The organism is Actinoallomurus liliacearum, assembly GCF_039542035.1.
Taxonomy (GTDB): Bacteria; Actinomycetota; Actinomycetes; order Streptosporangiales; family Streptosporangiaceae; genus Actinoallomurus; species Actinoallomurus liliacearum.
Window position 1 is genome coordinate 1,010,602 of record NZ_BAABHJ010000005.1, and the last position, 56,131, is coordinate 1,066,732.

51 protein-coding genes and 1 pseudogene (2 of these 52 running past the window's edge) are annotated in these 56,131 nt (G+C 72.0%); 30 read left to right on the top strand and 22 right to left on the bottom strand.

The genetic code is table 11. The features are described 5' to 3' along the window. Positions 1-260, bottom strand: partial view of a GlxA family transcriptional regulator gene (locus ABD978_RS12695; RefSeq protein ID WP_345353293.1) — the start only. It extends 712 nt beyond the left edge of the window; only the first 260 of its 972 coding nucleotides appear in the window; its start codon is at positions 258-260; its stop codon lies off the left edge, out of view. Positions 261-367: 107 nt separating this feature from the next. Here ABD978_RS12695 and ABD978_RS12700 point away from each other — a divergent pair, with 107 nt between their 5' ends. After that, positions 368-1,306: an NADP-dependent oxidoreductase gene (locus tag ABD978_RS12700; protein WP_345353693.1), complete on the top strand. Its 939-nt coding sequence runs from the start codon at positions 368-370 to the stop codon at positions 1,304-1,306. Positions 1,307-1,312: 6 nt separating this feature from the next. Here ABD978_RS12700 and ABD978_RS12705 read toward each other — a convergent pair whose 3' ends face one another. Next, positions 1,313-1,912 (bottom strand): TetR/AcrR family transcriptional regulator, encoded by a 600-nt coding sequence (locus ABD978_RS12705; protein WP_345353295.1) that lies wholly within the window; start codon positions 1,910-1,912, stop codon positions 1,313-1,315. Between the two features lie 66 nt (positions 1,913-1,978). Here ABD978_RS12705 and ABD978_RS12710 point away from each other — a divergent pair, with 66 nt between their 5' ends. The 3 genes from ABD978_RS12710 to ABD978_RS12720 all read left to right on the top strand — a co-directional run bounded on the left by ABD978_RS12710 (position 1,979) and on the right by ABD978_RS12720 (position 5,002). Next, positions 1,979-2,824 (top strand): MBL fold metallo-hydrolase, encoded by an 846-nt coding sequence (locus ABD978_RS12710; protein ID WP_345353297.1) that lies wholly within the window; start codon positions 1,979-1,981, stop codon positions 2,822-2,824. A 165-nt stretch (positions 2,825-2,989) separates the two neighbouring features. Continuing rightward, a complete protein-coding gene (locus tag ABD978_RS12715; protein ID WP_141956913.1) occupies positions 2,990-3,661 on the top strand; it encodes a response regulator transcription factor in 672 nt (223 codons plus the stop codon). A 60-nt stretch (positions 3,662-3,721) separates the two neighbouring features. Then, the gene (locus ABD978_RS12720; protein WP_345353299.1) at positions 3,722-5,002 is read left to right on the top strand and encodes a sensor histidine kinase; all 1,281 of its coding nucleotides are present in this window, start codon (positions 3,722-3,724) and stop codon (positions 5,000-5,002) included. Here the strand turns inward: ABD978_RS12720 and ABD978_RS12725 are convergent. Then, entirely contained in the window at positions 4,986-5,534 is a 549-nt protein-coding gene (locus tag ABD978_RS12725) for a GtrA family protein (RefSeq protein WP_345353301.1), read from the bottom strand. The two genes, ABD978_RS12720 and ABD978_RS12725, sit on opposite strands and share 17 nt — an antisense overlap. A 168-nt stretch (positions 5,535-5,702) precedes the next feature. On the opposite strand from ABD978_RS12725, the gene ABD978_RS12730 reads away from it, so the two are divergent. From ABD978_RS12730 to ABD978_RS12740, 3 genes are all read left to right on the top strand, one after another. After that, positions 5,703-6,869, top strand: coding sequence for a 5-(carboxyamino)imidazole ribonucleotide synthase (locus ABD978_RS12730; RefSeq protein WP_345353303.1), 1,167 nt, complete (start codon positions 5,703-5,705; stop codon positions 6,867-6,869). Continuing rightward, positions 6,866-7,348 (top strand): 5-(carboxyamino)imidazole ribonucleotide mutase, encoded by a 483-nt coding sequence (gene purE / locus ABD978_RS12735; protein WP_345353305.1) that lies wholly within the window; start codon positions 6,866-6,868, stop codon positions 7,346-7,348. Before ABD978_RS12730 ends, purE begins: the two co-directional genes overlap by 4 nt. 197 nt (positions 7,349-7,545) lie before the next feature. Continuing rightward, positions 7,546-7,881 (top strand): hypothetical protein, encoded by a 336-nt coding sequence (locus tag ABD978_RS12740; RefSeq protein WP_345353307.1) that lies wholly within the window; start codon positions 7,546-7,548, stop codon positions 7,879-7,881. A 101-nt stretch (positions 7,882-7,982) separates the two neighbouring features. On the opposite strand, the gene ABD978_RS12745 is transcribed toward ABD978_RS12740, so the two are convergent. Next, positions 7,983-9,152, bottom strand: a complete 1,170-nt coding sequence (locus tag ABD978_RS12745) for an acyl-CoA dehydrogenase (RefSeq protein WP_345353309.1) — start codon at positions 9,150-9,152, stop codon at positions 7,983-7,985. Positions 9,153-9,266: 114 nt separating this feature from the next. Between ABD978_RS12745 and ABD978_RS12750 the strand changes: the two genes are divergently transcribed. Together ABD978_RS12750 and ABD978_RS12755 are read left to right on the top strand one after the other, a co-directional pair. Further along, positions 9,267-10,586, top strand: a complete 1,320-nt coding sequence (locus ABD978_RS12750) for a UDP-glucose dehydrogenase family protein (protein WP_345353311.1) — start codon at positions 9,267-9,269, stop codon at positions 10,584-10,586. 120 nt (positions 10,587-10,706) lie between these two features. Further along, positions 10,707-11,159: a CoA-binding protein gene (locus tag ABD978_RS12755; protein WP_345353313.1), complete on the top strand. Its 453-nt coding sequence runs from the start codon at positions 10,707-10,709 to the stop codon at positions 11,157-11,159. Positions 11,160-11,165: 6 nt separating this feature from the next. On the opposite strand, the gene ABD978_RS12760 is transcribed toward ABD978_RS12755, so the two are convergent. The 4 genes from ABD978_RS12760 to ABD978_RS12775 all read right to left on the bottom strand — a co-directional run bounded on the left by ABD978_RS12760 (position 11,166) and on the right by ABD978_RS12775 (position 14,502). Next, positions 11,166-11,522: an STAS domain-containing protein gene (locus ABD978_RS12760; RefSeq protein ID WP_345353315.1), complete on the bottom strand. Its 357-nt coding sequence runs from the start codon at positions 11,520-11,522 to the stop codon at positions 11,166-11,168. Between the two features lie 93 nt (positions 11,523-11,615). Further along, complete coding sequence (locus ABD978_RS12765; RefSeq protein ID WP_345353317.1) at positions 11,616-11,891, bottom strand: hypothetical protein; 276 nt, start codon at positions 11,889-11,891, stop codon at positions 11,616-11,618. Positions 11,892-12,010: 119 nt separating this feature from the next. After that, positions 12,011-12,772 (bottom strand): hypothetical protein, encoded by a 762-nt coding sequence (locus ABD978_RS12770; RefSeq protein ID WP_345353319.1) that lies wholly within the window; start codon positions 12,770-12,772, stop codon positions 12,011-12,013. A gap of 95 nt (positions 12,773-12,867) precedes the next feature. Continuing rightward, positions 12,868-14,502: an LCP family protein gene (locus tag ABD978_RS12775; RefSeq protein ID WP_345353321.1), complete on the bottom strand. Its 1,635-nt coding sequence runs from the start codon at positions 14,500-14,502 to the stop codon at positions 12,868-12,870. Positions 14,503-14,583: 81 nt separating this feature from the next. Between ABD978_RS12775 and ABD978_RS12780 the strand changes: the two genes are divergently transcribed. Then, positions 14,584-15,600, top strand: a complete 1,017-nt coding sequence (locus tag ABD978_RS12780) for a glycosyltransferase family 2 protein (protein ID WP_345353323.1) — start codon at positions 14,584-14,586, stop codon at positions 15,598-15,600. On the opposite strand, the gene ispD is transcribed toward ABD978_RS12780, so the two are convergent. Next, positions 15,563-16,282 carry a 2-C-methyl-D-erythritol 4-phosphate cytidylyltransferase gene (gene ispD / locus ABD978_RS12785; protein WP_345353325.1) on the bottom strand — a complete coding sequence of 240 codons (720 nt, stop codon included), beginning with the start codon at positions 16,280-16,282 and terminating at the stop codon, positions 15,563-15,565. The two genes, ABD978_RS12780 and ispD, sit on opposite strands and share 38 nt — an antisense overlap. A gap of 229 nt (positions 16,283-16,511) precedes the next feature. On the opposite strand from ispD, the gene ABD978_RS12790 reads away from it, so the two are divergent. The 7 genes and pseudogenes from ABD978_RS12790 to ABD978_RS43860 form a co-directional block, all read left to right on the top strand. Beyond that, positions 16,512-18,167, top strand: coding sequence for a CDP-alcohol phosphatidyltransferase family protein (locus ABD978_RS12790; protein WP_345353327.1), 1,656 nt, complete (start codon positions 16,512-16,514; stop codon positions 18,165-18,167). Between the two features lie 14 nt (positions 18,168-18,181). Then, positions 18,182-18,850, top strand: coding sequence for a DUF5941 domain-containing protein (locus tag ABD978_RS12795; protein WP_345353329.1), 669 nt, complete (start codon positions 18,182-18,184; stop codon positions 18,848-18,850). Further along, the gene (locus ABD978_RS12800) at positions 18,847-19,578 is read left to right on the top strand and encodes a phosphocholine cytidylyltransferase family protein (protein WP_345353331.1); all 732 of its coding nucleotides are present in this window, start codon (positions 18,847-18,849) and stop codon (positions 19,576-19,578) included. Before ABD978_RS12795 ends, ABD978_RS12800 begins: the two co-directional genes overlap by 4 nt. A 17-nt stretch (positions 19,579-19,595) precedes the next feature. Beyond that, complete coding sequence (locus tag ABD978_RS12805; RefSeq protein ID WP_345353694.1) at positions 19,596-20,651, top strand: iron-containing alcohol dehydrogenase family protein; 1,056 nt, start codon at positions 19,596-19,598, stop codon at positions 20,649-20,651. Then, positions 20,629-21,420: a CDP-alcohol phosphatidyltransferase family protein gene (locus ABD978_RS12810; protein ID WP_345353333.1), complete on the top strand. Its 792-nt coding sequence runs from the start codon at positions 20,629-20,631 to the stop codon at positions 21,418-21,420. The genes ABD978_RS12805 and ABD978_RS12810 overlap by 23 nt, the downstream gene beginning before the upstream one ends. Continuing rightward, a complete protein-coding gene (locus ABD978_RS12815; protein WP_345353335.1) occupies positions 21,417-22,277 on the top strand; it encodes a glycosyltransferase family 2 protein in 861 nt (286 codons plus the stop codon). Before ABD978_RS12810 ends, ABD978_RS12815 begins: the two co-directional genes overlap by 4 nt. A gap of 326 nt (positions 22,278-22,603) precedes the next feature. Beyond that, a pseudogene (locus ABD978_RS43860) lies at positions 22,604-22,753 on the top strand (helix-turn-helix domain-containing protein); the annotation flags it as partial. A 657-nt stretch (positions 22,754-23,410) separates the two neighbouring features. Here ABD978_RS43860 and ABD978_RS12820 read toward each other — a convergent pair. Continuing rightward, positions 23,411-25,597: a HelD family protein gene (locus tag ABD978_RS12820; RefSeq protein WP_345353337.1), complete on the bottom strand. Its 2,187-nt coding sequence runs from the start codon at positions 25,595-25,597 to the stop codon at positions 23,411-23,413. Positions 25,598-25,665: 68 nt separating this feature from the next. On the opposite strand from ABD978_RS12820, the gene ABD978_RS12825 reads away from it, so the two are divergent. After that, positions 25,666-27,450 carry an outer membrane protein assembly factor BamB family protein gene (locus ABD978_RS12825; RefSeq protein ID WP_345353339.1) on the top strand — a complete coding sequence of 595 codons (1,785 nt, stop codon included), beginning with the start codon at positions 25,666-25,668 and terminating at the stop codon, positions 27,448-27,450. A 47-nt stretch (positions 27,451-27,497) separates the two neighbouring features. On the opposite strand, the gene ABD978_RS12830 is transcribed toward ABD978_RS12825, so the two are convergent. The 3 genes from ABD978_RS12830 to ABD978_RS12840 all read right to left on the bottom strand — a co-directional run bounded on the left by ABD978_RS12830 (position 27,498) and on the right by ABD978_RS12840 (position 31,408). Beyond that, positions 27,498-28,601, bottom strand: coding sequence for a glycosyltransferase (locus ABD978_RS12830; protein WP_345353341.1), 1,104 nt, complete (start codon positions 28,599-28,601; stop codon positions 27,498-27,500). 68 nt (positions 28,602-28,669) lie between these two features. Beyond that, complete coding sequence (locus tag ABD978_RS12835) at positions 28,670-29,938, bottom strand: nucleotide sugar dehydrogenase (RefSeq protein ID WP_345353343.1); 1,269 nt, start codon at positions 29,936-29,938, stop codon at positions 28,670-28,672. 12 nt (positions 29,939-29,950) lie between these two features. Then, positions 29,951-31,408: a glycosyltransferase family 4 protein gene (locus ABD978_RS12840; protein ID WP_345353346.1), complete on the bottom strand. Its 1,458-nt coding sequence runs from the start codon at positions 31,406-31,408 to the stop codon at positions 29,951-29,953. 50 nt (positions 31,409-31,458) lie between these two features. On the opposite strand from ABD978_RS12840, the gene wecB reads away from it, so the two are divergent. From wecB to ABD978_RS12855, 3 genes are read left to right on the top strand one after another with little or no spacing between them, the layout of a single operon-like run. Next, positions 31,459-32,526 carry a non-hydrolyzing UDP-N-acetylglucosamine 2-epimerase gene (gene wecB / locus ABD978_RS12845; protein ID WP_345353695.1) on the top strand — a complete coding sequence of 356 codons (1,068 nt, stop codon included), beginning with the start codon at positions 31,459-31,461 and terminating at the stop codon, positions 32,524-32,526. After that, on the top strand, positions 32,519-33,193 hold the full coding sequence (locus tag ABD978_RS12850) for a hypothetical protein (protein WP_345353348.1): 675 nt from the start codon (positions 32,519-32,521) through the stop codon (positions 33,191-33,193). The genes wecB and ABD978_RS12850 overlap by 8 nt, the downstream gene beginning before the upstream one ends. Continuing rightward, positions 33,190-35,424: a glycosyltransferase gene (locus tag ABD978_RS12855; RefSeq protein WP_345353350.1), complete on the top strand. Its 2,235-nt coding sequence runs from the start codon at positions 33,190-33,192 to the stop codon at positions 35,422-35,424. Before ABD978_RS12850 ends, ABD978_RS12855 begins: the two co-directional genes overlap by 4 nt. On the opposite strand, the gene ABD978_RS12860 is transcribed toward ABD978_RS12855, so the two are convergent. From ABD978_RS12860 to ABD978_RS12870, 3 genes are all read right to left on the bottom strand, one after another. Continuing rightward, on the bottom strand, positions 35,354-36,475 hold the full coding sequence (locus ABD978_RS12860; RefSeq protein ID WP_345353352.1) for an acyltransferase family protein: 1,122 nt from the start codon (positions 36,473-36,475) through the stop codon (positions 35,354-35,356). The genes ABD978_RS12855 and ABD978_RS12860 overlap by 71 nt on opposite strands. A 141-nt stretch (positions 36,476-36,616) precedes the next feature. Continuing rightward, the gene (locus ABD978_RS12865; protein WP_345353354.1) at positions 36,617-38,050 is read right to left on the bottom strand and encodes an LCP family protein; all 1,434 of its coding nucleotides are present in this window, start codon (positions 38,048-38,050) and stop codon (positions 36,617-36,619) included. 35 nt (positions 38,051-38,085) lie between these two features. Then, a complete protein-coding gene (locus ABD978_RS12870; RefSeq protein WP_345353356.1) occupies positions 38,086-38,808 on the bottom strand; it encodes a TIGR03089 family protein in 723 nt (240 codons plus the stop codon). 61 nt (positions 38,809-38,869) lie between these two features. Here ABD978_RS12870 and ABD978_RS12875 point away from each other — a divergent pair, with 61 nt between their 5' ends. The 3 genes from ABD978_RS12875 to ABD978_RS12885 are packed head-to-tail and all read left to right on the top strand — an operon-like array spanning position 38,870 to position 43,005. Next, a complete protein-coding gene (locus ABD978_RS12875) occupies positions 38,870-40,912 on the top strand; it encodes a hypothetical protein (protein ID WP_345353358.1) in 2,043 nt (680 codons plus the stop codon). 54 nt (positions 40,913-40,966) lie between these two features. Beyond that, positions 40,967-41,863 carry a glycosyltransferase family 2 protein gene (locus tag ABD978_RS12880; RefSeq protein WP_345353360.1) on the top strand — a complete coding sequence of 299 codons (897 nt, stop codon included), beginning with the start codon at positions 40,967-40,969 and terminating at the stop codon, positions 41,861-41,863. Continuing rightward, positions 41,860-43,005 (top strand): glycosyltransferase family 4 protein, encoded by a 1,146-nt coding sequence (locus tag ABD978_RS12885; RefSeq protein ID WP_345353362.1) that lies wholly within the window; start codon positions 41,860-41,862, stop codon positions 43,003-43,005. Before ABD978_RS12880 ends, ABD978_RS12885 begins: the two co-directional genes overlap by 4 nt. A gap of 2 nt (positions 43,006-43,007) precedes the next feature. Here the strand turns inward: ABD978_RS12885 and trxA are convergent, their stop codons facing one another. Together trxA and ABD978_RS12895 are read right to left on the bottom strand one after the other, a co-directional pair. Beyond that, positions 43,008-43,337 (bottom strand): thioredoxin, encoded by a 330-nt coding sequence (gene trxA / locus ABD978_RS12890; RefSeq protein ID WP_345353364.1) that lies wholly within the window; start codon positions 43,335-43,337, stop codon positions 43,008-43,010. Positions 43,338-43,436: 99 nt separating this feature from the next. Continuing rightward, positions 43,437-44,384 (bottom strand): lysylphosphatidylglycerol synthase transmembrane domain-containing protein, encoded by a 948-nt coding sequence (locus ABD978_RS12895; RefSeq protein ID WP_345353366.1) that lies wholly within the window; start codon positions 44,382-44,384, stop codon positions 43,437-43,439. Between the two features lie 82 nt (positions 44,385-44,466). On the opposite strand from ABD978_RS12895, the gene ABD978_RS12900 reads away from it, so the two are divergent. The 5 genes from ABD978_RS12900 (at position 44,467) to ABD978_RS12920 (ending at position 51,014) form a co-directional block, all read left to right on the top strand. Next, on the top strand, positions 44,467-45,174 hold the full coding sequence (locus ABD978_RS12900; protein WP_345353368.1) for a class I SAM-dependent methyltransferase: 708 nt from the start codon (positions 44,467-44,469) through the stop codon (positions 45,172-45,174). 102 nt (positions 45,175-45,276) lie between these two features. Beyond that, positions 45,277-46,392: a glycosyltransferase family 4 protein gene (locus ABD978_RS12905; RefSeq protein WP_345353370.1), complete on the top strand. Its 1,116-nt coding sequence runs from the start codon at positions 45,277-45,279 to the stop codon at positions 46,390-46,392. Positions 46,393-46,441: 49 nt separating this feature from the next. Further along, the gene (manB, locus tag ABD978_RS12910) at positions 46,442-47,494 is read left to right on the top strand and encodes a mannose-1-phosphate guanylyltransferase (RefSeq protein ID WP_345353696.1); all 1,053 of its coding nucleotides are present in this window, start codon (positions 46,442-46,444) and stop codon (positions 47,492-47,494) included. Between the two features lie 9 nt (positions 47,495-47,503). Continuing rightward, on the top strand, positions 47,504-48,409 hold the full coding sequence (locus ABD978_RS12915; protein WP_345353372.1) for a DNA-3-methyladenine glycosylase family protein: 906 nt from the start codon (positions 47,504-47,506) through the stop codon (positions 48,407-48,409). Between the two features lie 52 nt (positions 48,410-48,461). Continuing rightward, on the top strand, positions 48,462-51,014 hold the full coding sequence (locus tag ABD978_RS12920) for a bifunctional FO biosynthesis protein CofGH (protein ID WP_345353374.1): 2,553 nt from the start codon (positions 48,462-48,464) through the stop codon (positions 51,012-51,014). A 52-nt stretch (positions 51,015-51,066) separates the two neighbouring features. Here the strand turns inward: ABD978_RS12920 and ABD978_RS12925 are convergent, their stop codons facing one another. After that, positions 51,067-52,011 (bottom strand): C40 family peptidase, encoded by a 945-nt coding sequence (locus ABD978_RS12925; RefSeq protein WP_345353376.1) that lies wholly within the window; start codon positions 52,009-52,011, stop codon positions 51,067-51,069. Between the two features lie 255 nt (positions 52,012-52,266). Between ABD978_RS12925 and ABD978_RS12930 the strand changes: the two genes are divergently transcribed. Beyond that, on the top strand, positions 52,267-53,244 hold the full coding sequence (locus ABD978_RS12930; protein ID WP_345353379.1) for a substrate-binding domain-containing protein: 978 nt from the start codon (positions 52,267-52,269) through the stop codon (positions 53,242-53,244). Positions 53,245-53,254: 10 nt separating this feature from the next. Here the strand turns inward: ABD978_RS12930 and ABD978_RS12935 are convergent, their stop codons facing one another. From ABD978_RS12935 to cofD, 3 genes are all read right to left on the bottom strand, one after another. After that, positions 53,255-54,244, bottom strand: coding sequence for a hypothetical protein (locus ABD978_RS12935; RefSeq protein ID WP_345353381.1), 990 nt, complete (start codon positions 54,242-54,244; stop codon positions 53,255-53,257). A gap of 85 nt (positions 54,245-54,329) precedes the next feature. Next, positions 54,330-55,598, bottom strand: a complete 1,269-nt coding sequence (locus tag ABD978_RS12940; RefSeq protein ID WP_345353383.1) for a coenzyme F420-0:L-glutamate ligase — start codon at positions 55,596-55,598, stop codon at positions 54,330-54,332. Next, on the bottom strand, positions 55,595-56,131 hold the 3' portion of the coding sequence (gene cofD, locus ABD978_RS12945) for a 2-phospho-L-lactate transferase (protein WP_345353385.1). The gene runs 405 nt beyond the window's last position; only the last 537 of its 942 coding nucleotides appear in the window; its start codon lies beyond the right edge, outside the window; it ends in the stop codon at positions 55,595-55,597. Before cofD ends, ABD978_RS12940 begins: the two co-directional genes overlap by 4 nt.

The following is a 56,131-nucleotide window of genomic DNA, read 5'->3' on the forward strand; positions in this document are numbered from 1 at the left end:
TCGATCGGCCGGCAATCGCCGAAGGGCGGGACGACCACGGTGTCGGCGTCGGCCAGCACGGACGCGTCGTGATCGACGGCGATCGAGAAGTCGGCGTGCGTGCGCACGGGCCCGCCGTCCGGCGTGCAGGTCACCACGTCGTACAGCGGCTCGCCGTCCGGCCCGCGCGCACCCCCGAAGATCCGCCCGGGAATGCCCAGCTCGAACGGGATCACGCCGTCCAGTGCCAGCACGACGACTCTGTGCGGGGATCGGGCCATGGCCAGATCCTTTCACAGGATGGCCATCGTGCCACTCCCGAACGGCGCGCGGCTGCCGGAGGCTGGGGTCCGTCGCAAGCGATGAAACGGGAGAGTCGATGAACACCATGCGCGCGATCGTGCAGGAGGAGCCGGGCGGCCCCGAGGTCCTCGGGCTCGCCGAGGTCGAGCGGCCCGAGCCGGGCCTGCTGGAGATCCTGGTCCGGGTGCACGCCGCCGGAGTGAACCCCACGGACTGGAAGGCCCGGGCCCGCGGCAGTTCGATGACCGGGGTGGCGCTGCCGAGGCCGGGCTTCGACGTGTCCGGGGTGGTCGAGGCGGTCGGGCCGGGCGTGACGCTGTACGAGCCCGGTGACGAGGTGTTCGGGATGCCGCGCTTTCCCCATCCGGCGGGCGCGTACGCCGAGTACGTCACCGCCCCGGCGCGGCACTTCGCCCGCAAGCCCGCGGGAATCGACCACGTTCACGCGGCCGCGCTTCCGCTCGCCGCGCTGACCGCCTGGCAGGGCCTGGTCGACACGGCGCGGGTCCGAGCCGGTCAGCGGGTCCTCGTGCACGCCGCCGCGGGAGGGGTCGGTCACCTCGCGGTGCAGATCGCCAAGGCCAGGGGCGCGTACGTGATCGGGACCGCCAGCGAGGCGAAGCACGAGTTCGTCCGCGGGCTGGGCGCCGACGAGGTCGTCGACTACACGAAGGTCGACTTCGCCGACGTGGTCCGGGACGTCGACGTCGTGCTCGACGCCGTCGGCGGCGACTACGGCCTCAGGTCCCTGAGGACGCTTCGCGACGGTGGCGTTCTCGTCTCCTTCCTGTCGCCGGTCGGCGACGACGTGCTCGCCGCGGCAGGGAAGCGGGGGATCAGAGCCGGGTGGACGCTGGTCGAGACGGACCACGCGGGGATGAAGGAGATCGCGGTGCTCGTCGAGGAGGGCCGGCTGCGCGCCGAGATCGACTCGGTCTTCCCCCTGGAGGAGGCGGCCAAGGCCCACGAGCGTGGCGAGACGGGCCGGACGACCGGCAAGATCGTTCTGACCGTCGCCGGCTGACGTCGGTCAGCGGCCGAGCAGGCGGTCGATGGCGCGGCGGGCGCGTTCGGGGGCCGCCGGGTCGCGGTGCAGCTGGATCGCCTGCTCGGCGGCGAGCGCGACACCGTTCAGCTCGAAGACGAGCTGGTCGACGTCGGTGTCCCCCGGCAGGTCACCCGCCTCGACGGCCGCGCGGAGCTCCGCGGCGACGTAACCGGCCCAGCTCGCGAGGGCGGCGAGCACCGCGTCGCGGACCGGACCGGGGCGGCCGTCGAACTCGGTGGCGACCGAGGTGATGAAGCAGCCGGCGTTCCCCTCGTCGTCCGCCATGGAGTCGATCCACTCCCCGAAGGCCCGCGCCAGACGGGCGACCCCCGGGTCGGCGCCCGCCACCCGCACGGGAACGCGGGCGCGGAACCGCTCGACCGCGGCGTCGAGCGTGGCGAGCTGCAGGGCCTCCTTGGTGCCGAAATGGCCGATGACGCCGGCCTTGCTCATGCCGAGCTCGGTGGCGAGCCGCCCGATGGTGACGCCTTCCAGGCCCTCGGCCGAGGCGAGGGTCAGGGCGCACTCGATGATCCGGGTCCGGGTGGCGGCGGTCTCGATGGCGGACTTGCGCGGGCTCATGACAGCAGCTTAACCTACCGACCGTTCGCTAAATACGTACGACCGTTCGGTAGCTAAAGAGGTGTCATGAAGATCCATCACCTGAACTGCGGCTCGATGCGCGAGATCGACCCCGGCGGCGAGGAGAACGCTCCGGAGCCCGCCCGCGCCCTGAACCACTGCCTGCTGGTCGAGACCGACGCGGCCGGCCTCGTCCTGGTCGAGACCGGCTTCGGAACGGCCGACGTCGCCCGCCCGGAGGAGACCCTCGGCCGTACCTTCCTCGATCGCACACAGGCGCTCCTCGACCCGGGGGAGACCGCCGTACGGCACATCGAGCGCCTCGGTCACTCGGTCGCCGACGTCCGCCACATCGTGCTGACCCACCTCGACCTCGACCACAGCGGCGGGCTGCCGGACTTCCCGCATGCCACCGGTCATCTGCACGACGCGGAGTACCGGGCCGCCATGGCCGCCACGAGCGGGCATCCCGAGCACGCGCTGCGCTACCGGCCCGCGCACTGGGCACATCGCCCGCACTGGCGGACCTACGAGTCGCGGAAGGGCGCGTCGTGGTTCGGGTTCGACGCCATCGAACTCGACGGCCTGCCCCCGGAGATCCTCCTCGTCCCGCTGGCCGGGCACACCGAGGGACACTGCGCCGTGGCCGTACGCGACGGCGGCCGCTGGCTCCTGCACGCCGGTGACGCCTTCTACCACCACGGCCAGGTCGAGCCGGAGGGCCGTTGGTCGATGCCCCTGTGGGAGGCGCTGGAGGAGATCACCGAGGTCGACCGGCCGCTGCGCATGGCCAACCAGGCCCGGCTGCGCGAGCTCCTGCGCGACCACGGCGACGAGGTCGACGTCTTCTCGGCCCACGACCCCTGGGCCTTCGCCCGCCTCGCCGCCGGGGGAGCCGGTCACGCCTCGTGACCCCGTACGCACCCTGAGCTGGGAAGGTCTGCTCAGGGCGGAGGGTCTTTACTTTGCATTAGTGCGGTTATCGGTATGTCTTGTTCAGCCCTACGACTGGAAGATCGCAGGTCAAGGCCCCGCTACTGCCGAGGAAACGTTCTTGAATAGCTCTACGATCGGTTCATGACCTCAGTTCTGCTCGCCGAGGACGACACGTCCATATCCGAGCCTCTCGCCAGAGCGCTGCGGCGGGAGGGATACAACGTCGAAGTCAGTCCCGACGGTCCACAGGCGCTCGAGCGGGCGCTCGGGGGTGGGGTGGACCTCATCGTCCTGGACCTCGGCCTGCCCGAGCTCGACGGGCTCGAAGTGGCTCGGCGCGTACGCGCCGAGGGCCACGGCGTGCCGATCCTCATCCTCACCGCCCGCGCCGACGAGGTGGACACCGTCGTGGGCCTCGACGCCGGCGCCGACGACTACGTCACCAAGCCGTTCCGTCTCGCCGAGCTCCTGGCCCGCGTCCGCGCGCTGCTGCGCAGGGGCAGCACCGAGACGCCCATCGTCCAGGGCGTCCGAATAGACGCCGAGTCCCGGCGCGCCTGGATGGGCGACCAGGAGCTCCAGCTGACGACCAAGGAGTTCGACCTGCTGCGCGTGCTGGTCCGCGACGCGGGCAAGGTCGTCACCCGAGAGCAGATCATGCGGGAGGTGTGGGACACCAACTGGTGGGGCTCCACCAAGACCCTCGACATGCACATCTCCTGGCTTCGGCGCAAGCTAGGGGATGACGCGGGCAGCCCGCGTTACATCACGACCGTACGAGGAGTGGGTTTCCGCTTCGAGCGCGGTGACTAGTCGTGTGAACCCGGCGTGACCACCCCCTGGTCACGTCCCGGGCGAAAGAGAGGGACCCCCATGAGGCGACGGCTTCTGCTGTCGACGCTGGCCGTCGCGGTCGTCGCCGTGCTCCTGCTCGGCATCCCGCTGGCGTACTCGACCCATCGGCTCCTCTACGACGAGGCGGAGCAGCAGGTCGAGCGGGAGGCGGCGACCGTGGTGGCCGGCGTGAACCTGAAACAGGAAGGCAAGCAGTCCGTCATCGGCGACCAGATCGCCAAGGAATTCCCCAGCCGCTACATCGTCATCACCCTGGCCAACGACGAGGTGATCACGGCCGGGGTCGCGCCGCCCAAGGGCGCGCACGTCATCAGGAAGACCGCGAACGACCGCGGCGTCCGGGTCCAGGTGTCCCGGGACGCCGCCGACATCGAGGCCGAGGCGCTGCGCACGCTGGTGCTGATCGGCAGCCTCGTCGTGCTCGGCGTCGGGGTGGCGGTCGGGCTGGCGATGGTGCAGGCGCGCAAGCTCACCCTGCCGCTGATCGACCTGGCCGAGACCGCCGACCGCCTCGGATCCGGCAACGCGCGGCCGCGCCGCCGCCGGTACGGCGTGCCCGAGGTCGACCGGGTCGCGGAGGTGCTGGACCGTAGCGCCGTACGGATCGCCGACCTGCTCGCCGCGAGCCGGGAGTTCGCCTCCGACGCCAGCCACCAGCTGCGTACGCCGCTGACGGCGCTGTCCATGCGGCTGGAGGAGATGATCGAGGCCGCGGAGTATCCGGACGTCGTCCGGGAGGAGGGCGCCGCGGCGGCCGCGCAGGTCGAGCGCCTCGCGGCGGTCGTCGAGCAGCTCCTCGCCCGCGCCAAGCACGACCCCACGGGTGACGCGGTCCCCGTCGACGTCGACGACATCGTCGCGCAGCAGGTGGAGGAGTGGGAGCCGGTCTTCCGGCGGGAGGGACGCCGGCTGGAGGTCTCCGGCGTGACGGAGCTCACCGCCGTGGCCAGCCCCGGCGGCCTGTCGCAGATCGTCGCCACCCTGCTGGACAACTCGCTCGTGCACGGAGACGGCACGGTCGCCATCCACACCAAGGAGACGCCGACGTCGATCGTCGTGGAGGTCGGGGACGAGGGCGTGGGCGTGCCCCCGGAGCTGGAACGCCGCGTCTTCGACCGCAACGTCAGCGGACGGTGGCAGGGGACCGGGCTCGGGCTCTACCTCGCGCGTTCGCTGGCGACCGCGGACGGCGGCCGCCTCGAGCTCGTACGCGCCCGGCCCGCCACCTTCGCGATCTTCCTGCGGAAGGGCGACGAGGTGCTGCGGGCGCGCGAGCGCGTCGTCAGCGGACCCGCTTGACGGTCTGCCCGGCGGGCACCCGGGGCGGGGGCGGCGCGGCGTCGCCCCCAACGGGCTCCTCGGCCTCGGGCAGCCCGGTGTGCGGGTCGACCGGCGGCGCGGCCGGCGGCAGGAACACCCACTTCTTGTACGCCCAGTAGCGGAACAGGGTCGCCACGCCGGTGCCGACGATCTGCGACACGTTGAACGCCAGGCCGTTGTGGATGCCGAGGACGTAGTGGGTGAAGCCGATGAACACCCAGGTGATCACCAGGCCGACGCCGTTGAACACGAAGAACAGGACGTACTCCCGGCCCAGGCCCGACCTGTCGCGGTGGCGGAACGTCCAGAACCGGTTGGCGAAGTACGAGAACGTCGTCGCCACGATCGTCCCGACGCCGAACGACGTCAGCGGGCCGACGTGGAAACCGAGGTGCAGGGTGTCGGAGATGCCGATGGTGATGATGAAGTTCAGCACGCCGATCGTCCCGAACGCCGCGAGCTCATGGAACAGGTGCGCGAATCTCCGATAGAGATGACTGACGAAGCTCACGAAGCGGGACCTCTCATTCCGGATGGCGGCTGATCGCACGTCGCTCGGCGAAGCCCGGATCAATCGATACCCCTGGCCTACGAGGTTAGACGGCGTTCCCGGACCCGTTGTTCCCGCGCTCGTCGCCCGGCGAACCCGCTCTCTGAGCACGGCGGATAGGCTTCCCACGTGACGGACAGGCAAGAGATACCAGTCGTCGGCATGGTCGGCGGCGGGCAGCTGGCCCGGATGACGCAGCAGGCGGCGATCGCGCTCGGCGTGCCGCTGCGGGTGCTCAGCGACAGCGCCCACGCGTCGGCGGCCAAGGTGATCGCCGACGTGCGCATCGGTGACCACCGCTCCCTCGACGACCTGCGCGCCTTCGCCAAGGGCGCCGACGTGGTGACCTGGGACCACGAGCACGTGCCCGGCGAGCACATCCAGGCGCTGGAGGCCGACGGCGTCGCCTGCCGCCCCGGATCCGGGGCGCTGCTGCACGCCCAGGACAAGCGGGTCATGCGCGAACGCCTCACCGCCCTCGGCGCGCCGTGCCCGGAGTTCGTCGTGCTCGACCCCGAGGCGCCCCTGGCGACCCTTGAAAGCTTCGCGGAGCGGACGGGCTGGCCGGTCGTGCTCAAGGCGACGCGCGGCGGCTACGACGGCAAGGGCGTATGGGGCTGCGCGTCCCTGGAGGAGGCCCGCGCCGTCGTCGAGCGCGCCGCCGCGGAGGGCGTCGGCCTGCTCGCCGAGCAGCACGTTCCGTTCCGCCGGGAGCTGGCCGCCCTCGTCGCCCGCTCGCCGTACGGGCAGGGCGCCGCGTACCCGATCGTGGAGACCGTCCAGACCGACGGGATCTGCACCGAGGTGATCGCGCCCGCGCCGGGCCTGGACTCCGACCGTGCCGAGGAGGCGCAGCGACTCGCGCTCGGCCTCGCCGACGCCCTCGGCGTGACCGGGCTGCTGGCCGTCGAGCTGTTCGAGACCGAGGACGGCGTCCTCGTCAACGAGCTGGCGATGCGGCCGCACAACTCCGGGCACTGGACGATCGAGGGCTCGCGCACCTCGCAGTTCGAGCAGCACCTGCGCGCCGTCCTCGACCTGCCGCTCGGCGACACGACGCCCACCGCGCCGTACACCGTCATGGCGAACGTCCTGGGCGGCGACGAGCCGGAGATCTACAAGCGTTACATCCACGTCATGGCCCACGACCCCGCCGTGAAGGTGCACTTCTACGGCAAGGAGGTCCGGCCCGGCCGCAAGATCGGCCATGTCACCGCGCTCGGCGACGACCTGGAGGAGACCCGCGAGCGGGCCCGCCACGCCGCCGACTACCTGAGGAAGGGTCCCACCGTATGACCGTCGGCGTCGTGATGGGCAGCGACTCGGACTGGCCCGTGATGAAGGCCGCCGCCGAGGCACTGGAGGAGTTCGACCTCCCGTACGAGGCGGACGTGGTCTCCGCGCACCGGATGCCGCAGGACATGATCGCGTACGGCTCGGAGGCCGCCTCCCGCGGGCTCAAGGTGATCATCGCCGGCGCGGGCGGCGCCGCCCACCTGCCGGGCATGCTCGCCGCCGTGACCCCACTCCCGGTGATCGGGGTGCCGGTACCCCTGAAGTACCTCGACGGCATGGACTCGCTGCTGTCGATCGCGCAGATGCCGGCCGGCGTGCCGGTGGCGACCGTCGCGATCGGCAACGCCCGCAACGCCGGCCTGCTGGCCGTCCGGATCCTCGCCGCGAGCGACCCGGAGCTGCGCGAGCGCATGGAGGACTTCCAGCGCGACCTGCACGCCCAGGCCAAGCGCAAGGGCGAACGCCTCCGCCGCGCCTAGCCGTCGCCGTTGAGCGTGGTTCCGCCTGTCGCGCCGATCTTGATGTCGGGCGATGAGGCGGGCGGCGATCCGGGCCGGGTGCCCCTGAACGAGCCGACTCCTCTGCCCGGAGCGCGGCTCTTGCGGCTCCAGGGCGTTGCAGGACTGTTCGAAGCGAGTCCCGGACAACGGGTTCGTTTTCCGTAATGGAGAGACCAATGAACGAATCGCAGAACGGTCCGCACAGCGCTCGCCTGCGGCGGGGAGAACTCCAGGACAGGCTCAAGGCCGTCGGGGGCCTGTTCGAGATGGCGACGGCCCCGAAGCCCAACCCCGCGGCGAAGAACCTGGCCCGCAGGGAACTGGCGGACATCCTTCCCCTGCTCGCAGGGGAACTGAGGGGCCTCGCCGACACCTTCACCGCTCTCGGTGAGGGGAGCCCGGCCGGCTTCGCCGAGCTCTCGGACGGGCAACTGCAGCAGGCGAGTGGCGTCTGCGAGCAGCTCGTGCACGACATGCAGCTGTTCGACGACTACCTGCGCATCGAGCGCTGATCTACCGCGATCAGTGCCTGCTCCCGCAGGATGCCCCTGAGGGAGTCACCGGACTCCCCCCGTCCTGATCAGGGCGGGGGGAGTTCTCGCTGTTCACCGGCCTACTTCAGGAGCTGGCGGGCCATGACGACGCGCTGGATCTGGTTGGTGCCCTCGTAGATCTGGGTGATCTTCGCGTCGCGCATCATGCGCTCGACCGGGTAGTCCCTGACGTAGCCGTAGCCGCCGAGGAGCTGGACGGCGTCGGTGGTGATCTCCATCGCCGCGTCGGAGGCGAAGCATTTGGCGGCCGAGGAGATGAAGGTCAGGTCCGCGATCTTCTCGCCCTCCATCGCCCGCTCGGACTTGGCGGCGGCGGCGTAGGTGAGCTGGCGGGCCGCCTCGAGCTTCATCGCCATGTCCGCGAGCATGAACTGCACGCCCTGGAAGTCGCCGATCGGCTTGCCGAACTGCTTGCGCTCCTTGACGTACCCGATGGCGTAGTCCAGCGCGCCCTGGGCGATGCCGAGGGCCTGGGCCGCGATGGTGATCCGGGTGTGGTCGAGCGTGGCGAGGGCGGTCTTGAAGCCCGTGCCCTCGTCGCCGATGATCCGGTCGGCCGGGATCCGGACGTCGTCCATGATGACCTCGCGGGTCGGCGAGCCCTTGATGCCGAGCTTCTTCTCCGGCGCGCCGAAGCTCACCCCCGGGTCGCTCTTCTCGACCACGAAGGCGGAGATGCCGCGGGCGCCCTTCTCCGGGTCGGTGACGGCCATCACGGTGTAGTACTCCGAGACGCCCGCGTTGGTGATCCACCGCTTGGTGCCGTTGAGGACCCAGTGGTCGCCGTCGCGTACGGCCCGGGTCTTCATCGCGGCCGCGTCGCTGCCCGCCTCCGGCTCCGACAGTGCGTACGAGAACATGGCCTCGCCGCGGGCGACCGGGCTCAGGTAGCGTTTTTTCAGGTCTTCGGAGCCGGAGAGGAGAATGGGAACGGTTCCGAGCTTGTTCACCGCCGGGATGAGGGACGAGGCGGCACAGGCTCGAGCGACCTCTTCGATGACGATCACCGTGGCGAGGGCATCGGCGCCGACTCCCTCGTACGCCTCGGGGACGTGCACGGCGTGCAGGTCCGCCTGCACGAGCGCGTCATAGACGGCCTGGGGGAACTCCCCGGTCTCGTCGGTCTCCGCGGCCCGCGGAGCGATCTTGTCATCGGCCAGCGAGCGAACCGTCTCGCGGAGCATCCGGTGCTCTTCAGAGAGTTCGTACAGAGGAAAGTCTGCGGTCATGTGCCGATCGTACGCGGTAAACCTACTCGCCAGTAGGGCCGATAGCATGCCGAGCGGCCCGTGGGGGACGTAGACGGGGTCGGGCACGGAACTCTGAGGAAAGGAGGCGGGACCTTGGCACAGCGCTTGACCGTGATCGGTACCGGCTACCTGGGCGCCACCCACGCGGCATGCATGGCCGACCTGGGATTCGAGGTCCTGGGCGTGGACGTGGACGTCGAGAAGATCGCCCGACTGACCCGAGGCGACCTTCCGTTCTACGAACCGGGCCTCGAGCCGATCCTGCGCCGCAACCTGGAGAACGGACGGCTGCGGTTCACGACGTCGTACGAGGAGGCCGCCGAGTTCGGCGACGTGCACTTCATCTGCGTCGGCACGCCGCAGAAGCCCGGCGAGTACGCCGCGGACATGCGCTACGTCGACGACACGGTCGACTCCCTCGCGCCCCTGCTCACCCGGGCCTGCGTCGTCGTCGGCAAGTCCACCGTCCCGGTCGGCACGGCCGAGCGGCTCGCGCGGCGGCTGACGGAGCGCTCCCCGGCCGGAGACGTCGTCGAGCTCGCCTGGAACCCCGAGTTCCTCCGCGAGGGATACGCCGTCGAGGACACCCTGCACCCGGACCGCCTCGTCGTCGGCGTCCAGTCCGACCGCGCGGAGAAGGTCCTGCGCGAGGTGTACGCCTCGATGGTCGCCGACGGCGTTCCCTTCATCGTCAGCGACTTCCCCACCGCCGAGCTGGTCAAGGTGTCGGCGAACGCCTTCCTCGCGACGAAGATCTCGTTCATCAACGCGATGGCCGAGGTCTGCGAGGCCGCGCACGCCGATGTGACGAAGCTCTCCGAGGCCCTCTCCTACGACGACCGGATCGGCGGCAAGTTCCTCGGCCCGGGGCTCGGCTTCGGCGGCGGCTGCCTGCCGAAGGACATCCGGGCGTTCATGGCCCGCGCCGGCGAACTCGGCGTCGACCAGGCGCTGTCGTTCCTGCGTGAGGTGGACGCCATCAACATCCGGCGCCGCATCCGCATGGTCGACCTGGCGCGTGAGCTGCTGGGCGGTTCGTTCATCGGCCGTACGGTCGGCGTCCTCGGCGCGGCGTTCAAGCCGAACTCCGACGACATCCGCGACTCGCCCGCCCTCGACGTCGCGACGTCCATCCGCGCGCAGGGCGGTCAGGTGACGGTGTACGACCCGCAGGCACTGGAGAACGCCCGCCGGGCGCACCCGGACCTGACCTACGGCTCGTCCGCGATGGACGCCGTCGACGGCGCGCACGTCGTGCTGCTGCTCACGGAGTGGAAGGAGTTCCGGGAGCTCGACCCGGAGGTCCTGGGCGGCGCGGTGGCCGAGCGCAACATCGTCGATGGCCGCAACGCGCTCGACCCCGAGCGGTGGCGCACCGCGGGCTGGCAGTACCGCGCGCTCGGCCGTCCGTAGACCTGCCGTCCGTAGCCCTTGCCGGTTGGAGCCCTGCCGTCCGACCGTCCGGCCCGAGTGGCCGGGCGGTCGCGTACGTCGATCGGGAAGGCGGCGGGCCGCCCGGTGGTTGGCACGGTCATGAGCGAGTCCTACGCCGATGAGGCGGTCATCCGCCGGGTCCTGCTCGAATCGCGGACCTGGGCGTTCGTCGGGCTGCGCGACAACCCGGGCCGTACCGCGTACGACATGGCCCAGTTGCTGCAGTCCCGCGGCAAGACCATCGTCCCCGTCCACCCCGGCGCCGAGACCGTCCTCGGGGAGCCGGGGGTCCCGTCGCTGGCCGAGGTCACGCGGCGGGTGGACGTCGTCGGCGTCTACCGGCGCGCCGAGCACGCGGGCGAGGCCGCCGACGAGGCGATCAAGCTGTTCGCGGCGTACGGTCCGCGCGGGGACGGCGAGGTACGGGCGGTGTGGTTCCCGCTCGACGTGATCGACGAGACCGCCGCCCGGCGGGTCCGCGACGCCGGGATCGACGTCGTCATGGACCGCTGCCCGGCCATCGAGTGGGCCCGCCTGGGCCTGCCTCGCTGAGACCCGTCAGGACGCCACGGCGGCGACGACGGTGACGAGGGCGTCCTCGACGGTGTCGTGCACGGGGATCGCGGAGGCGACGCCGGTCAGGGCGACGACCCGCGCGGGGCCGCCGCGCAGTCCCGCCAGGCGGGGCGTGCCGCCGAGCCGGCGCGTCCGTTCGCCGGCGGCCAGGATCACCCCCAGGCCGCTGGTGTCCATGAAGGTCAGCCCGGCGAGGTCGAAGACCAGGTCGTCGCCGTCGTGCAGGACCTCGGCGAGGAACGCCTCCAGGTTCCGGGCGGTCCCGGCGTCGAGTTCGCCGCGGGCCACGACGACGGTGGTGCCGGGCAGGCGGCGGTGCGTGAACGTCAGCTCTTCCATGGGGCTTCTCCAGGTATCCGGGTGGTGGGCAGGAGAATCACGTTCGTCGGCGGACCGGGTTCGGCCGGTCGCCGTCAGGCGAGCGCCGGGCCGTCACCCCGCGGTCGCGCGGGGTCCGGCGGGCGGCTCGATGAGAATTCCGGTGAGGGGCTCGGCCGTCTCGGTGTGGCCGGGCAGTGCTTCGAGCAGGCTCTGCGCGAGCGTCTCAAGTAGCCGGGCGTCGGCGCGGGCACCGGTGTGCAGTGCGCAGACCCAGACGTCGCGGACACATCGCTCGATGATCTCGGCGGGGATGAGGTCGAATCGCTCGATCAGCCGCCGGGTGGCGATGTCGCAGATCACAGACGGTTCCCAGACAGAAATGGCCATGGTGATAGTCCTTCTCGCGAGAGGAGACTGTCCCGAGCCACTTCTTGACCGGTATGCCGGATCTTACGGCGTTTGTCCGCACAGCGCCACACCAGCCGCCGAGCGCCACACCAGTTGAGCTATCGGGGGCGGCGCATCTCCCGGGTACCGCCGTCGTCGTCCCGAGGGCTGAACGGCGAGCGGTCGCCATGGGACCGTTCCGGCTCGTACAGCGGCACGTCGAACTCCGTCTGGCCGTACGCGGTCGCGGCGGGGTCCTCGGCCGACCCGTAGGCGGGAACGTCCCCCTGGTCCGCCGAGCCGTACACGTGGGTGTCGGCGTACCGGGGCGACCCGTACGCCGGGGTGTTCCCGTCGTCGCGCGCGGCGTGCCGCCCACGGCCGCCACCGGACGTGGAGCGCCGCCCGTACGTCTCGTCGGGCTCGGGCAGGCCGTACTCGTAGGCCGGGTCGTCGCCGGCGTCCGGCCGGGCCCGCCACCGCGAGGGGAAGAACGACGCGAACAGCAGGCCGACGCCCGCGAACAGGATGAACCCCTCCTCCTCGAGGCCGGCGAGGGTGACGCGCTGGCCCTTGAAGGGGAACCGGTTGATGAGGTCGGCGGTCGTCTTCTGGGAGACGAAGAACAGCACGCCCGCGGCGGTGAGGACCAGGCCGCCGATGAGCGAGCCCAGCGGCGACAGCCGCGACGCCACGAGGAGGGCGAAGACGATGGCGGCGCCGGCCAGCAGGCCCCCGCCGAGCCACTTGTCGGTCTTGTGCCCCTGCATCACGAAGCCGTGCTGCAGGCGGTACGTGCCGAAGATGAGCAGCCCCGCGAGCGCGGCCGTGAGGATCACCCCCAGGAGAAGTCCCCAGGCGTGGCGTGCGCCGTTCGACATCGCTGTCCCTCCCAGTGGCCGCGACGACCCCGGCGTGGCCGCCGGTACAGCAGAAGGCTAGTAGTCCGGCGAACGCGTCAAAAGGCACATTGGAGTCACTTGCAAAGGTTCTGCGTCGCCGTCTTCGCGTTCACCTGCTGCTGGGAGTCGTCGGATGAGGACTTGGCCGGCTCGCTCACGCTGACCTTCTTCGCCCCGGACCAGGACGGGCCCACCACGACCTGCAGCCGCGAGCCGAGCCCGGGCACCTGCTTCAGCCGCGCCCCCGGGATCGCGGCCTTCAGCGTCCGCGCGGAGTCCTCCCGGCCCGGTCCGTACTGGATGACCGTCGACCCGGCGCCGTGGCGGGTACCCGGCACCACGGTCGCGCCGAACCCGGCGTCCCGCAGGTCACCGGCCGCCCGGGCGGCCAGCCCGGGGGTGCCGACGCCGTTGATGACCCGCACGTCGATGTTCTTCGGGGGCACGGTCAGGGCGTCGGGGTTCGACGAGTGCGACGCGGTCGGGGAGGCGCTCGCCGAGGCGCTCTGCGTGGGCTTCGGCGGCTCGACGATCGGCTTGTCCCGCTGGATCTGGTCGAAGAGCCGGCCGGCGGCCCGGTCGTCCCACAGCACGGTGGACTGCCGCATGCCGCCGATCGTCGTCGTGTAGTCGGGGTTGGCCAGCGGCACCGTCGTGAAGGCGATGCTGTCGGTGTTCATCCCCCGCAGCTGCGTGGCCAGGGACGTCAACGTGCCCTTCGACAGCTCCTTGTCGGCCCGGATCGTGCTCAGCGCGGCGCCGAGCACCGCGGGGTACTTGGTCGGGTCGCTCAGCGCCTTGTGCGCCACGGCCGACATGAACTGCTGCTGCCGCTGGATCCGGCCCAGGTCGCTGCCGCCGGTCAGGGTGTAGCGGGCGCGCGAGTAGGCGAGCCCGGTCTTGCCGTCCACGGTGCTCTTGCCGACGGGCAGCCGCAGCCCGCTCTTCGGGTCGTCGATCGGCTGGTTCGTGCAGATGGTCACCCCGCCGAGTGCGTCCACGACCTTGATGAAGCCCAGGAAGTTGACCTCGACGTAGTGGTCGACGTGGACCCCGGTGATGCGCTCCACCGTCTGCACGGCGAGCGGCGCCCCGCCGTACATGTACGTCCAGTTCAGCTTGCCCTGCCGCTCGCCGACCTGCGTGCCGCGCGCGCCCTCGCTGCCGTTCGACCTGTGTGCCGGGATGGTGACCAGGGAGTCACGCGGCATGCTGACCACGGTGACCTTGTCGTGCTTCGACGAGATGTGCACCAGCATCATCGTGTCGGAGCGCTCGCCGTCGGCCCTGCCCAGGTGCAGGTCCCTGATCTGCTGGTCGGTCAGCCCCTCCCGCCGGTCGACGCCGGCCAGCAGGATGTTCATCGAGCCCTCGGGCCCGGAGCCGGGGCGGTTCTTCAGCCCCTCGAAGGCGTTGACGCGCCGCACGCTGCCCAGGACGTAGTCCTGGAACGCCCAGCCGCCGCCCGAGAACAGCAGCACGGCCGTGGACATCAGGCCCATCGTGACCAGGAACCGGCGCTGCCGCCGAGCGCCGTCCGGCGCCACCGTCGCCGACACTCCGCGCGAGGGGCGCTCGACGCGTACGTGCGAGGACTCGGCGTCGCCGAGCGCGACGCCCTCGACCTCCGCGGCCTCGTCGTCGCCCGGAGCGCCCGGACGGGGACGGAAGTAGCGCTCCTGCGGGTCGGACTCCTCGTCGTGTGCCATGACGGCTCGCCTCTCCGGGGGGTGCGAAGTCTTGCCTTCATTGCGGCGTTCCTCGCGTTCGTACAGTAGCGTGGCGCCGTCATGAATCCCTCGCCCAACACACAGGTCGCCCGAAACCGCGTCTGGCCGGCCGTGTCAGTGATCATGCCCGTGCTCAACGAAGAGCGGCATCTCGCGGAGGCGGTCGGGTCCATCCTCGGCCAGGACTACCCCGGTGAGCTGGAGCTCGTCGTCGCGGTCGGGCCCTCCCGCGACCGTACGCAGGAGATCGCGGAGAAGCTCGCGGCCGACGATCCGCGGATCGTCGTCGTCGCGAACCCGACGGGCCGTACCCCCAACGGCCTGAACGCCTGCATCCAGGCCTCCCGGCACTCCATCATCGTCCGCGTCGACGGACACTCGCTGCTGCCGTCCGACTATGTCCTGGCCGCCGTCGAGACCCTCGAGGAGACCGGCGCGGACAACGTCGGCGGCATCATGGCCGCCGAGGGCGTCACGTCGTTCGAGAAGGCCGTCGCGCGCGCGATGACGACCAAGATCGGCATCGGCAACGCGACGTTCCACGTCGGCGGGCAGTCCGGGGAGACGGACACCGTCTACCTCGGCAGCTTCCGGCGCAGCGCCCTCGACCGGGTCGGCGGGTACGACGAGACGTTCGTGCGCGCGCAGGACTGGGAGATGAACCATCGCATCCGCCAGACCGGCGGCAAGATCTGGTTCACCCCCCGGATGCGCGTGACGTACCGTCCCCGGCCGAACATCCGGGCGCTGGCCAAGCAGTTCTTCCACACCGGCAAATGGCGGCGCGTCGTCGGCCGCGAGCACCAGGGCACCCTCAACCTGCGCTACCTCGCGCCGCCGATCGCCGTGGTCGCGATCGCCGCAGGGGTGGTCGCGGGCGCGGTCGGCTTCTGGCCCGGCTGGATCATCCCCGGCGGCTACGCCGCCGCGATCCTCGCCGGCTCGGTCGCGACCGGGCGGGGCCTGCCGTTCTCGGCGTGGGCGCGGCTGCCGCTGGTGTACGCGACGATGCACCTCGCGTGGGGGGCCGGCTTCCTGGTCAGCCCGCCGAGCCTGGGCCGCTCTCCCGGGCGGTGATCTGCTCGGCGATGAGCAGATCGACCGGGTGCGTGATCTTGATGTTCTGCTCGCTGCCCGGGACGACCCGGATGGGCGTCTCGGGCAGGTAGCGGTGCACGACGCCGCAGTCGTCCGTCGGGGGCCGCTCGGCGAACCTCGGATCGGCCAGCGCCCGCTCGTACGCCGTGCGGATGACGGCGAGCCGGAAGCCCTGTGGCGTCTGGAAGCGCCGCAGCGCGTCCCGGCGCGGCATCTCGACCACCCGGTCGCCCTCGACCACCACCACGGTGTCGGACGAGGGCACCGCGACCGCGACGGCCTCTTCGCGCTCCAGCGTGGCGACGCACTCGGCGATGATGCGGGCGTCCACGAACGGACGGGCGGCGTCGTGGAACAGCACGCGCGTGTCGCCGGGCTCGTGCGCCAGCGCGGCGAGCGCGCGCAGCGTCGACTCCGTACGCGTGGGGCCGCCCTCGACGACGCGGGTCACCTTGGCGTACGGCTTGGCGATGACCTCGGCCTCCGGCACGTGGCCGGCGGCCATCACGACGACGACCTCGTCGACGTCCGGCGCCGACTCGAACGCCTCGATCGCACGGGCCAGAATGGGGCGGCCGCCCACCGCCGCCAACTGCTTCGGCGCGCCGAGCCCGAGGCGCAGTCCCGTCCCACCGGCGAGGACGACCGCAACGGTTCTCATGCCGCCGCACTTTACTGTCCGCCGTCTTGGGCGTGCGGGCCCACAGCGTCGCGGCAGCGGTAACCTATGGAAACTCTCGCCGCGTCACCCGGCTTAACGGATGTTTACGGCGAGGAGGCGGCGCGCTAACAGTCGCGGTATGGTCGGCGCTCGCATCTCACGGCCTTGGCCGGAGAGAGACCCCCACCCCAGACCTGAGGACTACAGAGATGATCTTCGGAGGGTGCCGATGACGTTGGCAGTGGTTCTCGCGACCGAGGCGGTCGCGTCCGGTTCCACGCCGACGGCCGGCCTCACACTCCCGGGCGGCGTCCCCGTCGTCACCCGGTTGCTCGCCCAGCTCGAGTCCCTTGATGTCGCCGATCGACGCGTGATCGCCCGTCCAGAGTTCGCCGCCGCCCTGCGGGAGGCCGGCTGCGAGGTGGTCGAGTCCAAGGGGCTCGCCGACGACCTGCGCGAGATCGCTCGGGTCGCCCGCACCGCGAAGCGGCCGATGCTCGTCATGCACGGTGACGTCGTCGCCCACCGCGAGGTGTTCGCCCGGCTCGTCTACAACTCCAAGGCGCCTGCGTCCGCCGTCGTCGCCCGCGTGCGGGTGAACGACGAGGAGCTGACCCGCCCCCTAATCCGAATCCGCAAGGGCCGCATCCAGTCCGCGGGCTCCCCCTTCCACCAGGTGACCGACCCGAACGCCGTCTTCCGCGGCGTCGTGCGGGTCTCCCAGGAGGAGACCGGGACCCTCGCCATGGTGGCCGACAAGCTCGCCGAGCTGGCCGACAAGCCCGGCGGCTTCACAGAGATCAGCCCGCTCCGTCGGCTGTGGCAGGACCCGGAGGACACCGGGGACGTCGAGATCGAACAGGTCGGCGGCGAGCACCTGGGCGCCCTGGCCACCACCCCGATCACCGGAGACGACGCGCCGGCTCTGCTCGTCGTCGGTCTGGTCCGCTCGGGCGTGAAGGTCACCGGCCGTGGCAACAGCACGCTGGTGTGCGAGCGGGTCCTCGACCAGACGCAGGCGGACGCGGCCCAGCGGGCCGTCGACTCCGTCGACGAGGACAAGGTCCGGCTCGCCGCGGCGGTCAAGAACAACGACGGCTTCTTCACGACGTACGCGGTCAGCACCTACTCGCGCTACATCGCGCGCTGGTGCGGCAAGCGCGGCTGGACGCCGAACTTCGTCACCGCGATCTCGATGGGGATCTCGGTGGTGGCCGCGGGCTTCTTCTCCACCGGCCAGCGGTGGGGGATGATCCTCGGCGCCTTCTCGCTGTACTTCGCGTTCGTCTTCGACTGCGTGGACGGGCAGCTCGCCCGCTACACCCGGCAGTTCAGCACGCTCGGCGCCTGGCTCGACGCGACGTTCGACCGGGCCAAGGAGTACACCGTGTTCGCCGGTCTCGCGGCGGGCTCGACCGCGGCCGCGGTCGGCAGCTCGGTGCACGGCGGCGACGTGTGGTACCTCGCGGCGATCGCCATCACGGCGCAGACCTGCCGGCACATGGTGGACTTCGCGTTCGGCGCCTCGAAGCGGCGCATGCCGCCGGAGCCCATCCCGATCGTTCCGCTCGGCACGCCCAGCGACAGCGTGCTGGACGAGCCGGAGCCGACGAAGAGCCGGCCCAAGGGCAGCGGCCTGAGCCACCTCGCGGTGTGGCTGTCCGCGCGCTCGGAGAAGGTCCGCGTCTTCCACTGGTTCAAGAAGATGATCGTGCTTCCGATCGGCGAGCGGTTCGCGCTCATCGCCCTCACGGCGGCGCTGTTCAACGCGCAGGTGACGTTCATCGCACTGCTCTCGTGGGGTGGTGTCGCCGCGTTCTACACGATCGCCGGGCGCATCCTTCGGTCCCTCACCCAGCCCAGGTCGGTGGCGGTTTCGCAATGAGTGTGCTTCCCGGTATGTCCGCGGCGGCCGACAGGCCCGCCGCCGCCCCGGCTCCCGACGCCGAGCTCGCCTACCACGGCAGCCGGCTGGTCGCCTACCGCGACGACGGTCCCATCGCCCACGTCCTGGGCCGGCTGACCAAGGGTCAGCTTCCGCCGCTGCTCCCGCTGCTCGTCGCCGGTATCGTCACCGCGATCCTGCTGGGAGTGGGCGTCAGCGGCCAGACCAGCCCGGCGATCTTCGCTCCGGTGCTGGTGCTGCTGCTGGCCGGCCCCGGCTCGACGCATCCGCACAGCGGACGGCTGGACTGGCTCGTGCCGCCGATCATGCGGGCGATCGAGTACGGTTACCTGGCGACGCTGGGCTTCTCCCACGACGTTTCCAAGCCGCTGGTCTACGCCTTCCTGGGCGTGCTGGCCTACCACCACTACGACACCGTCTACCGCACGCGCCAGCGGCTGTGGCCGGCCCGGTGGGTGTTCGTGGCCGGCCTCGGCTGGGAGGGCCGCCTGCTGATCGCGGCGGTCGCCACGCTCGCGGGCAAGCTGCCGATCGTCCTGGCGGTGCTCGGTGTCTACTTCGCCCTGTTGTTCGGCATCGAGAGCGTCTACACCTGGGTGCGGACCGGTACCGGCAAGGGCGTCATGGTCAATCTCGAGGATGAGGAGGAAGCCGGCTCATGATCGGCATGGTTCTGGCCGCGGGAGCGGGGCGACGTCTCCGTCCGTACACTGACACGCTGCCCAAGGCCCTGGTGCCGGTCGACGGTGACACGACGATTCTCGACATCGCGCTCGGCAACCTCGCGGAGGTCGAGCTCACCGACGTCGTCATCGTCGTCGGCTACTGCGCGGAGGCGGTCGAGCAGCGCAAGGCCGCGCTGGAGAGCCGGTACGGCGTGTCCATCACGCTCGTGCACAACGACAAGGCCGAGGAGTGGAACAACGCCTACTCCATGTGGCTGGCGCGTGAGCACTTCCGCGAGGGCGTCCTCATGGTGAACGGTGACACGGTGCACCCGGTGAGCGTCGAGAAGACCCTCCTGGGGAACCGCGGCCCGGACATCCTCCTCGCCGTCGACGACGCCAAGAAGCTCGCCGACGAGGAGATGAAGGTCATCCTCGACGCCGACGGGCACCTTCAGCGCATCACGAAGCTGATGGACCCGTCCGAGGCGTACGGCGAGTACATCGGCGCCACCCTGCTGGAGCCGGCCGCCGCCGAGCCGCTCGCCGCCGCCCTGCAGGCCACCTGGGAGCGCGACCCCGACCTGTACTACGAGGACGGCTACCAGGAGCTGGTGAACCGCGGCGGCAAGATCTCGGTGGCCCCGATCGGCGCGGTCGACTGGGTCGAGGTCGACAACCACGACGACCTGGAGAAGGCCCGCCGGATCGCCAAGGAATACTGATGCCGCTGCTCACGCGGATGCTCCCCGCGCCGCTGTCCATCGACGTGCGGCGCGGGGCCATCGCCCACCTCGGGGAGCTGCTCGCGGACCGGCGGATCGCCACGGAGGGCCGCGTCGCCATCGCGGTCGGGCCGGGGCAGGGCGACCAGATCGCCGAGCACATACGGCCGAGCCTGCAGGCGTGCGAGGTGTTCCACGTCGACGGCGGCACGGTCGACGCCGCCGTGGAGCTCGGCTCCCGGCTGCGCAGCGGCTCGTACGAGGCGGTCGTCGGCATCGGCGGCGGCCGGACCATCGACGCCACGAAGTACGCTGCGACGCTCGCCGGCATGCCGATGGTCTCCGTCGCCACGAACCTCTCCCACGACGGCATCTGCTCGCCCACGGCCTCCCTGGAGCATGAGAAGGGCAAGAACACCTTCGGTGTGACGATGCCGCTGGCCATGGTCGTCGACCTGGACTACGTGCGCGCCGCGCCGGACCGGCTCGTTCGCGCCGGGGTCGGCGACGTGCTGAGCAACTTCTCGGCGGTCGACGACTGGCTGCTGGCGGGCCGGGAACAGGGCGACCCGATCGACCGGCTCGCGCTGACCCTCTCCCGTACGGCCGCCGAGGCGCTCATCTACCAGCCCAGGTCGATCGAGTCGGACGAGTTCCTCACCGTGCTGGCCGAGGGGCTCGTGCTGTCGGGGATGGCGATGTCGTTCGCCGGGTCCTCGCGCCCGTCGAGCGGCGGCGACCACGAGATCCTGCACGCGATCGACCAGCTGTTCCCCGGCACCGCCAACCATGGCGAGCTGGCGGGGATCGGCGCGGCGTTCTGCTACCACCTGCGCGCCACCCACCTCGGCGAGGGCGCGGAACGCCTCAAGCAGATCGTGGCATGCCTGGACCGTCACGGGCTGCCCAAGACACCGCAAGACATCGGTCTGACCGAGGAGCAGTTCGCCGAGGCGGTGCTCTACGCTCCCCAGACACGGCCTGGCCGATACACCATCCTCGAGCACCTCGGACTCGACGAGGGCGCTGTGCTGAAAGCGGTACGCGAATATGTCGGCACCTTCGCTGGCTGAGGTTCGGGCGGGCGGACAGCCACCCGGCCTCAAGGAACGCCGGAACGAAGAGCACTGGGCGGGACGGCTGTACATGCGCAGCATCTCGCCGCTGTTCACCTGGTTGTTCATCCGGATCGGGTTCAGCCCGAACCAGCTCACCTACATGATGATCGCCTGCGGCATGCTGGGCGGCGTGGCCGTCGCGGTCGACGGCCGCGGGACCGCGGGCCTGGTCTGGGCCATCGTCGGCGCCGTGCTGATCCAGGCCTACCTCCTGCTGGACTGCTCCGACGGCGAGGTCGCCCGGTTCCGGAAGCGCACGTCCATTACCGGCGTCTTCCTCGACCGGATCGGGCACTACATGTCGGAGGTCACGCTGCTGGCCGGCCTCGGCGTGCGCGCCCAGGGCGCGTGGGAGAACGGCGGCTACGTCGAGCTCGGCCTGCTCGCCGCGCTCGGCGCGGCGCTGATCAAGGCCGAGACCGACAACGTCGTGGTCGCCCGCGCCAAGTCGGGCCTGCCCGCCGACCCCGTGACCGGGGACCGGGCGCTGCGCCCGGAGTCCACCGGACTGGCGCTGGCCCGCGAGGCCGCCTCCCTGCTCAAGCTCCACCGCATCATCGGCGCGGTCGAGCTGTCCCTGCTCATCGTGGCCGCCGCGGTCGTCGACCACCTGACGCACGGTCTGACCGCCACGCGCGTCCTGGCCGTCGCCGTCGCGGTCGTCGCCGTCCTCCAGACGGGCCTGCACTTCGTCAGCATCGTGGCGTCCCGGAGGCTCAAATGAGGCTGTCCGTCGTCGTGCTGACCATGGGGAACCGGCCCGCCGAGCTCGAGCGCGCCGTCAAGAGCGCGCTGGGCCAGATCGGGGTCGACGTCGAGGTGGTCCTCGTTGGAAACGGCGCGGACGTCCCCGGCTCCTGGCCGGAGAACGTCAAGGTCGTCCGCCTGCCGGAGAACCTCGGCATCCCGGGCGGCCGTAACCGGGGCGTCGAGGCGTCGTCCGGGGAGCTCATCCTCTTCCTCGACGACGACGGCTGGTACGAATCGCCGGACCTCGGCGCGCGGCTGCGGGACATGTTCGCCCGGGACCCGAAGCTCGGCATCGTGTCCTTCCGGGTGCGCGACCCCGAGGGCGGTCCGGGGGAGCGGCGGCACGTCCCCCGGCTGCGCGCCGGCGACCCGCTCCGCTCGTCGGACGTCACGACGTTCCTCGGCGGCGCCTGCGCGATGCGCCGTGCCGTGTTCGACGTCGCGGGCGGGCTCCCGGAGGACTTCTTCTACGCCCACGAGGAGACCGACCTCGCCTGGCAGGCGCTGAACGCCGGCTACCGCATCGTGTACGACGCCGAGTCGGTGATGTTCCACCCGGCGGTCGCGCCGACCCGGCACGAGATGTTCTACCGGCTCAACGCCCGTAACCGCGTCTGGCTGGCCCGGCGCAACCTGCCGTGGCCGCTCGTCTTCGCCTACCTCGGCGTGTGGGTGGGGATGACGCTCCTGCGCGAGCGCAAGCCGGCCGCGCTGCGCCCCTGGTTCAGCGGCTTCCTGGAGGGCTGGCGCAAGCCCGCCGGCAGGCGCCGCCCCATCTCCTGGCGCACCGTCTGGCGCATGACCCGCCTAGGCCGCCCCCCGATCATCTAGGCGGCGCGCGAGCAAGTGCCGACCCCTCAGCGCGACAAAACGCCCTAGACCGAGACGGAAGCGCCCCGGGGGTGCCGTGCCTCGTTCCGCGCCGTCTACTCAGAGGAGACGAATTCTCCGCTGAGTAGACGGCGCGGAAAACGGCGCCTCCACCCCCGGATCCGGCGGTCCGCCTTGTCCGGGACTCGTCCCAGGCCGTGCCAGCGGGCCCGCGTCCGGGTTCGCTCATACACGCGTTTTCCACAGCCTGGAGATGGCGGTGGATGCCGGCCGTCAGTACGGCCGATGATGCTGTCATGTCCGATGGGAGCAGTCAGCGGATCGGGATGCTGATCAGGCAGGCGAGGAGGACACGGCGGCTGTCCATGCGGAGCCTCGCCGACCTGTGCGATGTCGGCGTGGCGACGCTGAGCGCCATCGAGCGGGGCACGCGCAATGTCAGCCTTCCGCTGGCCGACCGGATCCTGGAAGCGATGGAGTTGGAGTTACACCTGGAGGCGCAGCCGAGGTGGGAGGCGATTGACGCGGCCATCGCCGCGGCGGCCGGGCGCCCGCTGAAGGAGCGGGTCGCCGACTGGAAGATCGAGTTCACGTCCTTCGTCTCCTGGTTCGCCGAGACTCCGTACCTCGCCGATGGTCTGATGGCGGCAGCGCTGCAGGGGGCACCGGTCCCTGTCACCGTCTTTGAGGTCGCGGTCCCCCGCGACCCCGACGCGCTGGACCGGCTGACGGACCTCCTGGACGAGATGCGCGCCTCCCGCTGGAATTCCTACTGGCTGCAGTGGGGCGGTATGCCCCTCGACCCGCGCGCGGCCGAGGAGGATGAGGAGGACCTTGCCGCGACCGGTGGGGCGGCCGCTGACGGCCGTATGCCGCCGTGCGCCTCGGGAAAGGACCCCTTCTCGTACAAGTGCACGCACGGGGAGTTCCGGATCCGGCTGGTGGAGGAGTTCGCGCCGGTGCTGTGGACGGAGATCACAGACCTGTCGCAGAAGTGCCTGCGCGCGACCTCGTTCCGGCGCGAGATCCCGATGCTGACCCGGGTACGGCTCCCCATGGTGCCGCTCGCCGAGATCCAGACCACCGACGGCTACGCGCGCCGGGTCCTGGACCGGATGAGCCGCGCGAGGCTCTTATCCGGTGCCCGACAGCAACTCCTGCCAGTCCGGGGCGGTGGTGAGGACGGTGAGGCGCTGGGTGGCGCGGGAGACGGCGACGTACAGCGTGCGCAGGCCCGTCCGCGCGTAGTCCGCGATCTCGCCCGGCTCGACGATCAGCGCCGCGTCGAACTCCAGGCCCTTCGCCTCGAGGGCGTCCAGGACCTGCACCCGCTCGGGCAGGCCGGGCAGGGGCGGGGCCGGGTGCCCCACCGGCAGGATGACGCCGACGGTGCCCTCGACCGCGTCGGCCAGGGCGGCGGCCTCGGCGCGCACGTTGCCGTCGAGCTCCGGAACGTGCCGGATCACCGGGCGGTGGCCCGAGGCGCGTACGGCGCGGGCCGGCCGGGCCTCGGGCACCGCCCGGGCCAGCACCCGCGCGGCCACGTCCGCGATCTCCACCGAGTTGCGGTAGTTGGTGGTCAGCTCGAACGCGTGACGCGGCCGGCGGCCGAGCGCGGTGTCCAGCGCCTTGCGCGCGGCGGCGGAGTCCTCCCAGGCGCTCTGGGCCGGGTCGGCCACGATGGTCCAGGTGGCCGACCGGCCGCGCCGGCCCAGCATGCGCCACTGCATCGGCGACAGGTCCTGCGCCTCGTCGACGACGATATGGGCGTACTCCACGGGCAGGTCCGCGTCGTCCTCGTCGTCGCGGCGCATCGCCTGCTCGCGGCGTTCGATGTACGTCGTGAGCTCGCGCAGCGTCGGCTCGTCGTCGTCCTCCACCTCGACGCGTTCGCCGGTGAAGACGTTGACGCCGTCGATGACGAACGGGTCCTCCGCCTTGCGCTTCCTGCCGCGCGGCGGCCGCGGCGGGGGACCCAGGATCGCGCCGACCTCGTCGAGCAGCGCGATGTCGAGGTAGGACCAGGGGCCGCGCCAGGTCTCCGCGAGCAGCCGGGCCTGCCGGTCGTTGAGTGAACGGCCGGCGGCGCGGCGCAGGCGGTCGGGGTCGGTGAGCGCGCGCAGCACGTCGGCGGGGCGGCGGACCGGCCACCAGTCGCGCAGGAACTCGACGAAGCGCCGCTCGTCGCGGACGTGCGCGGTGAACGCCGCGCGCTTCGTCCCCGGCGCGTCGTCCAGGCCGCCGACCTCGCAGAACCGCTCCCAGAGCGCGCCGAGGAGCAGGTCGGCGGCGCGGGGGTAGGCGGTGTTGACCGAGCCGTGGGCGGTGCGGTGCACCTCGCGGCGGATGCGGTCCAGGGTCTCGCGGTCCAGCGACACCACGACGCCGCGGTAGACGGTGCGGAGGATGTCCGGGCTGTCCGGCGGGACGTCCTGCACGGCACGCCGCAGGACGCGCGTCATCATCGCGGCGCCCTTCACGCGGGCGAGCTCCGGTGCGTCGTGCGCGGCCGCCGCGGCGCCCGGGACGAGGTCGCCGAGCGAGCGCAGGGTGGCGCCGCCCTCGCCCAGGGACGGCAGCACGCGTTCGATGTACGCGGTGAAGCGCGGGTTCGGGCCGAGGATCAGCACGCCGCGCGAGCCGAACCTGCGCCGGTGCCGGAACAGCAGGTACGCCACCCGGTGCAGGGCGACGGCGGTCTTGCCGGTGCCGGGGCCGCCCTGCACGATGACGGTGCCGTCGGCGGAGGCGCGGATCACCTCGTCCTGCTCGCGCTGGATCGTGGGGACGATGTCGCGCATCGTCCCCTCCCGGCTGCGGGCCAGCGAGGCCAGGAACGCCCCGTCGCCGACGATGGTCAGGTCCGGCCGGGCGTCGGGGATGAGCAGGTCGTCCTCCAGGTCGACGACCTTGCGGCCCCGGCAGTGCAGCACCCGCCGGCGTACGACGCCGCGCGGATCCTCGGGGGTGGCGCGGTAGAAGGCCTCGGCCGCCGGAGCACGCCAGTCGATGACGAGCGAGTCGTGCTCGCTGGTGCGGACGCCGATCCGCCCCACGTACAGCGTCTCGCCGCCGACCAGGTCGAGGCGGCCGAAGACGAGGCCCTCCTCGGCGACGTCCAGCGCGTGGCTGCGGACGGCCGCCTGGTGGACCATCGCGTCCCGGTCGACGAGCGAGCCCTTCGTTCCGGCCTGTGCCTGGCGGTAACCCTCCTCCAGCATCCGGCGAGCGCCTGCGCGCATCTCCTCCAGGCGTGCGTAGGCTTCGTCCACGCGGGACTGTTCCGCGGCGATCTGCTCGTCCTTGACGGTCGGGACCATGGACCAATTATCGGTGCGCGGCCGCGGAACCCCGTACGCTCGGCAGTGCGTGGCACACATGGAAAGGGGTGATCACGGTCGAGTCCGCGCGGAGCCGTAGGCACATTGTCCTGAGCGTCCTGACGGCCCTGCTGACCGTGATCGTCGGTGGGGTGCTGGCCGACCATTTCATCCTCCAGGCGGAGTGGTGGCAGGTGAACCGCACCGTCACGCACGCGCCGCAGCCGCCGCTGGCCGACATCGGCCCGCCGGCGACGCCGGTGACCACGAGCTGGCAGCTCAGCACGCCCGTCGGCGACAGCGACCTGCCCGCCTACGACCGGGTGGCGTACGCCATCATGGACGGCCAGCTCGTCGTCGTGTCCGGGCACGGCCTCGACGTCCGGGACGCGCGTACGGGCCGGGAGCGCTGGCACTACTACCGCGCCGAGTGGTCGATGCTCGGCTGGGCGCGCACGGGACAGGTCCTCATCGCCTACCTCGAACGCACCGGGCATCGCGGCAACCGCCTCATGGTCGGCCTGGACGCGGTGCACGGCACGCTGCTGTGGCGGCAGCGGGGCGACGTGCCCGCCGCCATCGACCGGACGACGCTGCGCTGGCCGGCCGCCGGAGGAGTGGTGTTCGTCACCGAGGACGGGCGGCACACGCTGTACGGCAGGTCGGCGACGACGGGCCGGCGGCTGTGGGCCAAGCGGCTCCCGCACGGCTGCCTGCTGCCCGAGGCGGTGCCGTACGCGTCGGACAGCAGCGAGCAGATCGCCGCGTTCAGCATCGACTGCGGCGCCAGTGACCGGATCCTGGTCGTCGACCCGGTCAAGGGACGTACGGACTTCACGGTCGTCACCCGGAACACCGCCCGTTCGGCGCTCGCGGTCGGCGGCGACGTCACGGTCGTCTTCGACGGTTCGTCGCTGCAGGCGTTCGACCAGAAGGGGCGGGTCTTCCTCGACCGCGCCGGCCAGGACCTATGTCGCGACATGTGCCCGATGGCGGTGACCGCCGGGCATCTGCTCGTCGCCTACGAGACCGGGCGGCGGCCCGAGGACGCGACGCCGACGCGTCGCCTCGAGTCGGTGGACATCGCGTCGGGCTCGTCGTCCTGGCATCGGGACATGCCCGGTTACAGCGCCCTGTCGGTCGCGGGCGGACTGGTGTACGGGCTGCGGTCCCGGCTCGCCGATCCGCTGCTGCCCGCCGGAGTGGACGTCATCGACCCGGTCAGCGGGAACGGCACGACGGTGCCGATCCCCGTCGTCCTGCGGGCGGGCCTGGACGGCGTACGACCCTGGCTCGCCGCGGGCGGCGGGCTGCTCTACGTCGCCGCGCCGGCCGCGCGGCCGCGCCCGTTCGGCGCGGCCCGGCTGGTGGCCCTGCGCGGCGGCGTTCGCGGTGCGGGCCCGCCGGAGCTGGCCGGCGTGCCGGCCCGTCAGTGGCCGGACGCCTGCTCCCTGCTGCCGAAGCGGGACCTGCCGCGGGGATACTCCGGCGAGCCGACGGCGGCCGCCGTCGACGGGCTGCGCGTGCCGGCCGGCTGTACGTTCCGGCCGCGTCGCGCGCGGGGACGGGCCCCCGACGGGCCGGAGCGGGAGGCCGGGGTCCTGTCGGTCACCGTGCAGTGGGTCGCTCCCGACGACGGGGCGGCCAAGGCGCTGTTCGCCGCCGCCCGTGACACGCAGAACGGCGCGCGGGACCGGGTGCGCGCCGGCAACGAGGCGTACGCGATCGGCACGTCGTCGGGCACGGTGGTGATGCGGGTCGGCCGCACGATCGTGACCGTCAGCTCCGGGCTGCCCGACACGGCGACGCGCCTAGCCGCCGTCATCGCCGCCCGCCTGCCCGCCGCCGCGTAGCGCCTGCCCGCCGTCGCGGGCGCCGGCCCCCGGCCGTGTAGCCGGGCTCAGGCCACCGGGGCCTTGGACGCGTCGCGGGCCCAGTCCTCCAACTGGGCGACGAACAACCGGGCCTGCTCGGGCCAGTGGAACCGCGCGCGGGCGGCCTCATGGCCGCGCTTGCCCATCTCGCGGCGCAGCTCCGGGTCGTCGCGCAGCCGCCGGACCGCCGCCGCGGTGGCCTCGGGGTCCTCGAACGGCACGACGAGGCCGCAGCCCGCCTCCTCGACGATCCGGCCGGCGATCGGGTTCGGCGTGCTGACGACGGGGATGCCGCGCGCCATATACTCGACGACCTTGGTGGGCATCGAGTGCCGGTAGTTCGGCGTGTCGTGCAGCAGCGACAGGCCCGCGAGGGCGCCCTCGGCCATGCGCAGCGCCCGGTCGTTCGGCACGAACCCGTACCACCGGAGGATCCCCTCCCGCTGGGCGTCGCGCAGCAGGGGCCGTACGTCGGCGTCGGCGCCGCCGACCAGGTCGAGCGTGATCCCGTCGGCGTGCACCAGCCGGGCCAGCGCGATCAGGTCGTTCACGCCGCGGGCGAAGGAGAGCTGCCCGACGTAGATGATCCGGTCGTCGCCGGGCGGGGCCGGCGGCAGGTCGGGGACGTGGGTGGTGTTCGGCACCACCGGGTGTGGAAGGCGGAACCGGTCGCGGTACCCCTCCTCCGCCAGCAGCAGCTTCAGCCGGCGTTCGGCGCGGCGCTCGATGCGGCGCACGGCGAACCGCAGCGGGACGCGCAGCGGCGCGGGCAGCCAGCCCTTGGCGCCCAGGGCGGCGGCGGTGTCCTCGTGCACGTCCCAGACGGTGCGCGAGCGGAGCCGGTGCGGCACCGCGAGCAGCAGCTCGGGGTCGTGCAGCAGAAGGATGTCGGCGTCCTTCGCGTGCCTGGCGAGAACGCGCCGCGCCGTCCGCAGCGCGTGCAGCCGGTTCCGGCCGGTAGCGCGCGGGACATCGAGCGGGTCGATCTCCGGCCAGGGCGTCACATTACAGGTCCGGAACGGCGCCACATAGGTCACGTCGTGGCCGGCGTCCAAAAGCGCGCGGATCTGCCGGTGCAGAATTCGCGCGTCCTCTGGATGGTGCACGACGGTGCACACGAAAATCCGCATTGTTCTCACTTCGCCGAGAGTCTCGCGGGCGCGGAAGAATATTCGGTGAATTCCACGAGGCCATCAGGTCACAGCAATTCGACGCGTTCGGCGGCCGTTTCCTCGAGGCGGCGTGTGGCGCCCCGGGTGTCGAACAGCAGCCGCGCGTGCCGGGTGAGGCTCTCCGGGTCGTACTCCCGGTGGTCGGTGAGGACGATCACGAGGTCGGCCTCCGCGAGCGCCGTGTACAGCACGCGGGCGCGCGGCACCGGTTCGCCGTCGACCTCCCATCTCTCGACGTGCGGGTCGTGGAAGCTCAGGTCGGCGCCCATCTTCCGCAGCCGCCGGGCGACCGGGCGGGCCGGCGACTCGCGCTGGTCGGCGATGTCGGGCTTGTACGTGACGCCGAGGACGAGCACCTTGGCGCCCTTCATCGCCTGGCCCTCGCGGTTGAGCAGGGCCTGCGCGCGCTCGACGACGTACCGGGGCATCCGCTCGTTGATCTCCTGGGCCAGTTCGACGAACCGGAACGGGTAGCCGAGGGACCGCACCTTGTACGACAGGTAGTTCGGGTCGATCGGGATGCAGTGCCCGCCGACGCCGGGGCCGGGGTAGAAGGCCTGGAAGCCGAACGGCTTGGTGGCGGCGCAGGCGATCGAGTCCCACAGGTCGATGCCCAGCTCGTTGCAGAACACCGCCATCTCGTTGACCAGGGCGATGTTGACGTGCCGGTAGGTGTTCTCCAGGAGCTTGGCCATCTCGGCCTCGCGGGTGCCCTTGGCCTGCACGACGTGGTCGACGAACTTGCCGTAGAACGCGGCGGCGGCGTGCGCGCAGGACGGCGTGAGGCCACCGACGATCTTCGGGGTGTTGCGGACGCCGTACACCGGGTTGCCCGGGTCGATCCGCTCCGGGGAGAAGGCCAGGTGGAAGTCCTCGCCGGCGACCAGGCCGGACTCCTCCAGGATCGGCCGGACGACCTCGTCGGTGGTGCCCGGGTAGGTCGTCGACTCCAGGACCACGAGCGTGCCGGGGTCCAGGTGCCGCGCGACCGTCTGGGCGGCGGCCCGGACGGCCGTCAGGTCCGGGCCGCCGTCGGTCGACAGCGGCGTGGGCACGCAGATCACGATGGTGCGCGCACCGTCGAGGATGTCCTCGTCCCGTGAGGGCGTGAACCCGGCGGCGAGCATGTGCTCGACGTCCTCGGCGCTCACGTCGTCGACGTGGGACAGGCCGGCCTTGAGCCCGGCGACGACACGGGCGTCGCGGTCCAGCCCGCCGACCCGGAGGCCGGCGCGGCCGGCCTCCCGCACGAGCGGGAGGCCGACGTAGCCAAGTCCGATGACCACCAGATCCACCAGTGGCTCCCTTCAGGATGCTGCGGAGGCGATGTCCCGGTAGGCGCCGAGACAGCGGGCCGTGACGGCCCGCCAGGTGCGGTTCGCCGCGACCCATTCCCGGGCCGCCTGACCGATTTCGCCGCGTAGCTTCGGACTGTAAATGAGCTGGTCCAGGCAATTCGCCCAAGCTTCCGGGTCTTCTGGAAGAGTTAACGTGCCGGTCACGCCCGGTTCGATGATTTCGCGGAGCGCTTTGACATCACTTGCTATTACTGGGAGTCCCCCTGCCATCGCCTCCAGCGGTTTCAGCGGAGTCACCAACTGGCACACCCGGTCCGCTCTCCGCGGGACCGCGAAAACATCGAGGACTGCGTGATACCGACGTACCTGATCGACCGGCACCCGGCCGGTGAAGATCGCCGGGACCTTGAGCTCGGCGGCGCGGCGCTCGAGCGCCGGCCGCTCGGGGCCGTCGCCGACGAGCAGGAGCGTGAAGTCGCGCCGCAGCGCCGCCGCCTCGATGAGCGTGTCGATGCCCTCGAAGCCGTAGAACGTCGAGGTGAGCCCGACGACGACGTCGCCCTCGGCGATGCCGAGGTCGGCGCGGAGCTTCCCGCCGTCCGGCAGGGGAACGAGGAAGCTGTCGTCGACGGCGTTCGGCACGACCAGCACGTCGCCGACGCCGCCACGCCCCTGGATCTCGGCCCGCATCGCCTCGCCGAGCGTCACGACCAGGTCGGCGTCGCGCATCCGGGCGGTCTCCAGCTCGCGGGTGAGCCGGTAGAACTCATCGCCCGTCGAGCGCGCCGGGTCCCGCGACAGCCAGGAGTCCTCCAGGAAGCCGCGCACCTCGTACACCACCGGCAGGCCGTACCTGCGGCGCAGCTCCAGCGCGACGGCCGCGTTGAGGTGGTTGCCGGCCGCGTGCAGCACCGACGGGCGGAGCTCCTCGACGAGGCGTCCGGCCAGGTCGGCGGCCTTGCGCACCTCACGCACCGGCCCGCGCGGCGGCGTCCACGGCAGCAGCCGGTGGTAGGGGATCCCGTCCACCTCGCACCGCGCCCGCGCGTCCCGGACGCCCTGGGTCAGCGGGTAGCCGAGCCGCGTCACGACGTGCGGGTCCAGGCCCAGCTCGCGCTGCGCGGACACGATGCGGTGCGTCCGCACGGTGTACCCGGCCTGCGTGCGCGGCAGCGCGTTCGTGACCAGGTGCAGCACCGTCATCCGGTCGCCGTCCGGCCGGGGCGCTTGGCGGTGGCCTCGGGACTTGACCTGAGCGGCGTCGTCGAGCAGCGCGCGCAGGTCCCGGTTCTCCCGGTCGGCGCGCTGCGGGGCCGGTGCGGCGAGCGCGCGGAACCGCGTGCGCACGCGCCCGGGTGCCGCGCGGAGCGCCAGCCGTACGGCCAGCCGGACCGCCCGGCGGGGATCGGCGATCGCGTGCCGCCACGCGAGCACCGTTCCAAAGAAGAGCATCTTCGCCACCTGCATGGCGGGCGAGGTTAGGGATCGTTCGTGAACGAAAGGGAAACGCAACTGTGATCGCGCATGTCCTCGGCGCCCGGCCGAACTTCGTCAAGGCGGCGCCGGTGATCGCCGCGCTGTCCTCGACGGGCCGCGAGCAGCGGGTGATCCACACGGGCCAGCACTACGACGAGCGCATGTCGGAGGTGTTCTTCCGCGACCTCGGCCTGCCCGAACCCGACGTGAACCTGGAGGTCGGGTCCGGCAGCCACGCCGCCCAGACCGCCGCGATCATGGTGGCGCTGGAGAAGGAGTTCATCGAGCGTTCACCCGAGCTCGTCATGGTGTACGGCGACGTGAACTCCACCATCGCCGCCGCCCTCGTCGCGGCCAAGCTGCACATCCCGGTCGCCCACGTGGAGGCGGGACTGCGCAGCTTCGACATGACCATGCCCGAAGAGGTCAACCGCCGCCTCGTCGACCAGCTGTCCGACCTGTGCCTCGTCACCAGCCCGGAGGCCGTCGGCCACCTCGCGGCCGAGGGCGTCAATGTCGAGCGGATCCACTTCGTGGGCAATCCGATGATCGACACGCTGCTCGCGAATCTGGACAAGTTCGACACCGAGGCCGTGCGGCGGGCGTACGACCTGCCCGCGCGGTACGTCGTCGCGACGCTGCACCGGCCCGCGAACGTCGACGACCCGGAGATCGCGGCCGGCCTGGTCAAGCGGCTGCACGAGATCGCCGAGCTGGTGGACGTCGTCATGCCGGTGCACCCGCGCGGCCGGAAGGTGCTCACCGAGGCCGGCCTGGACGCGCACCCGCGCGTGCGGCTGCTCGAACCGCTCGGCTACGTCGAGTTCGTGGCGGCCGTACGCGGAGCGGCGGCGGTCGTCACCGACTCCGGCGGCGTGCAGGAGGAGACGACGATCCTCGGCGTCCCGTGCCTGACGCTCCGGCCCAACACCGAGCGGCCGATCACGATCACGCACGGCACCAACCGGCTCGTCACCGCCGACGACGTCGTTCCGGCGGTCACCGAGGCCCTGGCGGCCGGCCGTGGCGACCGGGAGCACCCGCCGCTGTGGGACGGCCACGCCGGCCCGCGCATCGCCCGCGTCGTGGAGGGATGGCTCGGTGGCTGACCGGCAGGTGGCCCGGCTCAAGGCGGCGCTGGCCGACCGGGAGGCGCGGGTCCAGATCCTCGAGGCGCGGGTCGCCGCTCTAGAGGGCTCCACGTCCCTCAAGGTCGGCCGGGCCGTCACCGACGCGGCCCGCAGGCCCGGCAAGGGCGTCGTCCAGCTGCCGCGTGAGCTGTATCGCATGTGGCGGCACCGCGGCGCGCCGAACGTCGTGACGTCCGTGGACGCCCGAGAACGCCCGATGTTCACCGCGCGCGACGAGGACCGGCTGATCGCGGCGGCGCCCGCGACCGGTCTCGTGGTCGCCGGCGTGCTCGGCCCGGCCGCCGCCGAGGCCCTGGCGGACGTCGCGCACGTCGTGCCGCTGATGCCGCACGACGCGGCCCTCGTCCTCGACACGACCGACGTCGACCTGGTGATCGTCGACGCCGCCGCCGGGGCGCCCGGCGGGCCGTGGGCCTACCTGGGCGTCCCCGGCGTCCCCGACCGCGACCGGGCGCTCCTCGCCCTGATGAGCGTGGCCCACGACCGGGGCCGTCCCGTCGTGCTGGCCGGCTCCGCCCCGGCCATCGCCGGGTTCGGCTGGGACGCCACCGTGCCGCCCGGCACGCCGATCGCCGACGCGCTGCCCGGCCTGTGCGCCCGGTTCGGCATCGAAGAACTCTCATGATCCTGCGAGAAGGAGAACGCGTGCGCGCTCTCGTGTACGGCGACGTCGATCTCAACCTCATCGACGGGTCGGCGATCTGGGCCCAGGGGATGGTGCAGGCGCTGCGGCTCGCCGGCGTCGAGGTGACCTTCGTCCTCAAGGCCCCGGTGCGGACCGCGCGCCTCGTCGAGCCGCTCGAACAGCTGGCCGGGGTGACCGTACGCCGGCGGCCGGACGAGGCGACCACGTCGCTGACCGTCGAGGAGGCGGCCGGGCTGCTCACCGAGCTCGACGCCGAGCGGCCGTACGACCTGATCGTCGTGCGCGGGAAGCGGCTGGCCGTGCGACTGACCGCGACGCCCCTGGCCGGGCGGCTGTGGACGTACCTCACCGACGTGCCGCAGACCGTCGCCGACCTGGACGGGAGGACGCGCGGCGAGCTGGCGGCGGTCGCCAAGGCGTCCCGGTTCCTGCTCTGCCAGACCGAGGAGCTGCGCTGCCACCTGGAAGGGGTGCTGCACAAGGCGACGGGCAAGTGCGTGCTGTTCCCGCCGGTCGTCGCCCTCCCCGACGGTCTCGAACCGGCGGCGGAGCGCGCCCCCGGCCGGCCGCTGCGGCTGGTCTACACCGGCAAGTTCGCGCCGCGCTGGAACACCTACGAGATGACCGCGCTGCCGCGGCGGCTGGCCGCCCGGCAGATCGACGCCGAGCTGCACATGATCGGCGACAAGATCCACCACGACAGGAAGGACCCGGGCTTCTCCCGCCGCATGCGCGTGGCCCTGGAGTCGACGCCCGGTCTGACCTGGCACGGCGGCCACCCGCGCGCCGAGGCGATGCGGGTGTCGGCCGGCTGCGACGTAGGGCTGTCCTGGCGTCACCCGGAGCTCGACGCGAGCCTGGAGCTGTCCACCAAGGTCCTGGAGATGGGGGCGCTCGGCCTGCCGGTGGTCCTCAACCGCACCCCGATGCACGAGAACCTCCTCGGCGCGGACTATCCGCTGTTCGCCGCGACCGAGGACGACGTCGTCGACGTGCTCGCGGACGTGACCGACCCGGAGGTCTACGCGCTCGCCCGCCGCCGGTGTCTCGACGCCGCGCGGGCGTTCACCCTCGACGCGGCGGCCGACCGGCTCCGTACGTACCTGGGGCAGGCGTTCCCCCCGCCGCTGCGAGCCGACGGGGCCGGGCGCAAGACGCGGATCGTCGTGGCCGGGCACGACCTGAAGTTCTTCACCCGGCTGCTCGACCACATCGGCGCGCTCCCGGACGTCGAGGTGCGCGTCGACCGCTGGCCCGCCCTCGGCACCCACGACCCGGAGGTCAGCACGGAGCTGGCCGAGTGGGCCGATGTGATCATCTGCGAGTGGTGCGGCCCGAACGCCGTCTGGTACAGCGAGTGGCGCAAGAAGCACGGCCGCCCGGACCAGCGCCTGATCGTGCGGCTGCACCGCTTCGAGCTCTACGGCGCGTGGCCGGGACGGCTGGACATCGACCTGATCGACCAGGTCGTCTGCGTCAGCCCGTCGTACGCGGAGCTGACGCGCAAGATGACCGGCTGGCCCGCCGAGAAGATCACCGTGATCCCCAACTGGGTGGACGTCGCGCAGTTCGACCGCGCCAAGCTCCCCGGCGCCCGGTTCCACCTCGGCATGATCGGGATCGCGCCGTGGCGCAAGCGCCTCGACCTGGCCGTGGACGCCCTGGAGGAGCTGCGCCGGCAGGACCCGCGGTTCACGCTGTTCGTGAAGTCGAAGCTGCCCTGGGACCTGCCGTGGATCTGGAACCGCACGGAGGAGCGGGAGGCGTTCGAGGCGCTGTTCCGGCGGATCCGGCGGTCACCGCTGCTCGCGCGCTCGGTCGTCTTCGACCCGGCCGGGCCGGACGTCGCCGCGTGGCTGCGCCGCGTCGGTTTCGTGCTGTCCACCAGCGACGACGAGAGCTTCCACCTGGCGCCGGCCGAGGGCATGGCGTCCGGGGCGGTGCCCGCGCTGCTCGGCTGGCCGGGCGCGGACACCATCTACGACCGGCGCTGGATCCACGAGTCGCCGGCCGCGATGGCGCGGGGGATCGCCGCGATGGTCGCGGGGGGCCGGTGGGACGAGGAGAGGGCGCAGGCCCACGCGGAGGTCGCGCGGTCCTACGCCCTCGATCTCGTCGGCGAGCGGTGGGTGGAGCTGCTCAGGCCCTCTTCGGCCGCCGCAGCGGCACGAACGCCCACGACATATCCGGCTCAAGCGCCCAGTGCATGACCTTGCGCACCGGCGGGGTGCAGAGCAGCGTCGCCACCACCGCGCCGGTCGCCGCGGTCACCAGCACGCCCGGGATGGTGTGCAGGAACGACACGTCGTACCAGCCCATGTACTCCATCAGCTTCGTGAGGAAGCCGTGCAGCAGGTAGGCGTACAGCGTGGCGCCGCCGAGGCCGGTGAACCACGTCTGCTTGGCCGGCACCATGGTCAGGAACGCCGTCACCAGGATGGTCGCCGCGATCATCAGGCCCAGGCGCATGCCCGTGCCGGTGAGGTTGTTCACGTGCATGTGGGCGTTGGGGCTGCGCCAGTACACCCACTCGGTCGTCATGTGGCGGTCGGCGACGAAGAAGGTGAAGACGAACCCGAACAGGAGCGTCAGCGCCCCCAGCACGCGGGCCTTGGTCTGCTTGAGCAGGTCGAAGTGCTCCTGCTTGAGCATGAGGCCCAGGACGTAGAACGGCACGAGGCCGAACGTGCGGTGCATCTCCAGCTCGTCCGGCAGGTCGCTCATGCCCGACAGCAGGGAGATGATCAGGGCCACCAGCACCGGCCAGCGGATCTGCTGCCACACCGGCGTGGACAGGCGCCACAGGAACAGCGCCATCAGGAACCAGGTGAGGTAGTACGGGTCGAGCAGGCTGATCTGGAAGGCGGAGTGGCCGACCGCCCAGTGGTACGTGGAGTACGCCGTCTCGAAGACGATGTACGGGACGCCCAGGTTGGTGATCAGCTTGCGGGCCTTGCCCCCGGAGAACGTGAAGTTCCGGGAGAAGTAGCCGGTGATCACGATGAACACCGGCATGTGGAACGTGTAGACGAACAGGTACAGGGCATGCGCGAACCGGACGTCGCGCAGGTTGACGATCGAGTGGCCCATCACGACCAGGACGATCGCCAGGAACTTGGCGTTGTCGAAGAACGGGTCCCGCCGGCGGCGCGCGCGGGGCGCGGGCACGGCGGGCAGCGCGGGGGAGACGGCGTACAGGTCGGGGATCGTTGGCGGGGACGACGACGGGTAATGGGCGTAGTTCGCGGTCGGCGAGGTCATCGATTCCAGAAAGTGGAGGCGGAGTTCCGGACCCCGGGGAGATCACGGGGCTCAGAAACGACCATACCGACACTCGGAGGCACACGCAGGACAACGGCCGAGCTATGAGGAACCTCTCAGGAACGGCGCGGACCGGCGGGTCTAGGACTTGTCCGAGCAGACGTCGGCGGCGGCGTTCACCGCTCCGGCGGCGCTCGAGGAGGGGATCTCGGCCGACTGCGCGCTCTTCAGCCCCTGCCAGTCGGGGCCCAGGACGAGGTCCACGGTCCCGGCCGGAGTGTCCTGTCCGGCGACCGGCTTGGCGTTCGGGACGACCTGGGCGAGGGCGGCGGCCTGCTGGTCGGCGCCGGTGCCGTAGCGCACCTCGGTCGTGCTCGGCTTCGTGCCGGTCAGGGTGCCGACCTTGACCACCTGGTAGCCGCGCGCCTTGAGCTGGTCCCCGGCCCGTCCGGCGAGCCCGGGGGTCGCCGTGCCGTTGAGGACCTCGACCTTCACCTGCGCCGGCGGGATCTTCACCTTCTTGGTGGCGGCCTGGGCCTGCACCTGGTTGTCGTTGCGGATCGCGGCGAACAGGTTGTCCGCGTCCGGCTGCCTGAACGCGACGCGGTTGATATCGGGCGCGTACGCCCCATTCGGCACGGTGATGAACTGCACCTTGCCGGCCGACATGCCCTGCACGCTGCCGGCGACCTTCTTCATCTCGTCGACGGTGAAGTCCTTGTCGGTGGTGACCGACTTGGTGGCGGCGTCGAGGAAGCTCAGCAGCTTCGACGGGTTGGTCAGTGTGCCGTTGCTCGTCGCCTTCTTCACGACGGCGCCGAGGAACTTCTGCTGGCGCTTGATGCGGTCGAGGTCGGAGCCGTTGCCGAGGCCGTGGCGCGTGCGGACGTAGGCCAGCGCCTGCTCGCCCTTGACGACGTGCCGCCCGGCGGACAGGTACAGCTTGCTGCTCTTGTCGGCGACGCGCTTGGGCAGGCAGATCTCGACGCCGCCGAGGGCGTCCACGACCCGCTTGAACCCGGAGAAGTCGACCTTGACGAAGTGGTCGATACGGATCTTCGTCAGCGCCTCGAGGGTCCGGATCGTGCAGGCGGCGCCGCCGTTGTTGAACGACGAGTTGATCATGGCGACGCTCTGCGCCGGGATGGTGCGGCCGCTGCTCGTCTTGCAGGAGGGGATCGGCACCATCGAGTCCCGGGGGAAGCTGATGCCGACGGCCTTCTTCCCCCCGGGGGACAGGTGCAGCAGGATCATCGTGTCGGAGCGCTCGCCGACGTCCTTGCCGTACTTGGCGTTCGCGCCGTTCCGCTGGTCCGAGCCGATGAGCAGGACGTTCAGCGCGTTGTTGAGCTTGGGCGGGCGCTTGCCGCCCAGCTGGGCGGCGACGTCCTCGTGCTTGATGTTGCCTTCGAGCTTCCGGTAGGCCGCGTAGGCGGCCAGGCTCGTGCCGACGAGGACCACCGCCATCCCGATGGACGCCCAACCGATCACGCGCCACCAGATCCCCCGCTTCGGCGGGGGACCGGACGCATGGTCCTGGCCCAGGTAGTCGTAGTCGCTGATCATCGGCCCCATCGGCTCGGCATTAATCCATGTAACGGGCGATCCGGTCAGATCACGGATGTCACATGTTCTACTGAGATTCGGCGTTCCAAACCTGTCTTGTCGAGGTTTTGGCAGATTATTACTGATCCACCCGAGGTCAAAGGCCCCAGCAGACCTTTCAGGAGACCCTCAGGTGTGTCGAATCCCACAGTCGTGAGCACCCGGCTACCCTCCGGCGTGCCCAACGCGCGGGCCTCCGCGAGGAGTTCCGTCCCCGTCAGGGTCCGCCCGGCGAACTCCACCACCGGGGCGCCGGCATCGAGGACGCCGCCGGAGAAACGGTCGCCGTACGCGCGCACCTCCACCGCGTAGTCGATGACGCCCGGCGGGCACTCCGCCAGCGGCGCGCCGAGCGAGTCCAGGGACAGACCGACGACGTCGACGGCCGAGCGCGCCGCCTCGGCCAGCCGGGCGGGCTCCGCCGCTACGATGTCGGCGTCGCCCGGGATGGCGCCGTCGCCGACCGGCACCGCCGTCAGCCCGGCCGACCAGCATGCGAACAGCCAGACGGCGGTCTGCCAGTGCCCCGGAAGGGCGAGGGCCACCCGTCCGGACGGTACCGCACCGAGCCCGTCGACCAGGAGGTTCGCGGTCTTGGCCACCCAGTTGTCGAACGTCTTCACCGACAGTTCGACGCGATCTCCGGTGGCGTCGTCGTAGAAGGTGACGAGCGGACGGGACGGGTCGGCGGCCAGGGCCCCGCGCAGGAGCTCAACGGGATGTGACATGAAAGTGAAGATTACGGCCACTCGGCCGTCAGGCTCGCGCGGCCGTTACTCTCCGGACTCGATGGACGACAACGACGGAGGTTCCGGAGCATCCCGGGCGGACCTCCTCCTCGCCCGGATCACCGTCATCCCGGCCCTGCTCCTGGCCTCCTGGCTGGCGGTCGCCCTGCCGCTGCTGATGGCGGGGATCTTCCGGCCCTGGGCGGCGATCCCGCTGTACGTACCGGTGGCGGCGGTCACGCTCAGGTTCGGCCTGCGGGCCGTACGGCCCACCGGCCTGACGATGGGCCGGGCCTCCTGGCGGCCGGTGGCGTGGCTCCTCGTGATCGCGGCGGCGTTCGGCGCGCTGCAGCTCGTGATGTGCTCCCAGCAGATCGTCGTGCGCCGCGACCCGGCGTCGTACTTCAACTTCGCGACCTGGCTGGCGGGCCACGGCTCGCTGCCGATCCCGCAGATGCGGTGGGCGTTCGGCGGCGGGGACGGCGCGCTGACGTACGGCAGCCCGGCGTTCTACCAGCGCGGCGGCGTGCTCGTCCCGCAGTTCATGGCCGGGATGCCGCTGACCGTCACGCCGGGCGGCTGGCTCGGCGGACCGTACGCGACGCTGGCGATGATGCCGCTGGTCGGCGCGCTGGCGCTGATCTCGTTCGCGGGCCTGGCCGCCCGGCTGATCGGCTCGCGCTGGGCGCCCGTCGCGGCGCTGGCGCTCGGGCTGACCTGGCCGATGATGATGATCTCCCGGTCGATCTACAGCGAGACGGGCGCGCTGATTCTCATGTTCGGCGGCGTGTCCCTCACGCTCGACGCGGTGCGCGCGGGCCGCCGCCTGCCGGCGCTGCTCGGCGGGCTGTCGCTGGGGCTGACGATCCTCGTGCGCATCGACGGGGTGCGCGACGTGCTGCCGGTGGTGGCGTTCGCGGGGTTGCTGCTCGCGCTGCGGCGGCGCGTCGGCCTCCCGCTGCTGGCGGGCCTGACGGCCGGCGTCGGCGCGGGACTGCTCGAGGGCTTCGTGATGTCCCGGCCCTACCTGCACTACCTGGGCGCGTCGCTGTATCCGCTGCTGCTCATCGCGGTCGCGGTGGTCGCGGCCTCGGCGGTCGCGAGCCTGGTGATCCGCCGCTGGGGGCTGCCGGACCTCACGAGGTTCCGGCTGCCGGACCTGGCGGTCCCGGCGACCTTCGCGATGCTGGCCTTCTTCGCCGCCCGCCCGATGCTGCAGACCGTGCGCCGGGTGCCGAACAACCCCGACGACCGGGTCAACGCCTCCTTCATCGCCGCCCTGCAGCGGTCCCAGAACCTGCCGCTCGACCCGAACCGCCAGTACTCGGAGCTGAGCCTGCACTGGGTGGCGTGGTACATCGGGATCCCCGCCGTCCTGCTGGCCGCCGTGGGCGCCGCGGTGGTCCTGCGCGACCTGCTGCGGCGGCGCCGCACCGCCTGGCTCCTGCCGTACGCGCTGATCGTCTGGACGACGCTGGCGACCCTCTGGCGGCCCGGCATCACGCCCGACCATCCGTGGGCGAGCCGCCGCCTCATCGGCATGGTGATCCCCGGCCTGCTCCTGCTCGCGCTGTGGGCCGTCGCCTGGACGGCGCGCCACGCGCGGCGGTTCGTCCCGGGCCGCGCGGCCACGACCGGCGTGGCGGTCGTGGGCGCGCTGATGATCCTGGTACCGACCGCATGGGCCTCGGCGCCGATGGCGGTGACGCGGACCGAGGAGCGCGAGGTGTCCCAGGCGCAGGCGATGTGCCGGGCCATCGGCCCGAACGCCTCGGTGCTCTTCATCGAACGCGTCACCGGCGACCGGTTCGCCCAGCTCATCCGCGGGATGTGCGGCACGCCCACCGCCCGCGTGCGCATCGCCGCCGGGTTCAAGACCGCACCGGAGAACGACGTGCGGCGAGTGATCCAGAAGGTCGTCGCGGCCGGCCGTCGTCCGGTGCTGCTGGGCGCCGACTCCATCGACGTCGAGCCGTACGGCCGGGCCGAGCGGGTCTTCCACGTCCACACCCGCCGGGACGCGAGCACCCTGGTGTCGGCCCCCCGGGGCACGTGGTCGCTCACGATCAACGTCTGGATGACCGATCCCGTGTACAGAGGGTGAACGTTGCGTACGCTTGGAACCGTGCACCGGAGCGGGCGACTATCCTCGCCGGGCGTGACTACCACGCCCCATGTGACGATCGTCCTGCCGTGTTACAACGAGCAGGATCACGTCATCGACGAGGTCGAGCGCATCTGCAAGGCGATGGACGCCAGCGGGCACACCTATGAGCTGCTGGCCGTCGACGACTGCTCGACCGATGACACCCTGGCCCGGCTCGAGGCGGCGGCCCCGCAGTTCCCGAACATGCAGGTCGTGCCGTTCCACCGCAACGGCGGATCCGGCACCGTCCGGCGGATCGGCTCCCAGCAGGCGCGAGGCGACATCGTCGTCTGGACCGACGCCGACATGAGCTACCCGAACGAGCGGATTCCCGACCTGATCGACATCCTCGACCAGGACCCGACCATCGACCAGGTCGTCGGCGCCCGCACCACCGAGGAGGGCACCCACAAGTTCCTGCGGGTGCCGGCCAAGTGGTTCATCCGCAAGGTGGCCGAGCGGCTCGCCGGGCAGAAGATCCCCGACCTGAACTCCGGACTGCGAGCCTTCCGCAAGGACGTCGCCGAGCCCTACCTGAAACTCCTGCCGCCCGGCTTCTCCTGCGTCACGACGATCACGTTGGCGTTCATGTCGAACCAGCACGACATCCGCTACGTCCCGATCGACTATTTCAAGCGGTCCGGCAGCTCGAAGTTCCACTTCGTGCACGACGCCTACCGCTACATCCTGCAGGTGCTGCGGATGGTGATGTACTTCAACCCGCTGAAGGTCCTGATGCCGCTCGCGCTGTGGCTGCTGGGACTCGGCGTGGCCAAGGGCATCCTCGACATGATCCTGCACCCCCTGCGGTTCGCGATCAACACGGTGCTGATCTTCGTGACCGGGCTGATCATCGCGTCGATGGCGTTGCTGGCCGACTTGATCGTGCGATCGCGGGGAGACACGTGAGGATCGCGATCATCGGGCCCGCGTTCCCGTACAAGGGCGGTGGGGCCCACCACACGACCGAGCTCGCGCACCGGCTGGCCGCCGCCGGACACGACGTGACCCTGGAGTCGTGGAAGGCGCAGTATCCGTCCTTCCTCTACCCGGGCGAGCAGACGATCGCGACTCCGGAGGGCGAGCCGTTCCCCGGCACCCGGCACGCGCTGGCCTGGTACCGCCCGGACGGCTGGCTGCGCATCGGCCGCCGCCTGCGCGCCCAGGACCTCGTCATCCTCGTCGTGCTCTCGCCCGTGCAGGTCCCGGCCTACCTCGGCATGCTGCTGGGCCTGGGCGGCCGGGACGGCCAGGGCCCGCGCGTCCTGGCGCTGTGCCACAACGTCCTGCCGCACGAGCGCAAGCCGTACGACGTGCCGCTGATGCGCCGGCTGCTGACGGGCGTCGACGGCGCCCTGGTGCACTCCGCCCAGCAGGCGCAGCTCGCCCGCGATCTGGCGCCGGGCACGGCGGTCCGCACGGCCGTGCTGCCCGCGCACCTGCCGACGCCCCCCCAGGGGACCAGAGTGTTCACGGGCGCGCCAGAGGGCCCTCACGAGCGTCTGCTGTTCTTCGGCATGGTCCGGCCGTACAAGGGCCTGGACGTGCTGCTGCGGGCGCTCGCGCGGGTGGACGGCGTCGCGCTGACCGTGGCGGGGGAGTTCTGGGGCGGCGCGGACGAGACCCGCGCGCTGATCTCCTCGCTGGGACTGGAGGAGCGGGTGGAGCTGCGGCCGGGATACGTGCCGGCCGCCGAGGTGCCGGAGCTGTTCGCCGGCGCCGACGCGCTCGTCCTGCCCTACCGGACCGCGACGGCCTCGCAGAACGTCTTCATGGCGTACGAGCACGGCATCCCCGTGATCGCCACACGCGCCGGCACCCTCGCGGACCACGTCCGGGAGGGCGTCGACGGGGTGCTGTGCGAGCCGGACGACGTCGACTCGCTGACCGAGGCGCTGAGCCGCTTCTACGCGCCGGGCGAGCCGGCGCGGCTGCGGGCGGGCGTGCGGCCCGTCGACTCCGAGCCGCACTGGACCGCCTACCTCGAGCAGCTCCTCACAGCCGGCCCGCTCATGCCGAGCGGGGCCGACGGTGAGGCGCGGTCGGCCTAGGACTAGCCGATGTGCGGCGTGATCGACTTGAGCAGGGCGCGCTTGGGCTTGGCGCCGGTGATCTGCTCGACGACCTCGCCGCCCTTGAACAGCAGGAGGGTCGGCAGGCCGAGCACGTTGTACTTGCCCGGGGTCGCCTGGTTCGCGTCGTAGTCGAGCTTGGCGATCTTGAGCTTGCCGGCGTACTCGGCGGCGATCTCGTCCAGGATCGGCGCGATCATGCGGCACGGCCCGCACCACGACGCCCAGAAGTCCACCAGCACGGGCGTGTCGCTGGCCAGGACCTCCTGGTCGAAGGTCGCGTCGGTCACGGTGATGGGTTCGGTGGCCACGCCAGCCATTATCTCTCCTTCCGGTACGCCGCCGAGTGCGGCGTCGGGCGACACGGATCACAAGGCCGGTGGCCCTGGCGATATTCCAGCGGGCAGAGATTAGTCGACCGGGCCGGCGACCGGCTCCACTTCGTCCTCCGCGAGGACGGGGTGTCGGGTACCCAGGAGTACGGCGGCGCCCGCCCACGCGAGGTCCGCGACCGTGAGCACGACGCGGGAGGCGAGCGCGACGACCAGCGGCGCGCCGGCCGCCGGCAGCACCGGCCCCAGCGTCACGGTCAGCGCGGCCTCCCGCACGCCCACGCCGCCCGGCGCGATGATGATGATGAAACCGGCCGTGAAAGCGAGGGCGTACGCCCCGGTGGCCAGGAAGAGGCCGTGCCCGCCGGCCGCCCGCACGAGCAGCCACGTGTGCGCGCCGAACAGCAGCCAGCCCACCGCCGTCCAGGCCACCGCGCGGGCCATCGTGCCGAGCCCGGCGGCGCGGGCCAGCGGCGGTCGGCGCACCAGGCGCAGCGCGCGGTTCAGCGCGAACGCCAGGATCCGCGGGTGCAGCATGGCGAGGAAGATCGGCGCGAGGGCGAGCAGCCACCAGTAGCGGCGGGTGGCGTCCGGCGAGGTCAGCGGTAGCGTCACGGCGGCGACCGCGCAGCCGGTGGCGACCGTGGTGGCCATGGACAGCACGCCGGCGCTCGCGCCGCGATCGCGCGGCACCCGGTGCTCCTTGGCCAGCTCCATCTGGGCGACCAGCGCCCACACCGACCCGGGGATGTACTTGCCGAGCTGGGAGACGAAGTAGATCCGCACCGCGGCCCGCAGCGGCAGCGGCGAGCCCAGGCCGGCCAGCAGGCGGCGCCACGCGAGCATCCACGCCCCGAGGCCGAGCACGCCCGCCAGCAGTGCGGCACCGGCGTACGGCCAGGACAGCCGGGTCAGGGCGTCGCGCGTGTCGTCCCAGCGGGCGAACAGCCCATAGCCGCAGAAACCGAGCGCGACGACGACCAGGGCGACGCGCGCCAGGCGGCTCGCTCGCAGGCGGGAGATCACCCCGCCAGACTAGTCGGTACGCGCCGATGAACACTCGGTGATCAGCGGGTACACAGTCCGCCGGGGCCGTAAAGTGAACGCGATGAAACTCAACGACGCGAAGGCCTTCGTCGGCCACCAGGTGCACGTGTGCCGTTTCCGCGAGGCCGGGACCCTCCTGCGCTGGATGGGCGACGACCTGCGCGGCAAGCGAGTGCTCGACGTGGCCGGCGGCGACGGCTACTGGGCCGGGCAGGCCCGCAAGCGCGGCGCGCACGCGGTCTCGATCGACCTGGCGCGCGGCAAGATGCTGTACGGCCGGACGCTGAAGCACCCGCCGGCCCTGATCGAGTGCGACGCGCTGAAGCTGCCCTTCGCCGACGGCACCTTCGACGCGGTCCTGTCGGTGTGCGCGATCGAGCACTTCGACGACGGCGGCACGGCGCTGGACGAGATGTCGCGGATCCTGAAGCCGGGCGGCGAGCTGTTCATGTCCGCCGACGTGCTCAGCCGGTCGCGTGAGTGGCCCAAGCTCCGTGCGGCGCACTGCGCGAAGTACCACGTGCAGCACACCTACACGCATGAAAGCCTCGGGCAGCTGCTGGCCGACCGCGGGATGGAGCTCGCCGAGTACTCCTACCAGTTCCGCACCAAGGCGACCGAGCGTCTCTACCTCTCGCTGTCGGCGTACGGCGGCCGGGCCGGGTTCAACGCCGCCGCGCCGCTCACCCCCCTGGTCGCGCTCGCCGACCGGCGGAGCCCGAACGATCGCGGCAGCATCGTCCTCATCAGGGCGCGCAAGAAGGGCTGACGTCCCCCTGTCGACGATCGATCGGCGTAGGCTTCCGATCGGGAGTGATCCCGACCACATTGGCACCGGACGGAGGGGGCGACTGACACCGTGGTGCCTCGTGTGCTGATCGACGCGACCGCCATAGCCGCCGACCGCGGCGCGCTCGGCCGCTACGTCGACGGGCTGATCGGCGCGCTGCACCGCGCGGACGCCGATCTGGCCGTCGTCTGCCAGCGGTCGGACGAGGAGCGGTACGGCCAGTTGGCGCCGAAGGCGCGGGTCGTCGCCGGCCCGACCTCGATCGCGCACCGCCAGGCGCGCCTGGCGTGGGAGCAGACGGGCCTGCCGCTCGTCGCCCAGCAGGTGGGCGCGCACGTCATCCACGCGCCGTACTACTCGATTCCGCTCCGGCCGGGTCTGCCGACCGTCGTCACGGTCCACGACATGGCGTACTTCACCGACCCGGAGGAGCACAACCCGGTCAAGACGACGTTCATCAGGTCGGCGACGCGCACGGCGGTGCGGCGCGCGACCCGGGTGATCGTCCCGTCCAAGGCGACCCGCGACGATCTCGTCCGGCTGCTCGGCGCGGACCCGACCCGGATCGACGTCGCCTACCACGGTGTCGACCACACGATCTTCCATCCGCCGACCGAGGAGGAGCGGCGACGCGTCTCCGACCGGCTCGGCCTGCACGGGCGGACCTACATCGCGTTCCTGGGCGCGCTGGAGCCGCGCAAGAACGTCCCGAACCTCATCCGCGGCTGGGTCCGGGCGACGGAGGGCCTGGAGGGGCCGCCCGCGCTGATCCTGGCCGGCAGCGGGGGCTGGGACGACGAGCTGGACGCCGCGCTGGCCGACGTCCCCGCCCACCTGAGGGTCATCCGGCCGGGTTACCTGCCGTGGCCGTCGCTGCCGGGCTTCTTCGCCGGGTCGCTGGCCGTCGCCCTGCCCAGCCGGGGTGAGGGGTTCGGCCTGCCGGTCCTGGAGGCGATGGCGTGCGGCGCCACCGTGCTGACCACGCACCGCGCCTCGCTGCCGGAGGTGGGCGGCGAGGCCGTCGCCTACACCGAGCCCGGCATCGAGGACATCGCGACGGCGCTGCGGGCGCTGATCGACGATCCGGAGCGGCGGCGGCGGCTCGCCGAGGCGGCGCACGTCCGTTCCCGGGAATTCACCTGGGCGGCATCCGCCGAGGCTCATCTGGCGGCGTACCAGCGCGCCGTCGAACAGTAAGGTGACTGGCCGGTACTCATGAGGGAGGGGCATCCTGGAAGCGATCCTGCTGGTCGGCGGTAAGGGCACGCGGCTGCGGCCGCTGACGATCTCGACGCCGAAGCCACTGCTGCCGACGGCCGGGGTGCCGCTGCTGGAGCACCAGCTGCGCAAGGCGAGCGCGGCGGGCATCCGCCGGGTCGTGTTCGCCACCTCGTACCGCGCCGCGATGTTCACCGAGGCGTTCGGCGACGGGTCGCGGTTCGGGCTGGAGCTCGTCTACGTCACCGAGGACGAGCCGCTGGGCACGGCCGGCGCCATCCGGAACGCCGCCGCGAAGCTGACCTGCGACGACCACAGCCCGGTCGTCGTGCTGAACGGCGACATCCTGTCCGGCCACGACCTGGTCTCCCAGGTCGCGATGCACGAGAAGTCCGACGCGGCCGTCACGATGCACCTGACCCTGGTCGACGACGCCCGGCGCTACGGCGCGGTGCCGACGACCTCGGAGGGCAAGGTCATCGCGTTCGTGGAGAAGTCCCCGAAGCCGCCGACCAACCAGGTGAACGCCGGCTGCTACGTCTTCCGCCGCTCGGCGATCGACGTGATCCCCACCGGCCGGGTGGTGTCGGTGGAGTACGAGACGTTCCCGGAGCTGCTCGCCTCCGGCGAGACGATCATGGGGTACGTCGAGGGCGCGTACTGGCTGGACGTCGGCACGCCGGCCACGTTCGTCCAGGGCTCCTGCGACCTGGTGCTCGGCCGGATGGAGTCGCCCGCCGTGCGGCCGGGCGGGGGCGTGCTCTTCCTCAATGGCTCGATGGTCGCCCCGGAGGCCGCCGTCTCCGGCGGCACGACCGTCGGCGCCGGGGCCGTGGTCGAGTCCGGCGCGACCGTGGAGTCCAGCGTGCTGTTCGACGGCGCCGTCGTCGAGCGGGGGGCGCGGGTGTCGCGTTCGGTGCTCGGCCGGGGCGCGCGGATCTGCGCGGGCGCGGTCGTGTCGGACGCCGTGATCGGCGACGGCGCGATGGTCGGCCCGGGCAACGAGCTGCGTGACGGGCTGCGGCTGTGGCCCGGCGTGCAGCTGCCGGAGACGGCCGTGCGGTTCTCCGCCGACGTGTAGGGACTCGACGTGCTCACCCGCGAGGCCTCCTCGACCCGGACCTGGCGTCCGCCGTGGCCGGTCGACGTGCGCCTGACGCTGGCGCCGCACCGGCGGGGCACCGGCGACCCCGCTTTCGCCGTGACGCCCGACGGGGCGGTGTGGCGGGCGTCGACGACCCCGGACGGGCCGGGCACCCTGCGGCTGCTCGGGCGCGGCGGCGAGATCGAGGCGGAGGCGTGGGGGCCCGGAGCGTCCTGGCTGCTCGACGGCGTGCCCGACCTGCTCGGCGCCGCCGACGACCCCGAATCGTTCCGGCCGGAGCACGAGGTCCTGCGCCGGGCGAGCCTGCGCCTGCGGCACCTGCGCGTCGGCCGGACCCGCAACGTCTTCGAGGCGCTCGTCCCGGCGGTGCTCGAGCAGAAGGTCGTCGGCAAGGAGGCGTGGCGGGCCTGGCGTTACCTCGTGCGCCGGTTCGGCGAGCCCGCGCCGGGTCCGCTGGATCTGCGGGTGCCGCCTCCGCCCCGGACCTGGGTCACGATCCCCTCCTGGGAGTGGCACAAGTCCGGCATCGAGGCGGTCCGGGCCCGTACGATCATCGGCGCCGCGCGGGTGGCGAGCCGGCTGGAGGTCGGCGACACGCTGGAGGCGGACCGGCGGCTGCGTTCACTGAGCGGCATCGGCGTGTGGACGTCGGCGGAGGTGCGGCAGCGCGCCCTCGGCGACGCCGACGCGGTCTCGGTCGGCGACTACCACATCCCCGGAATCGTCGGCTGGGCGCTGAGCGGCCGGAAGGTCGACGACGCGGGCATGCTCGAACTGCTCGCGCCGTACGCCGGCCACCGCTACCGCGTCACCCGCCTGCTGGAGCTGTCCGGCGCGACCCCACCGCGCAGGGGCCCGCGGATGTCCGTCCGCGACTACCGCCACTTCTGACCCGCCGGGGGCAGTGAGAACACCGGACACCGGCCCGGCGTAGGTTGCCAGCATGAGTGATCTGGTCGCCCCGGCACCCTCACCCACCGCCCTCCGTCGCGCGCTCGCCCGTGCGCGCGACGGCAAATCGCTCGACGTGTCCGAGGCCGAGGTGCTGTTGCACGCCCGCGGCGAGGACCTGGAGACGCTGCTGACGTACGCCGCCCGCGTCCGTGACGCCGGGCTCGAGGCCGCCGGCCGGCCCGGCGTGATCACCTACAGCCGCAAGGTCTTCATCCCGCTCACGCGCCTGTGCCGCGACCGGTGCGGCTACTGCACGTTCGCGACGGTCCCCGGCCGCCTGGACGCGCCCTACCTCAGCCCCGACCAGGTTCTGGAGATCGCCCGCCAGGGCGCCGAGCTGGGCTGCAAGGAGGCCCTGTTCACCCTCGGCGACCGGCCGGAGGACCGCTGGAAACAGGCCGGCGAGTGGCTGCACGCGCACGGCTACGACGACACGCTCTCGTACGTGCGCGCGATGGCGATCCGCGTGCTGGAGGAGACCGGGCTGCTGCCCCACCTCAACCCCGGCGTGCTGAGCTGGCGGGACCTGCAGCGGCTGCGGCCGGTCGCGCCGTCGATGGGCATGATGCTGGAGACGACGTCCCGGCGGCTCTTCGAGGAGAAGGGCGGCGCGCACTTCGGGTCCCCGGACAAGGACCCCGCCGTACGCCTGCGCGTGCTGGAGGACGCCGGCCGGTCGAACGTGCCGTTCACCACCGGGATCCTCATCGGCATCGGCGAGACGGTCCACGACCGCGCCGAGTCGATCTTCGCCATCCGCAAGGTCATGCGGGAGTACGGCGGGATCCAGGAGGTCATCGTCCAGAACTTCCGCGCCAAGCCGGACACCAAGATGCGCGCCACGCCCGACGCGGAGCTGGAGGAGCTGGCCGCCACGATCGCCGTGACGCGGGTGGTCCTGGGGCCCAGGGCGCGCGTGCAGGCCCCGCCGAACCTGGTCGACTCCGAATACGCCCTGATGCTGCGGGCGGGCATCGACGACTGGGGCGGCGTCTCGCCGCTGACGCCGGACCACGTCAACCCCGAGCGCCCGTGGCCGCAGATCGACGAGTTGGCCGCCCGTACCGCCGACAGCGGGTTCGCGCTGCGGGAGCGCCTGACCATCTACCCCGAGTACGTCCGGCGCGGCGAGTCCTGGCTCGACCCCCGCCTCGCCGCCCACGTGGCCGCGCTGGCCGGCCCGGACGGCCTGGCCCGCGAGGACGTCACGCCGGTCGGCCTGCCCTGGCAGGAGCCGGACGGCAGCTGGGGCGAGGCCGGGCGGACCGACCTGCACGTGGCGATCGACGCCGAGGGCCGTACGAAGGACCGCCGGGACGACTTCGACGAGGTCTACGGCGACTGGTCGGAGGTGGGGACGCGGATCCGGCCCGCCGAACGCTTCGACGCCGACGTCGCGGCGGCGCTGCGCAGCGCCGAGCGGGACCCGGCCGGGCTGTCCGACCAGGACGCCCTCGCGCTGCTGCAGGCCGACGGCCCCGAGCTGGAGGCCCTGGCGCGGCTCGCCGACGACCTGCGCCGCGACGCCGTCGGAGACGACGTGACGTACGTCGTCACGCGCAACATCAACTTCACCAACGTCTGCTACACCGGCTGCCGGTTCTGCGCGTTCGCCCAGCGGCGTACGGACGCCGACGCGTACACACTGTCGATCGAGCAGGTCGGGCAGCGGGTCGACGAGGCCTGGGCGGCCGGGGCGACCGAGGTGTGCATGCAGGGTGGCATCCACCCGGACCTGCCGGGCACCGCCTATTTCGATCTCGCCCGCGAGGTCAAGAGGCGGGCCCCGGAGATCCATATGCACGCCTTCAGCCCCATGGAGGTCGTCAACGGCGCCGCCCGGACCGACCTGTCCATCCGCGACTTCCTGCTCGAGGCGAAGGCGGCGGGCGTGGACTCGCTGCCCGGCACGGCCGCAGAGATCCTCGACGACGACGTCCGCTGGGTGCTCACGAAGGGCAAGCTGCCGACGTCGGCGTGGATCGAGGTGGTGACGACCGCCCACGAGATCGGCCTGCCGACGACCTCCACGATGATGTACGGCCACGTGGACACGCCCGCGCACTGGGTCGCGCACCTGAAGCTGATCCGGTCGATCCAGGAGCGCACCGGTGGCTTCACCGAGTTCGTGCTGCTGCCGTTCGTGCACCATAACGCGCCGATCTACCTCGCCGGCCTGGCCCGGACGGGCCCGACCGCCCGGGAGAACCGCGCGGTCCACGCGCTGGCCCGCGTCCTCCTGCACGGGGCGATCCCGAACATCCAGTGCTCGTGGGTGAAGCTCGAGGACGAGCTGTGCGGGCAGGTCCTGCGGGGCGGCGTCAACGACCTCGGCGGCACGCTCATGGAGGAGACGATCAGCCGGATGGCCGGGTCGGAGAACGGCTCGTTCAAGACGATGTCGGCGCTGGAGGGACTGGCGGCTCGGGCCGGGCGTCCGGCGCGGCAGCGGACGACGCTGTACGGCCCGGTGCCGGAGGAACGGCGCGCCGCGGCGCTGGCGACCGACGGCGTCGGCCGGTTCCTGCCGCTGGCCCACTGAGGGGCGGGTGGAGGACGGACAGGGCGGTCCGGCGCCCTGTCCGCCGGGTCACCTACTTGATGAAGCGGATGACGTGGGCGGTGTGCCGTCCCGACCCGTACAGGGTGGTGACGTGCACGCTGTGCGAGCCGCGGGGCGGCGCGGCCTCGATGATCTTGTTGTTGCCGATGTAGAGCGCCACGTGGGTCGTGGAGTAGATGTCGTCACCGCTGCCCCAGAAGATCAGGTCGCCCTTGCGCAGCGACGACCAGCTCTTCTTCGGGCCCCGGCTGTACTGCTGGGTCGTGTTGGCGCCGATGTCGATGCCCGCGCCCTTGTAGAACGCGTACAGCGTCAGTCCCGAGCAGTCGAAGCCGTACCGGCGGTAGTCGTTGTAGCCGCCGGGGCTCAGGCTGGCGATGCCGCAGGACGGGCCGCCCTTGCCGCCGGCGCCCCATGAGTAGCTGCGGACCTTCTTGGTCTCCGCCGTGGCGACGGCGATCACCCGGTTGACGCGGGCGGTCACCGATCCGCCACGGGAGCCGATGGCGCCGTTGTTGCGCCCGTGCACGGCGGCGCTGCTGTAGCAGTTGCTGGAGCCGGGGGTGTTGCCGCCGCTGCTCGTGCTCCCGCCGCCGGTGTTCGACGTGCCGGTGCTGCACCGGGGCACGCCGGGGGCGTAGCCGGTGTGGCCGGTCTTGACGTAGACGTCGGTCACCCAGGAGCCGTCCGTCGTCTTGTCCCAGATGCTGGATCCGTAGGCGTACTCGCCCGGGTCCTGGCAGACGACGGGGACCTTCTGTCCCTTCTTGTACTTGTCGGCCGTGACGACCTTCGCGTTGAGCGATTTGCCCGCGCGGGTGTTCAGGGCGGCCGTGGCCACGAAGTAGTGGGCGGTCACCTTCTTGCTCGACGACGTGGCCTCGACGTGCGAGGACGAGCAACCGGCGAGTGCGGCGACGCCGATGGACACGGCGGCGACGCTCAGGCCGGTGACGAGTGGTCGTCTCGTTGTCATGAGCGGGTCCTTTCCTGGCGCGGCTAGGGGACCGCGCCGGTCGGGGTTGCGGGGGCAGTGATCATGGCACCGTGCGCGGAGTAATTCTGGATTTTCACAAACCCGGTCGAATCGGACACAGATTGTCACGCAAAGTAAGTACCTACTGGCGGGTACGAAAATCGCTCATTTATTCTCATTGAGCGTTCAAAGCTGATGAAGCGTTCAGAGAGGGCTTTACGGGTGTAGTCCGCCGGGCGCGCTATTCTCCGGCTCATGGCCGTGACCAGGAGGGATCCCCGGATTCGTCTGCTGGTCGCCGGCGCGGCGGTCCTCCTCGTCGGCCTGTCCGCCGGCTGGTATCTCCTGCGCGACCGCCCGCAGGCCTGCCAGGGCAGGACGCTGCAGGTCGGCGTGGTGGCCGCCCCGGACATCACCCCCGCGCTCGCCGCCGTCGCCGCCCGCTTCAACGTGCAGCCGCACGAGATCGGGGGGCGGTGCGCCCAGATCGAGGTCGAGGCGCGGGACCCGGCGACGGTCGTCCGCTCTCTCGCCAAAGGCGACCCGGCCGGCGCGGACGCGTGGGTGCCCGACTCCTCGATGTGGCTCGACCGCGCCCGCGCCGCCGGAGCGCGGACGGTCGGGTTCGGCTCGCCGCTCGCCGCGTCCCCCGTGGTGATCGCGGCACCGCGCGCCGTCGCCGCCGAGCTGCGGGACGACGGGACCGCCGCGAGCTGGCGCCTGCTGAAGAAGGCTCCGCTGCACGCGTCGGTGCGCGTCCTCGACCCGGCCCGCAACGCCGCCGGCGCCGCGGTCGCGCTGGCCGCCCGGGCCACGATCGGCCCCGTCACGGCGCGGCGCGACCCGGACCCGGCCCGGCTCTACGCCTCGTTCGCCGGGCTGGAGGACCTCCGCCGCCCTCTCGTGGCCGCCTCCGAACAGTCGGTCGTCGCCTACAACGACGCCCACCGGCCCAATCCGGCGTCGGTCATCGTCCCCGAGGAGGGCACCCTCCTCCTCGACCACCCGTTCGTCGCGGTGAGCACGGACCCCCTGCGCGCCCAGGCCGCCGACGCGTTCCGCTGGGCCCTGCAGGCACAGCAGGCCCGGGACACCTTCCAGTGGTACGGCTTCCGGACCGCGGACGGCCGCATCGACGCCCGCGACGCGACCCGCCTCGGCCTGCGGGAGACCCTCCCCAAGATTCTCCCGAACCCCACCCCGTCCCAGGTCGCCGCCGCCATGCGCGCCTGACGGTGAGAGGTCACCTCGTCCGTTGCCAGTACGAGCGAGCGGCGACGATCAGGGCGGCGCCGTACACGGCGAAGGCCGCGAGGCCTACCCAGGCGACGAGCAGCGCGTCGGAGGAGGAGTGGAAGTCGCCGCGGGGGACGGTCACGACTCCGGCGGTGCCCAGGACGGCGTAGCAGATCCCGGCCGTGCCGTACGGGGCCAGCGTCGCGGCGCCGATGACGGCCGGCACCAGGGGGAGGGCCGGCGGCACCCTTCGGCCGCCCAGGAACGGGATCCACCGGGGGAACACCTGACCCCACGGGCGGACCAGCCCGAAGAGCAGGAAGACGCCGAGCGCGGCGAGCAGCGCCGTGCCGTCCAGACCCCACGACTCCAGGGTGAGCCACAGACCGGACGCCCCGTTGCGCTCGGCGATCGCCCGCATCTCCGCGCCGTTCGTCCCGGCGAAGGTCCCGTCCAGTGCCCAGACCGTCTTCATCGCCGCGTACGGCGCGAACGCCAGGGTTCCGGCCCAGGCGGTGAGACGTATGGGCCGGGAGGCCGGGACCGGCTCCCGGCGGACGGCGACGTCGCGCGCCACGGGGGATCGGAGGGTGCGGGCGGCCCTGGCGAGGAGGACGGTGCCGACGGCGGCCAGCGCCTGGTTGGCGGTCGCGGCCCGGCTGTCGACACCCTCCCCGAAGACGAGCGTGATCAGGCTCATCAACAGGCCGAACGCCGAGACGACGGACAGGCCGCAGAGCGCCCACAACAGGCCCCGCACCACGGGCCGCGGGCCCTGCCGTGCCGCGAGGGCGGCGCCCGCCGTGAGAAGGGCGAACGCCACGACGGCCCAGTCCACCGAGGCCGGCGCCCGGTGACCGCCCCCGGCGAAGACCGGGGTGCCGGTCAGCGCGCAGGCCACGCCGAACCCGCCGTAACCCACGGCCCAGCCGAACGTCAGCGACGCCGCTCGCCGCCCGGCCATGGACTGGGGAACACTCAGTGCGGAACCGGTCATGCTCCCAACGTGGCCGGACCCGCCCCCCACGAGCCTCCCCCGCAGGAGTGATCGGATTCCTTCGCCGGCGTGAGGCCGCGACGGCTCAGCGGCGGAGGATGAAGTCCTCCGGGTCGCGGGGCGGCCGGTCGCGCGGGGGAGCGGCGGGATGGCCGACGCCGACCGCGCCCATCGGGTCCCAGCTCGGCGGCAGGCCGAGCGTCTCGCGGACGACGTCGGCACAGAACAGCGTGCTCGACACCCAGCACGAACCGAGCCCCTCGACGGCCAGCGCGACGAGGAGGTTCTCCACGCCCGCGCCCATGGCGACCAGGAACATCTCGCGTTCGGCGCGGGACCGGCGGGCGTCCGGGTAGTCGTGCGCGCCGTCCGCCACGAGGCACGGCACGACGAGGTACGGGGCGCGGCGCAGCACGTCGCCGCGCCTGAGCCGCCGCGTGATCGACTCCTCGCTGAAGCCGTCGCCGCGCAGGTCGGCCTCCCAGGCGTCGCGCATCGCGTCGAGCAGCCGGTCCTTGTGCTCCTCGACCAGCACGAAGCGCCAGGGCGTCGTGTGGTGCGGGGCGGGCGCGGTGATCGCGGCGGCCACCGCCCGGCGGACCGCGGCCGGGTCGACCGGCTCGGGCGCGAACTCCCGGACCGTACGGCGGGCCGTCAGCACGTCCGCCGAGCCGTACCGGAACATGTCCTCGTCGGGCGAGCGGACGAGGGCCCGCGCACCCGGCCCGTCCTCCTCGGTCACCAGGCCGGCCAGGCCGCGCACGACCGCGACCGGGACACCGGCCAGCTTGCCCTTCACGAGTTCGGCCGCCGAGGCGATCTCGTCGGCGACCGAGACGACCGTGGCGTCGAGCTGGTTGCCGTACGCGTCGACGCGGCCCCGCAGGTCGTCCAGCGGGGAGAGGCCGGCCGCGCCGATGGCGGCGTCGGTGAGGCCAAGCCGCCACGGGCGGCCGAGCGTGTCCGAGACGATCACGCCGACGCGGACTCCGGTCAGTTCGCGCAGGCGCGCGCGGATGCGGCGCGCCGACGCGTCCGGGTCCTCGGGGAGGAGCAGCACCGTGCCCCGGCCGGTGTTCGACGCGTCCACGCCCGCCGCCGCCAGGACCAGGCCCTGACGGGTCTGCACGATCCGCGTGGCGCCCCGCCGGGCCACGACCCGCACGGTCTCCGCGTCGATCGCCTTCTCCCGGTCGTCGGCGACCAGGATCCGTCCCTCCGCCTTGCTGACGATTTTGGAGGTGACGACGACCACGTCGCCGTCCCGCAGATCGGCCCCGGCGATCAGCCCGGCGACGTCGTCGCCTTCGCGCACCTCGGGAAGGCCGTCAAGTCCGAAGACCTCGAATCTCACGCGAGCTCCCGGGCCAGGTCTACGGCGGCGCGGGCGATGTCCGCGGCGGCGTCCACGTCCGTCATCAGGAGCGGCCGGGCGCGGACGGCGATGCCGTCGAGGTCGCCCTCGAGCGCGGCGTCGGCGGTGTCCACGAGCCAGCCGTCGAGCAGGTCCGCGCCGTAGTGTGCGGCCACCGCACCCGCCGAGGTCTCCACGCCGATCGCGGTCAGGCAGGCGTCGGCCATGCCGCGCACGGGAGCGCCGCCGATGATCGGGGAGACGCCCACGACGGTCTTGGCCGCGACCGCCGGGCGGATGCCCGGAACGGACAGGATCGTCCCCACGCTCACCACCGGGTTGGACGGCGGGAGGATCACGAAGTCGGCCGCGTCCAGGGCCTCGAGGACGCCGGGCGCGGGCTTGGCGTCCTCGGCCCCGACGGCCACGATCGAGCGGGCCGGGACCTGCGCGTGCAGGCGCACCCACCATTCCTGGAAGTGGACGGCCCGCCGGCCCTGCTCCTCCTCGATGACGACGTGGGTCTCCACCCG

Excerpts from the sequence above, each read along its gene's own strand:
- ABD978_RS12700 (WP_345353693.1), top strand. The coding sequence starts at position 368 with ATGCGCGCGATCGTGCAGGAGGAGCCGGGCGGCCCCGAGGTCCTCGGG.
- ABD978_RS12705 (WP_345353295.1), bottom strand. The coding sequence starts at position 1,912 with ATGAGCCCGCGCAAGTCCGCCATCGAGACCGCCGCCACCCGGACCCGG.
- ABD978_RS12710 (WP_345353297.1), top strand. The coding sequence starts at position 1,979 with ATGAAGATCCATCACCTGAACTGCGGCTCGATGCGCGAGATCGACCCC.
- ABD978_RS12715 (WP_141956913.1), top strand. The coding sequence starts at position 2,990 with ATGACCTCAGTTCTGCTCGCCGAGGACGACACGTCCATATCCGAGCCT.
- ABD978_RS12720 (WP_345353299.1), top strand. The coding sequence starts at position 3,722 with ATGAGGCGACGGCTTCTGCTGTCGACGCTGGCCGTCGCGGTCGTCGCC.
- purE (WP_345353305.1), top strand. The coding sequence starts at position 6,866 with ATGACCGTCGGCGTCGTGATGGGCAGCGACTCGGACTGGCCCGTGATG.
- ABD978_RS12740 (WP_345353307.1), top strand. The coding sequence starts at position 7,546 with ATGAACGAATCGCAGAACGGTCCGCACAGCGCTCGCCTGCGGCGGGGA.
- ABD978_RS12745 (WP_345353309.1), bottom strand. The coding sequence starts at position 9,152 with ATGACCGCAGACTTTCCTCTGTACGAACTCTCTGAAGAGCACCGGATG.
- ABD978_RS12755 (WP_345353313.1), top strand. The coding sequence starts at position 10,707 with ATGAGCGAGTCCTACGCCGATGAGGCGGTCATCCGCCGGGTCCTGCTC.
- ABD978_RS12760 (WP_345353315.1), bottom strand. The coding sequence starts at position 11,522 with ATGGAAGAGCTGACGTTCACGCACCGCCGCCTGCCCGGCACCACCGTC.
- ABD978_RS12765 (WP_345353317.1), bottom strand. The coding sequence starts at position 11,891 with ATGGCCATTTCTGTCTGGGAACCGTCTGTGATCTGCGACATCGCCACC.
- ABD978_RS12770 (WP_345353319.1), bottom strand. The coding sequence starts at position 12,772 with ATGTCGAACGGCGCACGCCACGCCTGGGGACTTCTCCTGGGGGTGATC.
- ABD978_RS12775 (WP_345353321.1), bottom strand. The coding sequence starts at position 14,502 with ATGGCACACGACGAGGAGTCCGACCCGCAGGAGCGCTACTTCCGTCCC.
- ABD978_RS12780 (WP_345353323.1), top strand. The coding sequence starts at position 14,584 with ATGAATCCCTCGCCCAACACACAGGTCGCCCGAAACCGCGTCTGGCCG.
- ispD (WP_345353325.1), bottom strand. The coding sequence starts at position 16,282 with ATGAGAACCGTTGCGGTCGTCCTCGCCGGTGGGACGGGACTGCGCCTC.
- ABD978_RS12790 (WP_345353327.1), top strand. The coding sequence starts at position 16,512 with ATGACGTTGGCAGTGGTTCTCGCGACCGAGGCGGTCGCGTCCGGTTCC.
- ABD978_RS12795 (WP_345353329.1), top strand. The coding sequence starts at position 18,182 with ATGTCCGCGGCGGCCGACAGGCCCGCCGCCGCCCCGGCTCCCGACGCC.
- ABD978_RS12800 (WP_345353331.1), top strand. The coding sequence starts at position 18,847 with ATGATCGGCATGGTTCTGGCCGCGGGAGCGGGGCGACGTCTCCGTCCG.
- ABD978_RS12805 (WP_345353694.1), top strand. The coding sequence starts at position 19,596 with ATGCTCCCCGCGCCGCTGTCCATCGACGTGCGGCGCGGGGCCATCGCC.
- ABD978_RS12810 (WP_345353333.1), top strand. The coding sequence starts at position 20,629 with ATGTCGGCACCTTCGCTGGCTGAGGTTCGGGCGGGCGGACAGCCACCC.
- ABD978_RS12815 (WP_345353335.1), top strand. The coding sequence starts at position 21,417 with ATGAGGCTGTCCGTCGTCGTGCTGACCATGGGGAACCGGCCCGCCGAG.
- ABD978_RS12820 (WP_345353337.1), bottom strand. The coding sequence starts at position 25,597 with ATGGTCCCGACCGTCAAGGACGAGCAGATCGCCGCGGAACAGTCCCGC.
- ABD978_RS12830 (WP_345353341.1), bottom strand. The coding sequence starts at position 28,601 with ATGCGGATTTTCGTGTGCACCGTCGTGCACCATCCAGAGGACGCGCGA.
- ABD978_RS12840 (WP_345353346.1), bottom strand. The coding sequence starts at position 31,408 with ATGCAGGTGGCGAAGATGCTCTTCTTTGGAACGGTGCTCGCGTGGCGG.
- ABD978_RS12855 (WP_345353350.1), top strand. The coding sequence starts at position 33,190 with ATGATCCTGCGAGAAGGAGAACGCGTGCGCGCTCTCGTGTACGGCGAC.
- ABD978_RS12860 (WP_345353352.1), bottom strand. The coding sequence starts at position 36,475 with ATGACCTCGCCGACCGCGAACTACGCCCATTACCCGTCGTCGTCCCCG.
- ABD978_RS12865 (WP_345353354.1), bottom strand. The coding sequence starts at position 38,050 with ATGGGGCCGATGATCAGCGACTACGACTACCTGGGCCAGGACCATGCG.
- ABD978_RS12870 (WP_345353356.1), bottom strand. The coding sequence starts at position 38,808 with ATGTCACATCCCGTTGAGCTCCTGCGCGGGGCCCTGGCCGCCGACCCG.
- ABD978_RS12875 (WP_345353358.1), top strand. The coding sequence starts at position 38,870 with ATGGACGACAACGACGGAGGTTCCGGAGCATCCCGGGCGGACCTCCTC.
- ABD978_RS12900 (WP_345353368.1), top strand. The coding sequence starts at position 44,467 with ATGAAACTCAACGACGCGAAGGCCTTCGTCGGCCACCAGGTGCACGTG.
- ABD978_RS12920 (WP_345353374.1), top strand. The coding sequence starts at position 48,462 with ATGAGTGATCTGGTCGCCCCGGCACCCTCACCCACCGCCCTCCGTCGC.
- ABD978_RS12925 (WP_345353376.1), bottom strand. The coding sequence starts at position 52,011 with ATGACAACGAGACGACCACTCGTCACCGGCCTGAGCGTCGCCGCCGTG.
- ABD978_RS12930 (WP_345353379.1), top strand. The coding sequence starts at position 52,267 with ATGGCCGTGACCAGGAGGGATCCCCGGATTCGTCTGCTGGTCGCCGGC.
- ABD978_RS12935 (WP_345353381.1), bottom strand. The coding sequence starts at position 54,244 with ATGACCGGTTCCGCACTGAGTGTTCCCCAGTCCATGGCCGGGCGGCGA.